Source organism: Pseudoflavonifractor sp. 60 (assembly GCF_009911645.1).
Taxonomy (GTDB): domain Bacteria; phylum Bacillota; class Clostridia; order Oscillospirales; family Oscillospiraceae; genus Lawsonibacter.
This window is the reverse complement of record NZ_QWKI01000104.1, coordinates 1-51,080: the sequence shown is the minus strand read 5'-3', so window position 1 is coordinate 51,080 and position 51,080 is coordinate 1. Positions and strand designations below refer to the sequence as shown.

Annotated in this window: 43 protein-coding genes and 1 pseudogene; 7 read left to right on the top strand and 37 right to left on the bottom strand. The window is 53.7% G+C overall.

Translation table 11 applies throughout. The features are described from left to right. Positions 1-91: 91 nt before the first annotated feature. The 19 genes and pseudogenes from D1646_RS11850 to D1646_RS11760 all read right to left on the bottom strand — a co-directional run bounded on the left by D1646_RS11850 (position 92) and on the right by D1646_RS11760 (position 22,722). On the bottom strand, positions 92-490 hold the full coding sequence (locus D1646_RS11850; protein ID WP_160636658.1) for a sigma factor-like helix-turn-helix DNA-binding protein: 399 nt from the start codon (positions 488-490) through the stop codon (positions 92-94). A 550-nt stretch (positions 491-1,040) separates the two neighbouring features. After that, on the bottom strand, positions 1,041-1,712 hold the full coding sequence (locus D1646_RS11845; RefSeq protein WP_160636657.1) for an ATP-binding cassette domain-containing protein: 672 nt from the start codon (positions 1,710-1,712) through the stop codon (positions 1,041-1,043). Next, complete coding sequence (locus tag D1646_RS11840; RefSeq protein WP_160636656.1) at positions 1,709-2,926, bottom strand: ABC transporter permease; 1,218 nt, start codon at positions 2,924-2,926, stop codon at positions 1,709-1,711. Before D1646_RS11840 ends, D1646_RS11845 begins: the two co-directional genes overlap by 4 nt. A 443-nt stretch (positions 2,927-3,369) precedes the next feature. Further along, positions 3,370-4,281, bottom strand: a complete 912-nt coding sequence (locus tag D1646_RS11835; protein ID WP_160636655.1) for a zf-HC2 domain-containing protein — start codon at positions 4,279-4,281, stop codon at positions 3,370-3,372. Further along, entirely contained in the window at positions 4,274-4,777 is a 504-nt protein-coding gene (locus D1646_RS11830) for a sigma-70 family RNA polymerase sigma factor (RefSeq protein WP_160636654.1), read from the bottom strand. The genes D1646_RS11835 and D1646_RS11830 overlap by 8 nt, the downstream gene beginning before the upstream one ends. Before the next feature lie 207 nt (positions 4,778-4,984). Then, complete coding sequence (locus tag D1646_RS11825) at positions 4,985-5,341, bottom strand: TnpV protein (protein WP_160636653.1); 357 nt, start codon at positions 5,339-5,341, stop codon at positions 4,985-4,987. Between the two features lie 19 nt (positions 5,342-5,360). Beyond that, positions 5,361-7,097 (bottom strand): annotated as a pseudogene (locus tag D1646_RS11820) (recombinase family protein); the annotation flags it as partial. A gap of 204 nt (positions 7,098-7,301) precedes the next feature. After that, on the bottom strand, positions 7,302-8,924 hold the full coding sequence (locus tag D1646_RS11815; RefSeq protein WP_160636652.1) for a recombinase family protein: 1,623 nt from the start codon (positions 8,922-8,924) through the stop codon (positions 7,302-7,304). Next, positions 8,921-10,642, bottom strand: coding sequence for a recombinase family protein (locus tag D1646_RS11810; protein WP_160636651.1), 1,722 nt, complete (start codon positions 10,640-10,642; stop codon positions 8,921-8,923). Before D1646_RS11810 ends, D1646_RS11815 begins: the two co-directional genes overlap by 4 nt. A 2-nt stretch (positions 10,643-10,644) precedes the next feature. Further along, complete coding sequence (locus D1646_RS11805; RefSeq protein ID WP_160636650.1) at positions 10,645-12,276, bottom strand: recombinase family protein; 1,632 nt, start codon at positions 12,274-12,276, stop codon at positions 10,645-10,647. 138 nt (positions 12,277-12,414) lie between these two features. Beyond that, the gene (locus tag D1646_RS11800; protein ID WP_160636649.1) at positions 12,415-12,678 is read right to left on the bottom strand and encodes a DUF6870 family protein; all 264 of its coding nucleotides are present in this window, start codon (positions 12,676-12,678) and stop codon (positions 12,415-12,417) included. 173 nt (positions 12,679-12,851) lie between these two features. After that, positions 12,852-13,328: a sigma-70 family RNA polymerase sigma factor gene (locus tag D1646_RS11795; protein ID WP_160636648.1), complete on the bottom strand. Its 477-nt coding sequence runs from the start codon at positions 13,326-13,328 to the stop codon at positions 12,852-12,854. A gap of 617 nt (positions 13,329-13,945) precedes the next feature. Further along, positions 13,946-14,620, bottom strand: a complete 675-nt coding sequence (locus tag D1646_RS23965; RefSeq protein WP_160636647.1) for a response regulator transcription factor — start codon at positions 14,618-14,620, stop codon at positions 13,946-13,948. Positions 14,621-14,968: 348 nt separating this feature from the next. Continuing rightward, positions 14,969-16,447: a hypothetical protein gene (locus D1646_RS11785; RefSeq protein ID WP_160636646.1), complete on the bottom strand. Its 1,479-nt coding sequence runs from the start codon at positions 16,445-16,447 to the stop codon at positions 14,969-14,971. Positions 16,448-16,509: 62 nt separating this feature from the next. Next, on the bottom strand, positions 16,510-17,490 hold the full coding sequence (locus D1646_RS11780; protein WP_160636645.1) for a carbohydrate kinase: 981 nt from the start codon (positions 17,488-17,490) through the stop codon (positions 16,510-16,512). A gap of 9 nt (positions 17,491-17,499) precedes the next feature. Beyond that, a complete protein-coding gene (locus D1646_RS11775) occupies positions 17,500-18,993 on the bottom strand; it encodes a glycoside hydrolase family 32 protein (protein ID WP_160636644.1) in 1,494 nt (497 codons plus the stop codon). A gap of 123 nt (positions 18,994-19,116) precedes the next feature. Continuing rightward, complete coding sequence (locus D1646_RS11770; protein WP_160636643.1) at positions 19,117-20,790, bottom strand: extracellular solute-binding protein; 1,674 nt, start codon at positions 20,788-20,790, stop codon at positions 19,117-19,119. Positions 20,791-20,852: 62 nt separating this feature from the next. Continuing rightward, positions 20,853-21,758 carry a carbohydrate ABC transporter permease gene (locus D1646_RS11765; RefSeq protein ID WP_160636642.1) on the bottom strand — a complete coding sequence of 302 codons (906 nt, stop codon included), beginning with the start codon at positions 21,756-21,758 and terminating at the stop codon, positions 20,853-20,855. Between the two features lie 19 nt (positions 21,759-21,777). Then, positions 21,778-22,722, bottom strand: coding sequence for an ABC transporter permease subunit (locus tag D1646_RS11760; RefSeq protein ID WP_160636641.1), 945 nt, complete (start codon positions 22,720-22,722; stop codon positions 21,778-21,780). A 385-nt stretch (positions 22,723-23,107) separates the two neighbouring features. Between D1646_RS11760 and D1646_RS11755 the strand changes: the two genes are divergently transcribed. The 3 genes from D1646_RS11755 to D1646_RS11745 are packed head-to-tail and all read left to right on the top strand — an operon-like array spanning position 23,108 to position 25,559. After that, positions 23,108-24,172 (top strand): LacI family DNA-binding transcriptional regulator, encoded by a 1,065-nt coding sequence (locus D1646_RS11755; protein WP_160636640.1) that lies wholly within the window; start codon positions 23,108-23,110, stop codon positions 24,170-24,172. Next, a complete protein-coding gene (locus D1646_RS11750; RefSeq protein WP_160636639.1) occupies positions 24,169-24,831 on the top strand; it encodes a YesL family protein in 663 nt (220 codons plus the stop codon). The genes D1646_RS11755 and D1646_RS11750 overlap by 4 nt, the downstream gene beginning before the upstream one ends. Next, positions 24,828-25,559 (top strand): hypothetical protein, encoded by a 732-nt coding sequence (locus D1646_RS11745; protein ID WP_160636638.1) that lies wholly within the window; start codon positions 24,828-24,830, stop codon positions 25,557-25,559. The genes D1646_RS11750 and D1646_RS11745 overlap by 4 nt, the downstream gene beginning before the upstream one ends. Positions 25,560-25,627: 68 nt before the next feature. On the opposite strand, the gene D1646_RS11740 is transcribed toward D1646_RS11745, so the two are convergent. Continuing rightward, positions 25,628-27,625 (bottom strand): TIM-barrel domain-containing protein, encoded by a 1,998-nt coding sequence (locus D1646_RS11740; RefSeq protein WP_160636637.1) that lies wholly within the window; start codon positions 27,623-27,625, stop codon positions 25,628-25,630. 132 nt (positions 27,626-27,757) lie between these two features. On the opposite strand from D1646_RS11740, the gene D1646_RS11735 reads away from it, so the two are divergent. Genes D1646_RS11735 through D1646_RS11720 form a run of 4 tightly spaced genes read left to right on the top strand, consistent with a single transcriptional unit; the run spans position 27,758 to position 31,460 of the window. After that, on the top strand, positions 27,758-28,549 hold the full coding sequence (locus D1646_RS11735; RefSeq protein ID WP_160636636.1) for an ABC-2 family transporter protein: 792 nt from the start codon (positions 27,758-27,760) through the stop codon (positions 28,547-28,549). A gap of 4 nt (positions 28,550-28,553) precedes the next feature. Continuing rightward, positions 28,554-29,363, top strand: a complete 810-nt coding sequence (locus tag D1646_RS11730) for an ABC-2 family transporter protein (RefSeq protein ID WP_160636635.1) — start codon at positions 28,554-28,556, stop codon at positions 29,361-29,363. A gap of 37 nt (positions 29,364-29,400) precedes the next feature. After that, positions 29,401-30,474 carry a phosphotransferase gene (locus tag D1646_RS11725; protein WP_160636634.1) on the top strand — a complete coding sequence of 358 codons (1,074 nt, stop codon included), beginning with the start codon at positions 29,401-29,403 and terminating at the stop codon, positions 30,472-30,474. Next, positions 30,471-31,460 (top strand): ATP-binding cassette domain-containing protein, encoded by a 990-nt coding sequence (locus D1646_RS11720; RefSeq protein ID WP_160636633.1) that lies wholly within the window; start codon positions 30,471-30,473, stop codon positions 31,458-31,460. The genes D1646_RS11725 and D1646_RS11720 overlap by 4 nt, the downstream gene beginning before the upstream one ends. 150 nt (positions 31,461-31,610) lie before the next feature. On the opposite strand, the gene D1646_RS11715 is transcribed toward D1646_RS11720, so the two are convergent. The 17 genes from D1646_RS11715 to D1646_RS11635 form a co-directional block, all read right to left on the bottom strand. Then, entirely contained in the window at positions 31,611-32,585 is a 975-nt protein-coding gene (locus D1646_RS11715; protein WP_160636632.1) for a DUF6744 family protein, read from the bottom strand. A 14-nt stretch (positions 32,586-32,599) separates the two neighbouring features. Then, entirely contained in the window at positions 32,600-33,664 is a 1,065-nt protein-coding gene (locus tag D1646_RS11710) for a hypothetical protein (RefSeq protein WP_160636631.1), read from the bottom strand. Positions 33,665-33,689: 25 nt separating this feature from the next. After that, positions 33,690-35,516, bottom strand: a complete 1,827-nt coding sequence (locus D1646_RS11705) for an AAA family ATPase (RefSeq protein ID WP_160636630.1) — start codon at positions 35,514-35,516, stop codon at positions 33,690-33,692. Between the two features lie 11 nt (positions 35,517-35,527). After that, positions 35,528-36,406 (bottom strand): Rad52/Rad22 family DNA repair protein, encoded by an 879-nt coding sequence (locus tag D1646_RS11700; RefSeq protein WP_160636629.1) that lies wholly within the window; start codon positions 36,404-36,406, stop codon positions 35,528-35,530. A gap of 4 nt (positions 36,407-36,410) precedes the next feature. Then, on the bottom strand, positions 36,411-37,085 hold the full coding sequence (locus tag D1646_RS11695) for a hypothetical protein (protein WP_160636628.1): 675 nt from the start codon (positions 37,083-37,085) through the stop codon (positions 36,411-36,413). Positions 37,086-37,149: 64 nt separating this feature from the next. Continuing rightward, positions 37,150-37,659: a hypothetical protein gene (locus tag D1646_RS11690; RefSeq protein ID WP_160636627.1), complete on the bottom strand. Its 510-nt coding sequence runs from the start codon at positions 37,657-37,659 to the stop codon at positions 37,150-37,152. A gap of 9 nt (positions 37,660-37,668) precedes the next feature. Continuing rightward, the gene (locus D1646_RS11685; protein WP_160636626.1) at positions 37,669-37,962 is read right to left on the bottom strand and encodes a hypothetical protein; all 294 of its coding nucleotides are present in this window, start codon (positions 37,960-37,962) and stop codon (positions 37,669-37,671) included. Next, positions 37,959-38,510 (bottom strand): hypothetical protein, encoded by a 552-nt coding sequence (locus D1646_RS11680; RefSeq protein WP_160636625.1) that lies wholly within the window; start codon positions 38,508-38,510, stop codon positions 37,959-37,961. Before D1646_RS11680 ends, D1646_RS11685 begins: the two co-directional genes overlap by 4 nt. A gap of 11 nt (positions 38,511-38,521) precedes the next feature. Next, a complete protein-coding gene (locus tag D1646_RS11675; RefSeq protein WP_160636624.1) occupies positions 38,522-38,806 on the bottom strand; it encodes a hypothetical protein in 285 nt (94 codons plus the stop codon). Between the two features lie 12 nt (positions 38,807-38,818). After that, positions 38,819-40,216, bottom strand: a complete 1,398-nt coding sequence (locus tag D1646_RS11670) for a DUF6094 domain-containing protein (RefSeq protein WP_243154141.1) — start codon at positions 40,214-40,216, stop codon at positions 38,819-38,821. Then, complete coding sequence (locus D1646_RS11665) at positions 40,200-40,652, bottom strand: hypothetical protein (protein ID WP_160636622.1); 453 nt, start codon at positions 40,650-40,652, stop codon at positions 40,200-40,202. The genes D1646_RS11670 and D1646_RS11665 overlap by 17 nt, the downstream gene beginning before the upstream one ends. Before the next feature lie 74 nt (positions 40,653-40,726). Continuing rightward, positions 40,727-41,338: a hypothetical protein gene (locus tag D1646_RS11660; RefSeq protein WP_160636621.1), complete on the bottom strand. Its 612-nt coding sequence runs from the start codon at positions 41,336-41,338 to the stop codon at positions 40,727-40,729. Between the two features lie 218 nt (positions 41,339-41,556). Further along, complete coding sequence (locus D1646_RS11655) at positions 41,557-43,194, bottom strand: recombinase family protein (protein WP_040655112.1); 1,638 nt, start codon at positions 43,192-43,194, stop codon at positions 41,557-41,559. A gap of 77 nt (positions 43,195-43,271) precedes the next feature. Continuing rightward, a complete protein-coding gene (locus tag D1646_RS11650) occupies positions 43,272-43,484 on the bottom strand; it encodes a hypothetical protein (protein WP_016321808.1) in 213 nt (70 codons plus the stop codon). A 482-nt stretch (positions 43,485-43,966) separates the two neighbouring features. Next, complete coding sequence (gene mobQ / locus D1646_RS11645) at positions 43,967-45,439, bottom strand: MobQ family relaxase (RefSeq protein WP_016321809.1); 1,473 nt, start codon at positions 45,437-45,439, stop codon at positions 43,967-43,969. After that, entirely contained in the window at positions 45,440-45,733 is a 294-nt protein-coding gene (locus D1646_RS11640; protein WP_160636620.1) for a DUF3847 domain-containing protein, read from the bottom strand. Positions 45,734-46,034: 301 nt separating this feature from the next. After that, on the bottom strand, positions 46,035-50,879 hold the full coding sequence (locus D1646_RS11635; RefSeq protein ID WP_160636619.1) for a leucine-rich repeat protein: 4,845 nt from the start codon (positions 50,877-50,879) through the stop codon (positions 46,035-46,037). Positions 50,880-51,080: the final 201 nt, after the last annotated feature.

The window sequence follows — 51,080 nt, the reverse complement described above, 5'->3', positions numbered from 1 at the left end:
AGGGACAAACAGCCGAAACTGCTTGTCCCTCCCGGTGATGGAGCTAACGCCCCTCACCTTATAGCCCACTTAGGGGGTCGGTTGTATGGGCCTATTTCCAAAATTTCTGAAAAGTTTTTCTGACAGCGTTGATGGAAGTCTGTACCGAACCTTTGGTACAACCGCACATCTCGGCAATCTCCGCATAGCTGAAATCGTACAGCGCATAGAGCAAGAACCGCTCCCGCTGGGTGTCGGTGCAGAGCGCCAGCACCGCCAGAATTTCATCCAGCGTTTCCCGTTGGCAGACCAATTCCTCCGGGGTGGCGCAGTAGGGCAAGCGGCCCTCGGCGGCGATTATGTACTCATCACACTCGCGCCCATCCCAATACCGCTGACGCTCCCGGTAGAGTTTCCGATTGTTCCGTCTCGCCTGTTCCAGATAGTCCGCAACCTCGGCGCTGACCTCAACGGACATGAACCGCCCGTTGATTTTGATGGTAATTTCCATTGTCCTTTCCTCCGTTCAGATTTTTTGGGGTCTGAACGGAGGGGGAGGGGAGCGGCAGCGGGGCCGGTGTCGCTGGCCCGGAAATAGAAAAGCGCCCGCATGGTGCAAGACCATTCGGGCGCAAGGCATAACAGTATGAGCCGTCAAAAAACGACTATTTTCGCATATTTGAGTAGGGGATGCTACTGTGGGGGTTAGGCTTTTTTTGACAAGTGCCTATCTACCTGTAATCGCATGGCGGCATCCTCCTATATGCCGCCAGTGGATATAAAAACAGCGGCTTTGAATAATCAAAGCCGCCGCTGGAAAGAGCGTTTGGACATGAGAAATCGGACTGCCCAGCAGCGGTTTTTTTCTTTTCTGCCGCTGGGCAGACTTGGCTTTTATTGACTTCTATTTAGGCCATCCCAAATAAACCGCAATGAGGACAAACACAATTCCGAGTGCGATAAGGATTATAGGCCACCCCTTTTGCTTTCTGCGGGAAATCCCGATTGCAACAAACAATATCCCCAGCAGCATTGACGCAATCATCGCAAAAAATCCCATTTTATTTACTCCTTTCAAGATGGATTACTCTATCATGACGATTGGCTATTTCCAAATCATGAGTTACAGTAATGATAGTGGTGTTAAACTCTTTGTTCATGTTAAAAAGCAAGGCAACAATTCGTTCTCTGTTCTCCACATCCAGGGACGCCGTAGGTTCATCAGCCAAAATAATTTGAGGCTTCATGATGATTCCTCTGGCAAATACTGCTCTGGCCTTTTCTCCGCCGGAACATTCAAGAGGTTTCTTTTTTAGTATGTGCCTGATCTCAATCGCACTAATGACAGCATCGAAATCCTCAATCTCCCCAACACCCTTTTTGTCAGGACTGGCATAGAGAAACGGCAGTTTGATGTTATCTTCAACCGTCAAAGAGTTAATGAGTGCCGACTCTTGAAGAACAAAGCCAATCCGTTGATTTCGCCATTGCGCCAACTGACTAGTATGTAACTGATCTGTCGGAGAACCGAAAAGCGTATATTCACCGGCATAATTTCGATCAAGCAATCCAATGATATTGAGCAAAGAACTCTTGCCCGCTCCCGATTCGCCTACAATGGCAATTTTTTCACTGGCGGCAACTTCAAGCCTGAAATCATTTAGTATTGAAATCTGCGCCTTTTTGCTCTTATAGATTTTTTCTTTAATGCTTAGATCAATAATCTTCGTCATTGCAACACCCCCAAGGAGATTGGAACCTTTTTGATTTTCCACAACATACTTTCGACAACAATTATTCCGATCACAATATCAGAAACGACAACCAGCAACAAAGCCAGCCAGTCCATTCCTATCAAACCAAACAATCCGTAAGTGGCAAAGGTAGCGTCTTTCCTTAACCAGCGCCCGTATCGGTTAAAAGCAGTGAATGTGGCAATCAGTGCTACATTAACAAAGGAGAGCATCCCAAAGTAACCATAAAAAATTCTTTTTAGCTTTGAGTAGCTTAATCCCACCAACAGATTGATCGTAAAGTCTTTCAGCATTAGGCGAACACTCACCAATGCGTTCCAAACAGAAAGACAAGTTATGACGATCAGCAGAATAACGGTCGTTATGAATATAATTTTTAGTGAATGAAGATAGTATTCGTTGAAATAATCGTAGTTTTCCTTTTGACTAAAGAAATTGAAACTTAAACCCAAATTATCGTTGATAACCTCACTCAAATCCGCTATTTCTTCTTTTGAGGTGTCCAAAAGTATAATGTCCATGAGGCCATTAAATTTGATGTCCATGTTCGCATGATTGATAAATTCCTCATTCACTGGAAAGAGGATTGAGAAATTGTAGTATGCCTTGGAGTTGAGGGCATAGAAATTAGAATGGTAGGCGTTTTGCTTCAACACGCCCTGAACCTTTAGCGTCAAAGGCCCCCCAAGAACAGATTCTTCCATTTCTATTGTTGCTCCAACGGGATATGTTTTACTTAACCCTTTTCCTATTAAAACAGGGATTTCCCCGTCTAATTGGTAATCAAAATCCAAACCCGTCCCTTGTGAAAGTTCAAATTCATTTAATCTATAATACTGCTCGTTCATATAGCCCAATGATATTTTCATATCATCACCGTTTGGAACTGGTACAATAAACCCGTCTGTATAAAAAGCATACTGAAAGCTACTGTTCAAATAGTCATATACTGCTTGTGTTCCATTTTCGTCAACTATGCTCATATCAATATGACTATTCGGGTCTAAGTTGGCGATGTAAACTCCCTCTTGATTTACATATTTTGTTTCCTGATACCCTTGAAATGTTGACAAAATAGAACGAGCAGCAGTAAAGGTTATGTAATTCGCCATGAGAAGCAACAACATGATACCAATACCAAGTATCGCTTTTCTCAAAAATATTTTTGAAACAATGAACTTAAATATTTTCATATTTCCGTACCCGCCTTGCGCTGATTAGTATGTATGTGACAAAAATAAGGACTAAATAAAAATTGTCGGCTAAATTGAAATCAAAATGGAGATTTACCAAAGCCGATAAAAGATAAACGAAAATTAGTACCGTGAGACAGTCCAGAACATATCGAATGATGATGCTAAACACAGTACCGCCTACAAGTATTCTGCAAAATATTTCTGCCTTTTTTCTCTCCAGCATTTGATAATGGAACACTATCACAATGAACGTAAACAGCAAAACTATCAATAGCTGGTAATCAATAAAGTTTTTCAAAAAAGCCTTTAGAATATAGGCATCCAAGTCCAAAGTCTTTGCATAATCCAAAAGCAGATTGAGAGAAAAGCAGAAAATATATACAATACTTAGCTCCAACATATCCGTTAGTCTAAACAGAGATTTTTTCATGCCCTTTCCTCTATCCCCTCGAAGTGTTCAGCTTTGCTTTATAAAGAGATTTTCCTGTCAGCATTGCGAAATAAAGCAGCATAGCAACCAGGATGATGATACAAAAATCTCGTTGCGATGAATATGTGGTGAAGTTAAATCCTTTTGTGCAAAGCTGCGCTGCCATATAGGAAATTGGGAACGGTATAGCCCTATCAACCCAAACAACGACTGCTTGCTTATTTCTTAATAGCACTCGTAGAATTGCAAGGACAACAAGGGCGAGAAAAGCTAATAGGAAATACGGCATCAGGATCAGTCTTGGCAGAGTTACGCCGTTTTCTTCGGTGTTTTGATTTGACCCATAGATCAGTACGTCCTCAGAGCCATCGTTTTGAGCATAGAAAATCTGAATTTCAGTTTCACGGTCAAAGGGTATCACCATGTTTTGTTTTCCACGATTAGACAAATGTAAGTCCCAAGTGGTAGTCCAAGCATTTATGCGATAAATTGCCGTTTCTGTTTCATTGTCAAACACTTCATTGCAGCTATACCCTGTTACCTCGCTATCAAAGGTGATGATAACGCTCCCATCAGGGACATCAATCACATTGAGCAGGTTATCGGAATAGGGAAAAAATTTAGGTGATGTCAAAATCCCGAAAACAATCGTCACGATGGCACAGGCCAAGATCGCCGTGAAACAAATAGTCTGCAAGCGTTTGATAAATAAGTCCCGCTTTACTCTTTTCAGCGGTACAATATCAGTATCGGGGTCAGTATCAGGAATGAATTTCGTTGCTTTCTGCATACGCTCAAACTCCGCATGGCACTCCGCGCAATGCTCAAGATGTTCGCTTACAAATTCGCGTGTATCCGCACTTACCATATCTTCTACATAAAGTGGAAGTATGTCTTTAATCAAATTGCATTTATCACTCATTATTGGCCTCCATTTGTTCCAATATTTTGTTTCTTGCCCGGTGATAAGTGACACAGGCCCAGTTATCTGTTTTTTGAAAAATTTTTGCGATTTGTTTGAAACTCAATTCTCCAAAAACCCGCAGCATAAAAACTTCCTTGTATGGTTCAGCTAAATTGTGCAGCAGCAGATGTATTCGCATAGCATCACTTCGGTTTATTATCTGTTCCTCAATGGTATCTATGTTATCTGTAAATTCAACATCATCAATATCTACAAGCCCCTGTTGCTTTTTCAAGTGAGAAAAGTAACAGTTTTTTGCGATTTGACAAAGCCAAACGCGAATATCTGTATCGCCGCGAAAAGCATCTATTGAGCGCATTGCTTTGAAGAATGTTTCGCTTGTGATTTCCTCTGCAATACTTTCATCTTTGGACAGCTTTTTGAGAAAAAGAAATACATCATTGAAGTATCTGATATAAATTTTCTCAAATTCGTCTTGGAAATCTGCCACCATCTCACCTCCTCCCTTATAAGACTCCGTATTTCAAAAAATCTTACAAAGTTTTTGAAATATTTTTGAAAACAGTTTTCCCTCATATATTTGCCCGGAACTGATACCACTTATGGCATATTAGATTTTGACGAAATTAGTATAGACTGCCACTTGCCCTATATGCAAGCTGCTATTATTAAGAAATGCGGGGATTGCCCCGCATTTCTGTCAAATCATAATCACTTCCGCAAAAATGATTTCCTCCACCTGGGCCTTACAGCAATTCATCAGCCCCACCCAGCGCATGGGATCGCGGGCTTTCAAGTCCTCGGTGGCCCCGGCCTCCTTTGCCATTCCCGGCATCATGCTGTCCAGCAGGTCATTGGCTGCGTCCTCGGTTTCCAACAGGTGGGCGTACAGCTTGCCGCTCAAAGTCAGGCGGTTGAACAGGCCCGGACGATGCTCCTTCAAATAGCGCAAACGCATAAGGCCATACTTGCCCAGGCTGCGGTCTGGCTGCGGCTCCAGCGCCGGGGCAAGGAAATAGTAATCGCCCACTTTCACATACTCCAATTCGATTTTCATGTCGGCACTCTCCTTTCTCTCAAAGCGTAGGGCGGACTTGCATAACCGCCCGTTTTGGCTCCTGGCGGGGCAAATCGGCAACATGGGCATAGATACCCTTCGCTACATCCTCTGCCCGGATAGCGGCTTTCTGTGCGTCAATCTTGGCCTTTTTCGCCGCCCTGGTGCGTTCCTCATACTGCCGCTGCCAACCGCTGGCCTTGCGCCGGAGATAGGCTTGATGCCGCCGGTCTTTCAATTCCTCTTTCTTCCGAATGGCCTCCTGTTCCTCCGGGGTCAACTCTACTTCCCGGAACGCCGGAGGGATATACTTGCCGACAAAATTGAAGTAGACCTCCACCGCCTGGGTGGTTTCAATACTGCCTTTGCGGTCACGCTCATGGACGAGGATTTTATCGACAAATTCATTGAGCATAGTGGTGGTCATGGTTTCAAAATCACTGTACTTGTCAATCAGGGCAATAAACTTTTCCGCCGATTTCTTGCCCTGGTCGTAGCTGCTGACGGCCTTTTCCAACGCCGCAATCTCGACGGCAAGTTCCTCCTGCTCCTTGGCGTACTGTGCATCCAGGGCGGCATACCGGGCATCCGGCAGACGGCCCAAAGCGTTGTCCTCATAAATTTTGCAGACAAGACGTTCCAGTTCCCCGGCCCGTTTCTGCGCCGCCGTCAGCCGACGCTTTTTCTTTTTGATGTCGCTGTCCTGCTGGCTGGCCTGGGCCTCCTGCACTTCCCGGATAAACGCCGCCCGGTCGGACTTGGCATAGTCGGCAATCGCCCGGAGCATCCCGGAAATGAGGTCAAGCACCACGCTCTCGTTGATACGGTGCTGGGTGGGGCAGAGCGTTCCAATGGGGACTTTGCCGTATTGGGCGCAAGTGTACTGGTGGACACGCTTGCCATTGTTGGAGCGGTGGACATACATTTTGCCGCCGCAGTCGGCACAATACATCAGGCCGGTCAGCGGCGCGGCCTCCCCCCAGCCGTCCGGGTAACGCTTGACATTCCCCCGGATGCGCTGTACGTTGTCAAAGGTTTCTTGGTCGATGATGGGAGCATGGGTATTCTCGAAAATCATCCACTCGCTTTCATCGACATAATGGCTCTTTTTGTCCTTGAAGTGTTTACGGGTCTTAAAGTTGACAGTATGGCCCAGGTATTCACGCTTTTTGAGTATATGGACAATGGTGGAGGAACCCCATCCGTAAATATCCTTGACCGGCTTGGTTCGGTTCACTCCCTCGTTAAATCTTGCCAGATGTACCGATGGGATTTCAACCTTGTCCTGGGTGAGTTGGGTGGCGATTTGGTAGGGGCCGTAGCCCGCCAGCGTCATGGCGAAGATACGCTGCACCACAGCAGCGGCCTCATCGTCCACTAGCCAGTGTTCCCGCTTTTCATCCCACAGGTAGCCATAGATTACTGTCCCGGTCAAGTGCTTGCCGCTCATGCCCTTGGCCTTGAATACCGACTTGATTTTACGGCTCGTGTCACGGGCGTAAAACTCGTACATGATATTCAAGAATGGGGTCATGTCATTGTCCCCTTTGTCGGTGTCCACATTGTCGTTAATGGCAATCAGGCGCACTTCCCGCTGGCGAAGAATTTCCATCACCTGACCGACTTTCAGATAGTCACGGCCCAGCCTGGACATATCCTTGACGATGATGGCCTCCACATTGCCGTCCTCGACTTCCTCCATCATCGCCATGAAGCCGGGCCGATCAAAGCGAGTGCCGGAAACGCCGTCATCAGAAAGTGTCAAGGGAAAACCAAAAAATTATAAAAATTTTTCTCGGAGGAAATAAAACAATCTCCTTTTTGGTTTTTATTGGACACTATCGGGTGAAAGTGTCCTGTAAAAACCAAAAAGCAACTCATTTTAAGCAGTGTGGGGAACGGAGAAAGGAGCCGTTCCTCACACATACATTGTCGATCAAATCAACCACAAGCCTGTTTGTTATACCCGCATAGCTGTATCCTCCTCCGCAAGAAGTTTCATATAGTCCTCGTTAAAATTCCATGCAATTTCAATCCGATTTCCATTGTAGATCTGAATGGAGTGAATCAGCACCTCAACCATATCCCGATTCAAGGTCCGCAAGTTACTGAGCGGTTTCAAGCTGTTGATCTGCTCACAGCTGACAGTATCCATATCAGGGAGAATGCTGCCACTGTCCTGTTCCAAGGCGTCCAGCTGCCGCTTTTGCTCCATAATGGCGGCATCAATCTTTTTGCAGCGGTTTTTGTAATCGCTCTGCGATACCTCGCCCAAATCATAGCTCAGATAGGCCTCCGCTTTCCGTGTCTCCAGCTGAGCGATTTGTTTCTGAATACGCTGCTGGGCTGACTGAGCACGATTTTGTGCCGTCTGGATTTGTTTTTCCTTTCGGTCAAGGCGCTTCTCTGTCTTTTTCGCCAACTGAGCTTGAAACCGGATGGAGGCCAGAACCGCTTGAATCAGGTCTGTCTCAAACAGGCGGATTTTTTTGCAGTCATCTGTTCCGTTCCATGCCCTGCCATCGCAGGTGTAGTAGACGCCCTGTGCAATCTCATGGCGTATCAACGCCGCGCCGCAGTGGCCGCATCTTAGCTTTCGAGAAAACAGTCTCCGTTTCATGGGGCCCAGCTTCCGAGTGGGCCTGACCGTTTCAAGCTTTGCTTGTACCTGGTCAAAGATTTCCTGAGAGATAATCGCCTCAAACGCTCCAGGAACGATGACCCAATCATCTTTTTCGATTGCCTTGGCTGAGTGGATGTTCCCCAGTTCGCTCAGTGTGGTTTTCAGTGCCACCAGCTTGCCGGTGTACCGCTCGTCCCGCAGGATTTTTCCAATCGTAGTGGCCCGCCAGAAATTATCGGTGCGTTCCGAGTTCCACAGCTGACGTTTGGACCCCAGCGCCCTCTTATGCTGGGCTGGCGTAGGGATACCATCCTCATTCAGCCGTTTGGCTATTTCCGTGGAGGTGAGTCCCTCTGCATACCAGTTGAACATCCGCTGTACCACCGGGGCCGCCTCCGGATCGGGAATCCAAGTCCGTTTGTCCTCCGGGGATTTGAGATAACCATAGACCGGATAAGCAGATATACACTGGCCCCGCTGGGCGTACAGCCGCTTGGCCGCTTTGGATTTCTGGGATAGGTCTCGGCTGTACATTTCGTTAATCAAGTTTAATAGACCGTTATTGATATTGCCAGCGGTGCCGTAGGGAAAATCATAGCTGTCGTAACAATCGTTGACAGAGATGAACCGGATGCCCAGGGCCGGGAAAACCTGTTCCAGGTAACGGCCGGACTCAATGTAGTCCCTGGCAAAGCGGGAAAAGTCCTTCACAATGATGCAGTCGATTTCGTGCCGGCGGGCAGCGTCCAGCATGGCGCGCATTCCCGGCCGGTCCAGGTTGGTTCCGCTGCGGCCATCGTCCAAAAACTCCAAAATTGTGCAGTTGGAAAATTCACGGTGGCTTTCAAGATAACAGTCCAGCAGCTTTCGCTGGTTAACCACACTGTTGCTTTCTGCTTTATCGCCCATCCTGATGTCCTCGTCAGCGGAGGACAGTCGGATATATTTTGCCGCCGTCATGCTACTACCTCCTTGTTAATCGCGGTGAGCAGCTGCTCCCGCTCATCCCTATACTTGAAAATCACTTCAATTCGGTCGTTCTCGTAAATCGTAATACGCTGGATCAGTCCATGGGCCAGCTCCTTGGTCAGTCGGTCAGGGAGTTGGAGACCTCCAAAGGTTTTCAGCCAGGGATTATCCCCGGTCAGCGTCTCGGACTGACAGTGCTGCTCCTCCCGGAGTGCCAGAATACGGTTTTTCAACCGCTCGGCCTCTCCGGTACAGCATATCTTCAGCTGCTCATATTCATCGCGGGACAGCTCTCCGGCCAAAAAATCCTGCATAACCGTCTTTTTTCGGTTTTCAGCCCGCTCCAGGTCCAGATTCAGCCGCCGGAGTTCCGCCGCTCTGGCGGTGATTTGTCCCTCTTTTCCAGCGGAGAGATGTCTGGCCAGTCGTACAGTATCCACCGCCTGCTCGATTTCCTTGCCAATCAGCTGGGACAGGGCGTCCAGCAGGATATCCTCCCGCAGGAATTTGTAGGCGCAGCCGCTCCGCTCCAGCATAGCGGCGTAGTTGGGACACATGTAATGGTAGGACACCTTTTTCCCTTTGACCACCTGCTTATACCGCACCATAGGCCGACCGCAGTCGCCGCAGTAAACCAGGCCTTTCAGAATATTTTCGCTCTTTCCCAGGTGATCGTACTTTCCCAGATTGGCGTGGTATTCTTTCTGTTTCAAATCACAAATGGATTGTACAGCGTCAAAGTCTGCTTGGCTGATGATGGCCTCATGGGTATTCTCCACAATGGTCCATTCCGACTTCGGCAGGAGCCGGTCCGGTATCCCGGCGTAAAACTCCGAGCGACGGCGGCCCTGTACCATATGGCCCAGGTAGACTTGGCTGCGCAGGATATTCTTTACCGTTTCCACCTTCCAGGGCTTGGGCTGGGCGAACCGCTGGTCGATCAGGATGCCTTTCTGGTACCGGTAGCAGCAGGGGGACAAAATCCCGGAATTGTTCAGCCAGCGGACAATGCCTGCATTGCTGACGCCCTCCAATTTTTTCTGAAAAATCATTCGGACCACTTCGGCGGCCTCCGGATCAACGATGATCCGGTGCCTGTCCGCTGGGTCTTTGATGTAGCCATAGGAGGCGTAGCCTCCGATAAACTCCCCATGTTTGATTTTCTCTCGCAGAACAGAGCCGGACTTTCGGGAAATATCCTTGGAATATACCTGATTCATCAGGTTTTTTAACGCGACCACCAGACAGTCGGCGGTGGTGGCGTCGGCGCTGTCATAGCCGTCCCCGATGGAGATAAAGCGGACGCCCATCGCCGGAAATACGTGTTCCAGGTAGTTGCCGGCCTCAATGTAATTCCGACCAAAACGGGACAGGTCCTTGACCACGATGCAGTTGGCTTTTCCAGCACAGATGGCCTCCATCATGGCCTCGAACCCGGGCCGCTGGAAATTCGTCCCGGTCTCGCCGTTGTCCTCGTAGATGGAAAGCAGCGTTAAGTCGCCCTGGCTCTGAATGTATTCCCGAATGAGCGCTTTCTGATTTTGCAGGGCCTCGCTGTCCTTCCTATCCCTGGTTTCCAGGATGGACAGGCGGGCGTAACCCACGGTAGCATAGGTTTTCTCAGCGGGAGCCGCAGTCTGCCTCTGCTCAGACAGGGCTTGTCCACTGTTTGCAGCCCTGATCTGGTCCTTTCGGCTTTTCCTCGCCATGCCTACACCGCCTCCCGAAGTTCATCGTCCTCCGCAAAGGAGGAGGCCACGGCCTTGGCCTGCTCAAACTGTGCCTGATATTGGAACACAATCTCAATCCGGCTGTCCTCGTAGACCAGAATCCGCTCCACCAGACGCACCAGCACATCCCGGTTCAACACGTCAATTTGGCCGAACCGCTGAAAGTATTCAATCCAGGGGCTGTCCGGGGAGGTGTTGGCCAGCATTTCATCCAGCTGATGCCGCTGCGTCTCAATGGACTGTTCAACTTCTTCACAATCCTTGGTGAAAATGCGCTTGAAATCGTAAAAATCCTCCTTGGATACCTCACCGCTGGCATAGCGGCGGTAGAGATTGTCCCTGATTTCCTGTTTTCGGGCCAGTTCCTGCCGCAGAGTATCCAGCCGGCGGTCCATCCGCTCCAGCGTCACCCGCTGCATGGGGCGGCGGCTGATGGCCTCCAGCGCTCCACGCAGCTCCGCTACCATCTTGATGTGAAAGTTGATCCCCTCCAGCACTGCCTGCTCCAGCTTGGTCTCGCTGATGCTGTGGGTGGAGCATACCGATTTATCCGCCCGGTGGGCGGCGCAGACAAAATAACCGTAGGTCTTTTCGCCATAGAGACTGGTTTTTCGGATCATATTGCTCTTGCAGTCCCCGCAGCATACCAGCCCCGACAGAGGATAGACCACGCTGGCCCCGGGGGCCTTTCGGGTATCCTTGCCCTTCAAACGGGCCGCAAGTCGGAAATCCTCCTGACTGATAATGGCCTCGTGGGTCCCCTCCACCCGCATCCAGGCTTCAGGCGGGCGCTCGACCACCGTCCTGACCTTGTAATTGGGAGTGGTGCGCTTGCCCTGAGTCATAATGCCCAGATAGACCTCGTTTTCCAGAATACGAAGTACCGCCCGGGCGCTCCACTTGGCTTTGCTCTGCACCTGGTAGCCGGTCTTGAAGTTGATCCCCTTAGACCGCTTGTACTCCATGGGAGACAAGACTCCCAGTGCGTTCAGATCATCCGAAATGGCCTGACAGCTTTGTCCGGCAATGCGCCGGGCGAAAATCTCCCGTACCGTCTCAGCCGCCTCCGGGTCAACTACCAAGCGGTTTTTGTTCTCCGGGTCCTTGGCATAGCCATAGACCGCGAAGGAGCCGATAAACTCCCCGTTCCGCCGCTTCACATCCAGGTGGCTACGGATCTTGATGGAGGTGTCCCGGCAGTAGCTGTCGTTCATCAAATTTTTGAAGGGCAGCATCAGGCTGCTGGAGCTGTCCAGGTGGGCCGTATCATAGTTGTCATTGATGGCGATAAAGCGCACTCCCAGGGCCGGGAACAGCTTTTCGATGTACTGGCCTGATTCGATGTACTCCCGTCCAAACCGGGACAGGTCCTTGACCACCACGCAGTTGACTTTGCCGGACTTCACCGCCTCCAGCATCTCCCGGACGTGGGGCCGGTCGAAGCTGGTGCCGGTGTAGCCATCGTCGTAGCCCTCCATGACCAGGTGCAGTTCCGGGTCACGGTCGATGTAGGCTTGGATCAGGTCGCGCTGATTTTTGATGCTGTCGCTTTCCGCCTTTTTGTCCAGGTCCTCCTTGGACAGACGACCATAGGCGTAACAAAAAAATTCCATGAGAAAACCTCCTGACATTCCCCGCAACATGCGGATTTTCAGTCAGAAAGCACTCATGGAATACCCTTATCTGATTTGATCCGCATTCAGTATATCAGCTTTTTCGCTCTGTGTAAAGGGCGAGTTTTATCGGCGCTGTCATTTAGAATGTTCCAGGCACTCCTCCAGGACAGCCTGGAGGGGCCGGGTTCCGGCAAAGGAGGTCTTGACCAAAAGACCGCCGCAGCGGTAGACGAAGGGATTGCCCTTCATCTGTCGGGCGGCTTCCCGGATTCGCTCGGCCGGCGGAAGCGCTGGGTTTACATGGATGTCCCGGATATCCGGCACTGTGGCCGGGTCCACGGAGCGGATGTCGGTTTCCTTCATTTGCGTGTACTGTTCTGCTGTGATCTTTTCCCGCATAAGATGACCCCCTTGTAAATAATAGGGGAAGGCACCCCAGACATGGTCTGGAGTGCCTTCCTTTTTTGACAGCTTAATAATAACACAGAATTAAACGCAATTACAACTACCTTCTAGCGGCAGATACAGCGAAGTACAGCCGCAAATTTCCCGCAAAAGCCGCGCAAATCGGTTTAGTTGAGTTTTGCGACGTACTGGTACATCCCCGTCAAAGTCTTCAACGCCTTGGCTTTTAACGTTTGGACTGTCCGGATAGATAAATCCAGGGATTCAGCCACTTTTTCTTGGGATAACCTCTCAAAATAGGACAAATGTATCACTTCTGCTTGACTGGACTCCAAGAGCGAGATGTAGTAATCCAGCCGCTTCTGCTTCTGCTCCAGCTCCACCAGATGCGCCACAATCTCCTCTTTTGTGTCAGCGTTCAGCTTATCAACCTTGCTCTGGTAGTTGAGCGCGATGTAGAGGGTCTTGTCGGAGATGTGGCCCTCGGTGTGACTGCTGCCGCCAGCACCATGCCCCAAGGCCATCGCACTGATTATCTCAGCCTCGGATGTACGGGCGGGGTGTTCCAACTCGTAGTGTAGCAGAGCGATCTTCCGCGTGCGCTCCTGATAAGTTTCCAGCAGGTTGATTACATAGGATCGCATATCGTTATTCATAATGAATTTCCTTTCCAATCAAAATTTATTGTTGTACTGTGAAGCGATAAATGTGATTGGCGGAGAACGACACCTGGGATAAACCCCATAGGTATAAAAAGAGCGGCCGAATCCACAAAGCTGTGAAAATTCGGCCGCTTGGTACGCATTGAGATATCTTGTCGATGTGACTGATCGGGCAGGCGGAGGTTTTGTCGATCCTTGAACCGGCTCCCTTCTATTCCTGCGAGAGAAATTGAGACAAGGACGCCTGAATGCTTTCAAGTAAGCGGTGTGTCCTGGCACGTCATACCGGCGGACATTCTCAATACGATGGATTGTCCATCGCATAGGAACTCCTTCCGTTTACGGCTGGCACACAGACGGCTTATCTCCCTTCACCAAGGGGAAAAGTGGCAGTTTTACTGCCGCCTGCCGGGGTGGTTGAATCCCTCCGTTTGTCTTAATACTGCCATTGGAGATAGTATAGAAACTAAAAGGGGCGTGTTCGGGGCTTTACCGGGGCTTTATCGGGGCTGTTTTCGCATATTTCGACAAAAAAGTCAGTCAGCAGAATTTCCCTAAACAGGATGCCATTCTGCTGACCGATATTGATTTATACATATTTAATCTGGTAAAACAAATTTATATCCGACTCCGCGCATATTTTGAATGTAGTCTTTATCGACAGTGGCCAACTTCTTTCGGAGTTTCTTGATCAGTGATTTTACAGCTTCATCCACAGCTACAGTGGGTTCATCATCCCAGATATGGCTGTAAATCTGTCCACGGGAAAATACCTGACCAGGATAAGCAGCGAGGCAGTGCAGCAAGTCAAATTCTTTACGACTCAATTCCAGCGGTTTACCATCCACCATAACTTGTCTGTATCGGGGACTGATGATCAATTCTGCCCCACGGATAAGAGGCTGATGTTGTTCATGATTAATGTCTGAATCAATATATAATCGCATCAAGGCGTTTGCCTGTGCAACACAAACCTCTATATTCAGCGGTGTTTCGAGATAAGTATCTGCACCTGCATTGAGAAGCGTAATGATTTCCTCCGATGTTAAAGGAGCAGTAAGTACTAAAATTGGAGTGTGGTTCGTACACCGCATTGTTTTGAGCAGTTCCATACTGTCTATATCATCAAGTTGGATATCCAGAATAACCAGACAATAATCCTGCTTCATATAGCTGGTCAGTGCTTCCACCGCAGATGTTATGCAGCACACCTCTGTCAAGCTATCCCGTAAGCCTTCTCGTATACTCTGACATGTGGCTAAATCATTATCCACAACTAATATCTGTCTCTTTATGCGGATCACCCCTTATTTGGTTGCAGTCAAATGTCTTATTTTAAGTAGACCAGATCCTTTTCAAAAGCATATTCATTCCCCCAAGCCTCCAATGTAATAAGAGAGGTTTTTGCCACATTGATGCCCTCTACTGTCCCTTTAGAAACGGTAACTGCCGACTTTTGTCCCTTCCACAACAGGGTTATAAGCTCAGCTTACTCCACGCCTTAGAGAGATTGGGGCAGAGCCTTAGCTTGCCGCCCAGTATCTACAGGCCGCCGTACAGATAGCGTCTCAAGCAGTTGCCCCTTTCGGCTTAATTCTCTCATTCAGAAACAGCAGAAATAATCAAGGCCGTGTGTACTGTTCCAGCGACATGAACTGTACGCTATTTTCTTTCGCAAACAATTGAATCGGCTTGCCGCTGGCACCATACAGGCGGACAGTCAGGGCCGCCACGCCGTCAATGTAGAAGATACCTACAGAGCCCTCCTGAATGTAGGTGAAGGAATAAATCTCACCCGGCTGGAGCTCCGCTGCCGTCTCAGTGATTAGGGTGTCACCCTCATTGAACCAAAGCTGGAGCTTGTGCTCAGCGGGATCGACTGCAATGAACTTGTTCAATCCGGGGTCGCCGTCAAAGTCAAAGCTCAGGCCAAACATTCCCTCTTTCTCATAACAGAACTCGCCGCGGATCAGAAAGCTCTCATAGCAGGTAAAGACATCCGTATAGGCGTAGGAGTCTTTCGCCTTCACCAGCACCTCCGGGTTCTTTACTGCCAGCGCCCGGCGGGCGGTAAAGCCTTCCGCCACAGCATCCACCGGCTCCAGCGCCAAATCCCCGTTTTCCTTCTGAATGATCTTCTGTACCGCCAGATTGCCCGCCCAGTCGGTGACTCCCACGGTGGAAGACATCACCTCAGACCGGCGGGCCCAGCCCACCATGTAGGAATTTTCGCCGTCCTCCACATGCTTGGCGGCGTAGAACAGTTTGCCGTCCAGACGTTTGGCCTCTCCATAGGGGCCGTAGGGGGTGTCGGAAGCGGCAAACCAAAGGGTATCGTCCTGGCCCGAGTAGGTGAGATACCAGGTGTTGCCTAGGCGGAAGGTGTCGCTGCACTCCAGATTCCAAAAGCTCTCGGTGGGGTCGGAAAAGATGATGCCGTCATAGGTGCTGGTCTGCAGGTCGGCGCTCAGAGTAAACTTCAAGATCCGGGCCACGCCGTCTTGAGCGGCGGTTACCGTCAGGGTGATACTCCCGCTGTCAGGATCGTAGTAGGCCTGGGGGTCGCGGAAGTCCCGCTTCTGGCCCAGTGCCTCGGGCGGGATCAGTTCCCAGTCCGGCAGCTTTGTAAAAGCCAAGGGGCTGTCCCCCTCCGCCACCAGAATTTTTTCTTTAAACTCCATGGGCCCATCGGTGTGGCCGGTGTAGAACAAATAGTATTTCTCACCCACCTTTACCACGGAGCCAGTGCCGATCCAGTCATCCTGAGCGCCCGGGGTAGACTCCAGAATCGCCTCGTCATATTCGATGTAGCGGACAAAATCCGTGGTGGTGGCCAGATAGAGGGAATGGTTGCGGGAATCGCCCTTATCCTTCAGGTAGTAGATGTAATAGACGCCGTCCTCATAGAAGGGCATAGTGTCCCCCACATAGGGCTGCTCGCCTCCATCCAGGGCGGGCCGGAAATAAGCCCGATAGTTGTAAGCCGCCTCCTGCTGCTCCGGCGTAGTCAGTTGGGAAAAATCTTTGTCATTTCCAGGGTCGGCAAAGCTGCCGTCTCCATTGGAATTTTGTCCGCAGCCGCTGAATAAAAAAATGGTCAATAAAAACAATACCAAGCAGATTGGTGCAGCCCCAATATTCATTCCAGCTTTTTCCTTCCGCATCACAGACCACCTCCATCTCCGCTCATAAGAGCTTCCACCTCTGCCTGTTCTGGCATGGAGCGGATTGCTCCCTTTCTGGTGGTGACAAGATAAGCGGCGGCGTTAGCGAAGCGCAGCATGTCGGTCAGATCCGCTTCTGTCAAATTTTCTGTGCCGTGTTCCAGAACAAAGTTCAGCACGCAGGCGCAGAAGGTGTCCCCCGCGCCGGTGGTCTCGATGGTGCCGCCCAGCTTGACGGCGGGAACAAACACCCGCCTGCCTCCGTAGTAGGAGCAGCTGCCCTCTGCCCCGGCGGTGACGTTCAAAATGCGGATGTTGGGGTACTCCGCCTGAAGGACAGCGGCGCCCTTGTCAAAGTCCGTCTGGCCGGTCATAAACTCCAGCTCATTGTCGGCAATCTTCAGCACGTCGCATTGCCCCAGCCCCCAGGCGATCTGCGCCCGGGCATCCTCCAGACCGGCCCACAGGGGCGGGCGGAGGTTGGGGTCAAAGGACACCAGAGCTCCGGCGTCTTTTGCGCAGGCCACTGCCTTTTTGGTGGCCTCGCGCACGCCGGGATGGGTCATGGACAGAGTGCCGAAGTGGAAGACGCGGCTATTGGCGATCACATCCTCCGGCACCTCATCGGCGGTAAGCAGCATATCAGCGCCGGGGTCGCGGTAGAAGGAGAAATCCCGGTCGCCGTTGGCGAAGGTCTGCACAAAGGCCAGGGTCGTGTGGGCGGCAGGGTCCATCACCAGATTTGTCAGGTCGATGCCGGCCTGTTCCACCACCCCGCGGAGCTGGCGGCCAAACATATCCTCCCCCACCTTGCCCACAAAGGCGGTGGCCTTCCCCAGTTTTTGCAGCATGGCCAGCACATTGCAGGGCGCGCCGCCGGGGTTGGCCTCCAGCAGCGGATTTCCCTGTTCGCTGACTCCATTCTGCGTAAAGTCGATCAGCAGCTCTCCAAGGGCCACAACGTCGAATTTTCGATTCATTTCTGCCTCCTATTCCCCGTCCAGATCGTACTTTTCAATGTCCATGGTGACCTCCCCGTCAGCAAAGAACCGAAAGCCGTCGGCGGACAGATCGGTATACATGGTCGCCGACAGGGTCTGCTCGCCGTGATTGACAAAAATCTCTACGCTGAAGCGGTCCAGGATCATACGGAAGGTGATATTCCCCCCGTTTTGGGGGACCTTACACCTCCGCTGGTGGATGATGGCCCGGCGTGAGCCGGAGAATTTGCGGTCGATTTTCAGAACGGACTCATAGGGCCGGAAGCTGATCGCTGTATGGTAAGTATCGTCCTGCCCGAACCAGACGGAGAATTTTTTATAAATATGTTCCTCATCGCCGGGCCTCAGGGTGATGGTGACGTCAACCTTTCGGCCCTTGATCCCTTCCAGGGTCAGCTCTCCCTGGAAGTCTACATTTTGATAGGAGACACGTCCGCTCCGTAGCCCGTCCAGCTCACGGACCGGACACTGATACAGCCGGCCATTTTTGATGGACAGCTCCCTGGGCACCGTCATCTGTCCAAACCAGGGGGCTTTCAGGGATGCGATGGACAGGGTGTCCCAGTTCTGCATCCAGGCGATCATGATCCGCCGGCCATCGGGGGCCAGCAGGGTCTGGGGGGCGTAGAAGTCGATGCCGTAGTCAATGGCCTGGTCGCGCTCCTCCTGGAAGGTCTTGCTCTGCTCATCAAAGCTGCCAATCAGGCACAGGGTCCCGTTGCCGTTGTGGTACTCGAACCCACTGGGCAGCATATCCTGGGGGCTGGTCAGAAGGACATATTTCCCGTCCAGCTGGAAGAAGTCCGGGCACTCCCACATCAGGCCGAACCTATTTTTGTTTTCGGCCAGCACACTCTCGAACTTCCAGTGGAACCCGTCCGGGCTGGAGTAAAGGAGGATCTGGCCGCTGCCGTCGGCCGGGCGGTTCCCCGCCACGCAGCGGTAGGTCCCATCCGCCTCCCGCCAGATTTTCGGGTCCCGGAAATCCACCTTGCTGCCGCCCTCGGGGATGTCCTCGCCGGTCAGGACCGGATTGCCGGGGTACTTCTCATAGTTCACGCCGTCTCCCACCGCGACGCACTGGGTCTGCCTGTCGTCACTGGTCCCGTCCGGCAGCTTGGGCCCGGCGGAGACACCCGTATACATCAGCAGCTGCCGGCCGTCAGCCAGCTCCACCGCGCTGCCGGAAAAGCACCCGTCCTTGTCTGCCGGCGTATCCGGGGCCAGGGCGGCCGGGAGATACTCCCAGTGGAGCAGGTCCTCACTGACCGCGTGCCCCCAGTGCATGGGGCCCCATTTGGATTCGTAGGGGTAATACTGATAAAACAGGTGGTATTTCCCCTGGTAATAGGAAAAGCCGTTGGGATCGTTCATCCATCCCACCCGGGAAGACAGGTGAAACAAGGGGCGGGCCTGGGGCGGGATTAGCTGCTCCGCGATCTCCTCATGTCTCCGCGCTTCCCTTAAAATGTTACTGCTCATAGGAACCTCCATCATTGCACACGCCCGCCATAGAGGGCGTTTCATTCTGACCTTTTTAAAACGCCCCCGCCCCCACAGGGGGACGGGGGAACGTAGGAACGGCAGCTCTCTGCCTGGGAATGCTTACTTCTGGGCCTCCAGATAGGCGTCGAAATACTTCTGATACAGGGCCACATACTCGTCCAGCTTATAGGACTGGAGGTCGGCCTGGAACTGATCCCAGTCGGCGTCGGAGAAGCCCTCCAGGACGGCGCGGGCCTTGAACTCGTTGATGCACTTGCCGATATCGGCGCCCAGGTTGGAATCGGTCACGGAGTCCTCCTGGGTCATGAAGAAGCTGGGCAGGCAGTATTTGGCGGTGCAGACGGGGGTGTAGATCTCCTTGATCCAGTCCAGGCGGTAAGCGGCGTCATCAGGCAGAGTGACGTACTCGCCGTAGTAGCTGTCCAGAATGGCCAGAGGGCCGTTGACGCTCTCGGCTTCCCGGACCTCCACGGGGGACTTGTCGCCCAGAGGGGCGTGCTGGAGCATGGGCTCGCCCTTGGCATTGGTGCCCATGGTGAAGATGTCGAAGCCGTCATCCTCGCCATAGGTGCCCCAGTTGTTCTGGGGGGACTGGAGGGGCGCGTACATCTGGTCCAGCCAGGCGCAGACCAGGGCGGGATTCTCGGCCACGGAGGTGACAACGCAGCGGCCGCGCTGGAAGCCGGAGGTGTAGGAGGCGGTGGCGGGAGTGAGGTTCACGGTGTCAGCCTTCAGCATGGGCAGGGGCGCCCAGCCCTCCAGGGAGGGGGCGACGTTACCCACGTCCCAGGTGAAGCAGACACCGTAGCGGCCGCTCTTGCCCTTGGCCACGTAGGTGGACCAGTCTTGGGTGAAGGCTTCCACGTCGATGAGCTTCTCCTCATACAGCTTGTGCAGCCAGGCGGTGCCCTTCTTGAAGCCCTCGGAGGTGGCCACGCTGACCACCTTGCCCTCGTCGGTCACGGCCAGGTGCTTCCCGGCGTCGGGGTCGCCGTAGCCCTCGCCAAAGCCGTTGATGAGGATGAAGGGGTCCTGGCCGCCGTCGTTGACGATGCAGGACATGGGGATGATGTCGCCGTCGATGTTGAACTGGGCTTTCAGGGCGGCGGCGTTGTCACGGAAGGCGATGAGGACAGCCTCGAACTCGTCCACGGTGGTGGGCATCTCCAGGCCCAGGAAGTCCAGCCACGCGGTGTTGATGAAGGGCATGTTGCCCAGCAGCTGGATGGCGGTGTTGTGGTAGCCCAGCTGCTCGATCCAGGGCAGGCCCCAGATGTGGCCCTCCGAGTCCCTGCACATGGCCTCATACTCAGGCACCTGCTCAAAGACCTTTTTCAGGTTGGGCATATACTTGTCAATATAGTCCTCCAGGGGGATGATAACGCCCTGCTTGGAGTACTTCAGCAGATCGACCTCGCCAAAGCCTGCGTCGAACACGAAATCGGGCAGGGTCTTGGCGTTGGACATCTCCAGCTGGATGGTGTCGCCCCACTGGTCTTTCTGAATGGCCCGCCACTCCACATGGACGTTGGTCTGCTCCTCCAGGCGCTGGAAGATGGTGCGGTTGTTGGGGTCGGACTCGGTGCCGGCGGGGAACTGGGTCAGGCCCTTGATGGTGGCCTTTTCCGCCAGGGGCATGGCCACCTCAGCGGGGTCTACCTCCAGACCCTTGCTGTTGCCGCCCAGCTTGTTGCCGCCGCAGCTTGCCAGCAGACCTGTAGCCATGACCAGCGCCAGGGCGAGGGAGATGCTCCTGCGAAAGAACTTTTTCATATCGATTCTCCTTTTTATGATAGTTGTGGTTGGCACGCTTTACGTTTCTTGAAAAAGGGGCCTTATCCCTTCACTGCACCGGCCATAATGCCGTTATCGAAGTACTTTTGGAAGAAGGGATACATGATCATCAGGGGAATGCTGGAGATGATAATCGTGGCGTACTTGAGCAGCTCGGCCAGCTGGGCCCGCTCGGCGGTGCTCTGGATGTCGGAGACCATACCGGCCTCAGGCTGGCTTTGGATCAGGATGGAACGGAGGACCAGCTGCAAAGGCTGCTTAGCGGGGTCCTTCAGGTAGATCATGGCGTCAAAGTAGCTGTTCCACATGCCCACGAAGTTCCACATGGAGATGGTGGCGATGATGGGGGTGCAGACGGGGATCAGGATCTTGAAGAAGTAGGCCATTTCGGTGGCTCCGTCAATGTCCGCGGCCTCCTGGAGGTCCCGGGGGATGCCCTGGTAGTAGGTACGGGCAATAATCATGTTCCACACGTTGAAGGCGCAGGGCAGCAGGATGGCCAAGGGGTTGTCCAGCAGGTTGAGGTCGTTGATCAGCAGGTAGGTGGGGATCAGGCCGCCGCCGAAGAACATGGTGATGACAAAGATCACATTGAAGAAGCCTCTGCCCCGGAAATCGGGCCGGGACATGGGGTAGGCGGCCAGCAGGGTGACGACCCCGCCCAGGATGGTGGCTTCAATGGAGTAGAGCAGGGCGTTCTTAAAGCCCACCCAGATCTGGGCGTTGCCCAGCACCCGCTCATAGGCCATCAGCGTCCACTTGCTGAAATCGAAGGTCACGCCCTTGTTCTGGAGGGTGATGGGGTCGATAAAGGACGAAAGGATGATATAAATAATGGGAAAAATAATGGCAGCCAGAAACAGGCCAAGGATGGTATATGCCACGATCAGGAGGGCCCTGTCGCCGGCGGACTGCCGGGCAAAGGCGCTGTTTTTTTTATGCTTCACACATTCTCTCCCCTTTCTGTCAAATGCCCTTGCCGTCGTTCATTTTCTTGACAACGGCATTCATGGAGATCAGGAGGATCACGTTGATGACGGTATTGAACAGGCCCACGGCGGTGGAGAAGCTGTAGTCGCCGTTGATCAGGCCCTGCTTATACACATAGGTGGAGATGATCTCGGAGGAGGCCATATTCAGGTCGGTCTGGAGGGCGTAGGCCTTCTCAAAGCCGATGCTCATGATGTTGCCCACCGACATGATGAACTGGATGAGCACCGTGTCCTTGATGGCGGGCCACTCCACCGCCTTGATCTGCTGGATGATGTTGGCGCCGTCCAGGATGGCGGCCTCCTTCAGGTCCTTGCTGGCGTTGGAGAGGGCGGCTGTATAAATAATGGAGGCCCAGCCTGCGCCCTGCCAGATTCCGCTGGCAATATAGATGGTTCGGAATGCCTCCGGCATGGTCATAAAGTTATAGTTGGTACCCAAAAGCATATTGATCATGCCCGTGGGAGACAGAAGAATCCGCACAATACCGCACAGCACGATGACAGAGATGAAGTTGGGCATATACAGCACCAGCTGGATCTTTTGCTTCCTGCTCTTGCTCAGAATGCGGTTGAGCAGGAAGGCCAGCAGGATGGGGGCTGGAAACCCCCACAGCAGGCCGAACACGCTCAGCTTCAGGGTATTGGCCAGGTAGCTTAGGAAATCCGGGGACGTCAGGAAGCGCTCAAAGTGATACATCCCCACAAATTCGCTGCCAAAGATGCCAGCGAAGGGGTTGTAGTCCATGAACGCGATGGCGATGCCGCCCATGGGGATGTAGCGGAAAACGATCGTCAGCACAAAGGCAGGCATGATAAAGAATGCGTACAGCTGCCAGTGCTGCCGGATGTACACCAGAGAGTTGTGCAGCCTGGTGTTTCCGCCCGTTGGGACAACAGCGCTTGTCTGGGACTTGCTCATAGATATTCCTCCTTCTGTTTTTTCCTCTCCCGGAAAATGAGCAAATACACCATCCGAATTAAAATGTATGTATTTGAACATTTCTTGGATTCGGTAAGTTTACATTAGCACGACACCTTGCATATGTCAACTATATTTCCGCGTTTGCAGTGTAGAATTTTTGGGGCAAATATTGTGACAATTGATATTGTCATTCGCACAATCACAAACTTGACATTTGCACCTATTTGTGGTACGATGTGCAAAACAAAATTAAGGAACCTCTGATTGATTCGTGTTTCCCCGTCTCCGGCGGGGGAAGCGCCTGAAAATTCAGGGCTTAGAACCGTGAGGACCAATTCGATCAGAGGTTCCTTGAAAAGGTACAAAAGTGAGGAGGCATTCCATGAAACGGGTCACCATTCAAGATATTGCGGACGCCCTGGGTGTTTCACGAAACACCGTGTCTAAGGCAATCAACAACTCTGACGGTCTGGCGGAGGCGACAAGGGAAAAAATTCTCCAGAAAGCGGTGGAAATGGGCTATAAGCAATTCTCCTATGTGGCCGCCCTCTCAGGAAACAGCAGGTTTGTTCCCTCCGGGGACTCTGAGCCCCCCGCCGCGGCCAGCGAAATTGCCGTGTTCACCGCAAACCTCTCCCTGCTGTCCAACCACTTCGCCATTCCCATGCTGGACCGGTTCAAGCAGGAGCTGTCTCAGCTGGGCTATTCGTTAAATATTTATAAGGTGGACCGGGAGAATCTGGCCCAGCACACCCTCCCGGCCACATTCGACCCGGAACGGGCCAGCGCCATCATGTGCATAGAGATGTTTGACCGGGCCTATGACGAGATGGTCTGCACGCTGGGACTGCCTGTGCTGTTCGTGGACGGCCCCCATAAGCGGTATGGCGATTCTCTCCCCGCCGACCAGCTGCTGATGGACAATACCACCGGGATTACCAAGCTGGTCCATGATTTATTGGGGAAGGGCATCCGGAAAATCGGCTTTATTGGCGATTATGAGCACTGCCAGTCCTTTTTTGAGCGCTATGTCGCCTTCCGTTCCGCTATGACCCTGGCCGGCGTCCCCGTGGACGAGGCGTTCTGTATCAAGCGGCATTCCACGGATATGGATGTCCCCCTCTCCGCCCTGCCGGAGCTGCCGGAGGTGTTTCTCTGCGCCAACGACTTTATCGCCGTGGACACCATGCAGGCGCTGCGCAAGCTGGGCAAATCGGTCCCAGGCGATATCCTTTTATGCGGGTTCGACGACGCCCCGGAATCCAGGATCATGACCCCGGCGCTGACCACCGTCCACATCCACACCCAGATCATGGCCTTTACCGCCCTCCATCTCTTGCTGTCCAGAATGAAAGAGCCCTATCTGGACTACCGGACCGTCTATACGGCTACTGAGCTGATCTGCCGGGATTCCACAAAGCTGACCGTGAAGGAGGAAGTGAAATGAAATTTCTTTCCTACGACAGTCCCTTTGGCCAGCTGATGATGAAGCTGTGCTACAGCTGCTGCCTGAATATCCTCTGGTTCCTCTGCTGCATCCCCATCGTTACCATTGGGGCGTCCACCACGGCGCTGTACTACACCTCCCTGAAAATCGTCCGGGGGGAGGACCACGCCTTGACCCGCATGTTCTTCCGCTCCTTCCGGGAAAATTTCCGCCAGTCCACCGTCCTGTGGCTGATCCTGCTGGCCATTGGCGGGCTGCTGGCCAGCGACGGATACATCGTGTACCATCTCCGCGCCTCCTCCACCGGCGCCGCCGCCGTTCTGTGGACCTTGATCCTGGCCCTGGTGATCGCCGCGGCGGTGGCTTACACCATCATTTTGCTGTTTGTCTTTCCACTGGTGGCCAGCGTCTCCAACACCAACTGGGCCATGCTGAAAAATTCCTTTTTCATTGGGACCCACTATCTCTTCTGCACCATTCTGGTGTTCGCGGTACATTTTGCCATGTTCTTTCTGGTGGTCAGCGTATTTACCCCGCTGATCATCTTCGGCGAGGGCCTGTGCGCCCTGCTCAGCGCCTATCTGATGAACAACGTGCTGCGCGCCTGCGCCTATGACCCGGAGGAGGAGGGCGCCCCGGAGGCTGGTGGGGACATATGAGTCTGACAAAAGAGGAAACGGCCGCCCGGAGGGCGGCCTTTCAAAAAATGAGCCTGGCTGGCAAAACGGAGTATATCTTTACCTACTTTAAGCTTCCGATCCTGCTAGGTCTTATCGCACTGTATCTGGTATGCTCCGCGGCGTACCGGCAAATCACAAAAAAAGAAGTTATTTTGTACACGGCCCACATCAATATTTCTGTTGGGGATGAGCTGGAAGCCCGGCTGACCGGGGGATTTCTCTCCACCAGCGGGGCCGATCCCAAACGGGCTGAGATCGACCTGTCCCGGGGGCTCTATTTGTCGGACGACCCCGCTCCCGAGGACCACGAATATCAGTACGCATCCAGCCTGAAGCTCATGGCCGCCATCAATGCGGAGCAGATGGACGTCGTCCTGATGAACCAGGAGGGGTATGATATTTTTTCCCAGAGGGGCTATCTCCTTGACCTGTCCGGCCTGCTCACTTCGGACGGCGCCCTGTACCGCCGTCTGGAGCCTCACCTGGCCGTGAACACAGTGATCCTGGAGGACAACTCCATTGAATACACCCTCAACCAGGCGGAGCAGTACAGGGCGGTGACGGAGGAGGTCGTAAACGGGCTCGACCTCTCCCAGTTCCCCCTGTTTCAGGGTGCCGGCTTCTCGGAGCCTGTATATCTGGGCGTGGTGGGCAACAGCCCCCGGCTTCCCGCCATTGTCCAGTATATTGCGTATTTGGCATCGTAATCTGCCCAAACGGGGAGCGGGACAGGCGGTGAGATCCGCTTGTCCCGCTCTGATCGGAGCAGCCCTTTTTATGACATTTTTTTCAACAGCCTTCTGTTTGCCGGATCATCATAGTCCTTATACGTTCCGTCATCGTCATACAGCAGATATTCAGCACCTGGATACCCCAGCAGTTCAAGGGCGTCTGTCTGAAGCTCCGCCACGCATTCGGCCGCCTTGGCAACTGGGATACATTTCCCGGAGCGAATAAACAGAGGCACTTCATTCAAGGCAATTTCCACGTAGTGGTGCCCCGGAGACAACGTCTCTTGATGGATGGAGCCGTCGGGCATGAACTTGACGAACCGCATTTCTTCCGGCAGATAGACATACCGTCCCTTCGCGTTCTGGGTATAGACGGGGGTGATCATGATCTCCCCGCCCAGCATCAGCTGGTCCTCCACCCGGGGAGCGAACGTGTCCCGTGGATACTCAAAGGCCAGCGGCTTGAAATACAGATCGTCCGAGAGGGCCGCTTTCATATATTCGCTGTAAAGATAGGGCAGCAAACGGTAGCGGACCTCCACAATGTGGCGGAAATCCTCCACACCCTCAAATTGATAGCACTCCTGCTCCCTTGTGTCGATGGCGGAGTGATTCCGCATCAGCGGCGTGAACACACCGAAAGCCAGCCAGCGCAGCAGAAGGTCCCGGGTCGTGTGGTCGCCAAAGCCGCCCAGATCCGCTCCTGTGTACAAAAAGCCGCACATATTCAGAGCTGGCATCATTTGCAGATTCAGCAGGATATGGCTCCACCAGGACTTGTTGTCTCCGGTCCAGATCCCACCGCAGCGGTGCATTCCAATGTAGGAGGAGCGGGAAAACAGCAGAAACCGCTTGTCTGGAGCAATCCGCTCAAAGCCCTCGTCCGCCGCCCGGGTCATATTATAGCCAAACAGATTATGTACCTTATCATGGCGGACCATGCGGCCGTCTACCTGATGATAGAAAGCCTTGTAATAATCCTGATGATTCTGAAGCCCTGTCAACGCCTCTCGGACCTGAAACATGGATACCGCGCCCGTCTCATCCTCCATATATTCCCGCATCAGCCGGGATGCCGCCTCCAGCCCCTCCGGCGTATAAAAGATTGCGGGCTCGTTCATATCGTTCCAGAAGCCCTCGATACCCTGTTCAATGAGGGAACGGTAGCAACTGCCGAACCAGCGCCTGGCCTCCGGATTCAAGACATCCGGAAAGTGAGTATCTCCCGGCCATACCGCCGCCACAAAATCGCTGCCGTCCGCCCTTTTGCAGAAATATCCGTTTTTGACCCCCTCCTCATAGACCGGATAACCTTTCTCTACCTTGACTCCCGCGTCGATAATGGGGATCAGTCTGATGTTTCGCTCCTTCATTTCCTTGACAAATGCGGGGAAATCCACAAATTCCTCTCCGTTTATGGTGAAATCCTTAAAATCCTGCATATAGTCGATATCCATGTAGAGCATATCAATGGGAATGTGATTTGCGCGGTATCCGTCCGCGACCCGCCGGAAATCCTCCTTTGTCCGGTAGCCCCACCGGCTTTGCCCGAATCCAAAGGCGAATTTAGGAGGAATATAGCTCCTCCCGATGATTTTCCGGAACTGCTTCACCACCGTATAGGGTGTTTCCCCATCTATCATATAGAAGTACAGATCTGCCTCCTGGCAGCTGATCTCCAAAATATCGGAACATGTATAGCCGATATCAAAGGTGACCTTGGCGGGATGATCCACAAACAGGCCAAAATTTTGTTCTCCCGCTATCACGATGAAGTTGTGGGCGCCGTACAGGGACTGTGTACTCTCCATATGGTGCGGGTCGTCCGAGGCATGGCTGATGTAGCGATGTCCCCGCTTGTTGATCCCCCTGACTGCCTCGCCCAGCCCATAGACGATATCATCCTTGGCCAGCTCATACCGCCAGCGAAAGCCGTTTTGAAGGCTGACCGTTCCGAGGGGAGGGGCTTCTTCCGTCTCTTTTATATGTTCGGCCACGGCCTCCGTCTCAAAGGGGTGCCCGTACTTGAATTTCCAAATCATAGCCATGCGCTCCTTTCATCTGCCGCAAATGGGTCACAGTTTTTCTTGCAAGTACTTGCGCGTTTACTATAACAGAGCAGCAGGGCTTTGACAACATGAAATAAAAATTTTTGATATCAATGGGGTCTAGAAATGAATGCCTACTTATTTGTCTCAAAAATCAGAATACAGACTGCGCTGGCCTACCGGTTCAACGTGATCTCCACCATTCTGATCCAGTGCCTAATCATGTACGCCATGTCCTGCTTCTGGGCCGCCGCCTATAGTGGCGCCGAGAAGGTTTCCGGCGCGAGCCAGCGGGACATGATCACCTACACCACCATTTCCGTCATCATGGGGAACCTGCTGACCATGGGCGTCCAGAACCGGATCGCTCGAAGCGTCCGGACGGGCAGCGTGGCCCTGGATCTACTCAAGCCGGTGAACATCTACGGCGTCTATCTGGCGGAGGACCTAGGTGACTGCGCCGCCGCCTTCTTCCAGAAGGCCGTCCCCCTGCTTCTGGTGGGGACGGTCCTGTTCGGGTTCCCCATGCCCGCGTCAGCCGTTCACCTCCTGCTGTTTCTGTTCAGCTTTGCCATCGGCTACCTCATCAACTGGATTCTGGCGGCCCTGCTGGGGCTGTGCGCCTTTAAGACGCTGACCCTTGGTCCGTTGGTCAACGCCAAGGGCTTCATCATGAAGCTGCTCTCCGGCAGTATTTTTCCCCTGTGGTTTTTCCCCGCCGGGTTTCGCCAGGTGCTGGAGGCGCTGCCCTTTATGAACATCTACCAGCTCCCCCTGGGCATCTACATCGGGCAGTACGCGATGGATGAGATCATGCTCCGCACGGCGCTCCAGCTGTTCTGGTGCGCGGCGCTGTGGGTCCTGTTTGACGTACTGCAAAAGAAAATGGCGGCAGCCATACTGATTCAAGGAGGCTGAGCGCATGAAAACGATAAGATATTACATCTCCGTGGCCGCTATATCCATCCGGCAGTCCATCCAATCCCGGCTGGAGTACCCCTTTATGCTCATCGGCCATGTGCTGGCCAACTGCATCCAGTGGGTGATAGGCTTTGCCACGATCAAGTTCGTGGTGGACCAGTTTGGCAGCATCGGCGGCTGGGGCTACGAAAGTCTGGCGTTTTTGTACGGCATGTCGGTGCTGAGCCATGGCCTGGCGGTGGTGTTCTTCATCCAGACCTGGGGCATGGGCTACTGGATGATTGATGGGGAGTTTGACCGGTTTCTGCTGCGGCCTATGAACCTGATTTTCCAGTTTCTGTTCGATGACTTCAATCTCATCGGCTTCACGGACATCATCCCCGGCCTGATGGTATTCGTCTACGGGTGTGTCAAGGTACACCTGACCCCGAGCTGCGGCAATATTCTGCTAATCCTCTGCACCCTGGCGGGCGGAACGCTGATCCGGGGGGCGGTGTGGATGTTCTGCGGCTCCATGTCCTTCTGGACCAGGAGTCCCGCCAATTTCACCGACATGGTGGGGGAACTGTTCGAGCGAGTGTCCATATACCCCCTTACCATCTACCCCCGGTGGGTTCAGGCCCTGTTTACCTTCCTCCTGCCTCTGGCGTGGATCACCTTTTGGCCCGTCAAGGATATTCTGGAACCGGAACCCGGCATCCTTCCTGTGCCTATGGCAGCCGTCACCCTGGCGGTGGGGCTGCTCCTGTTCACAGGGAGCTGCGTGGTATTCCGGGCCGGGATGGGGAGGTACGAGAGTGCCGGGAGCTAGGAGAGCGATCAAAGCACGAAAGAGGTGTATCTGTTTTATGGACTTTACAGAGATATTTCAGCTTTATCACAAGGACCCGCCATACAGCTGGGAATACAAAGACACCAGCCGGGGGGAGGAGGATTTCCGCCGCACGGTCTTCGCGGAGTGGGCGGATCAGAGACTGGTCATTAAAATTGCCTGTAATGATTTTACTTCCCCGCGCCGCGTACAGATCTGGCAGAAAACGGCGGCGGCTTACAGCGCTATGGGGTATTACTGTCCCCAGATCATCGCCGGTAAAAATGGGAATCTGGCGGAGACCGTGGAATATGAGGGCAGAGCCTGCGTTGTGTACGCGGAAGAGCGGTCCCGATTTCAGACGGCAGACCAGCTTGGAGAAAGGGTAATCCTGCAAAACGGACGGTATATTTACCATGACGACGCCCTCCGGTTCCTCTGCGAGGTTGGTTCGGCGGGACTGGATTTCGGGGATTTTCCCTCTGGTCTGTGTATTTTGGAGCGGTTCTGCCCCTCTGACCCCTGTGACGAAATCATGGAGTGCGCCCTGGAGTTCAAGGGGGGCATAGAGGAACAGCTCCCCCAATATACACAACGGTTTCAGGGAATATGGTCCCGCTTTCTCGCGAATCGCAGCTCTTTGGAGCGGCTGTACAGCCAACTCCCAGTCTCTGTCTTTCAGGCCGATCTGAACCCGGGCAATATTCTGCTGGACGCTGATATGCGCTTTGCCGGCGTGCTGGATTTCAACCTTTCCGGCAGGGATACCGCGCTGAATGTTTTGTTCCGGGAGCTGTGGATCAATTTTGACGAGGATATTCCCGACAAGAGGGAAAACAACATGTATTATGTGGAGAAGAACAACGAAAAGGCGCTCCAGTCCTTCCTTGAGAACCTTCTTCTGATAAAAGACAGCTATCACTTTACCCAGGCGGAAAAGAAAGCCGCGCCGCTGCTCTACCGGTATTTGCGGCCCTTCTGGTGGCGTCCCCTTCATGCGCTGAAACGGGATCAGAACGATCCGGCGAAGGTGGGAAAGATCCTGGACTGGATCGAGAATGAGCAGACGCGCGGCATTGATTTTGAGGGGATAATGGAGGCCCGGCCATGAACATCATTGAAGTGAGCCATCTGGTAAAGGAATACAAAAAAATCAAAAAGGAGCGCGGCCTGCGGGGGGCGGTAAAAAACCTCTTTGTACAGAACACAGAAACTGTACGGGCGGTGGATGACATCTCTTTTTCCATTGAAAAAGGGGACATTGTAGGCTACATAGGCCCCAACGGCGCGGGAAAAAGCACTACCGTGAAGATGCTCTCCGGCATCATGCGGCCCACCAGTGGCGAGATCCTGATTGATGGTATATCTCCCCAGGAGGACCGCAAACGGGTGGTGCGGAACCTGGGGGTGGTGTTTGGACAACGCAGCCAGTTGAACTGGGACCTGCGGCTGGGCGAGACCTTTGAGCTGCTGAAACGAATTTATCAAATCGAAGATAAAACCTATACTGAAAACCTGGGAACGCTCAACGAGATTTTTCAAATCGACCGCTTTATTGACACTCCGGTGCGCCAACTCTCCCTTGGGCAGCGAATGCGGGGTGACCTGGTGGCAGCCATGCTCCACTCGCCAGAGGTCTTGTTTTTGGACGAGCCCACCATCGGTTTGGATGTGGAGGCGAAATATTCCGTCCGGAAGTTCATCAAGGAAATCAACCAGCGCGGCAAAACCACTATTATCCTGACTACACACGATTTAGGTGATATCCAAGAGCTGTGCCAGCGGGTCATTATCATTAACGAGGGAGCGATTATTGAAGACGGTTCACTGGATGATTTGATTGACAAGATCGCCCCTTACCGCCATCTTATCATCGATTTCTATCACCCTGTCACCATCCCGCACCCTCATGCGGAGCTTGTCTCTGTCCGTGAGGCCCGTTCTGTTTACCGCTTCCGCAAGGATGAGATCACGGCCGCCCGATTGATCGAGGATATTTCCCATACAGCACCTATTAAAGAAGTAGGCTTGGAGGAGGCGAAGATCGACGATATCATTCGGACGGTGTATCAACAGGGAAGCACATGCAAAGCTTGATTGGCACTTTCCATTTTCCTTCCCCCCTTCCTTCCTATATTTTCTCTACAATATGATGAGGCCTGTCTGGCAACAACCAGACAGGCCTCTTTTTTGACAGGATGAAGGGAAAGAACTTCGTGTTGAAATTCTTTCCCCCATCTTTATATCTTACGCCGCCTTTTGAAATCGGATGCTGTTCGCTCTCACCTGAAGCTCCTGAGCCAGGAATTTGAGCGTGTTAAACTCATCATCCAGCCCGTCCAACTCCCGCTGGAGCACCTGCTCATAGTGCTTCTTTTTCGCCTCCAGGCCCTGGACCTTCAGCACCCAGCGGTCCATGACCGCCGGACTCTGGCTCCCGGACTGGATCAGGTAGTCGCACCGCTCCTGGTATGCGGCAATTTCTTTCTTCACTGCCGCGTAGAACTCCTCGGTCATTTTGCCCCGCTGCTTTTCGTCGTCGATAATGTAGAAGCTGTTCACCATCAACGGGGTGTTATTGCGGTTGAGGTCGCCCAGCAGGTTGATGAAGTCCTCAAAAATGTCCACCTTTTCCATGTAGGTCTTAGGGACAAAGTACATATGTCCAGCGATGCTTAGTTTGGTGGCGTCAAGACTGCGCAGGAAGTTGGTGCAGATGGTCTCGATCTGCTTGCGGTTGGCGCACCGCTGGTAGAGCTCGAACAGCTCCTCCGCCCGGCGACAGCACTCCCGCACATCCACCACGTCATCCATCATCAGGTTATCGCAGCGGAATATATGATCCCGCTTGTCAAAGCTGATGTTAGCCAGCTTCTCATACTGGTTGGTCCTCTGGTTCAGAGTCTCCTTTACCAGCTCCCGGGAGAGGATATCCGCCGTGTGTTTGTTGTCCCGGCAGTAGGCCAGGTAGATGTGGGTCTCGTTTCCCGTGGTAACAGGATACCGTTCCCGGATATCCCCGGTGGCGGAACGGAAAGCGTCAGCGACGGAAAGCCGCTTGCCGCCGGTGTAGGGAATGTCCATCTCATCACAGAGCTTTGCCAGGGCCTCCTTCTCCACCAGGAGATTGCTCAGGGAGAAGTAGAGGAATTTGCCCAGCATATGCTCCTTGTCACCCTGAGAGGTGCCGATGAAATCCTTCATATCAAATACGTTGTCCATAATATGTCCTTTCTCTACATAGCTGCTACCCGGCTGAGGAGGTAGTCGTCCACCCCCTTGTAGGCCGGGTCCCATGTGTATTTGGTGTACTTCCACCGCTTGACTGCCTGGACTTCCCTCCGCATAGCCTGGATGGCTTTCCGGACCTCCGGCTTGGTGTTCTGATCCATGTCCATCGCCTCCACCACCTCTGTGACGTTGAGACTGCGCAGGGTATCGGTCAGGCCGTTCAGGGCATTGACGCCGCCGATGCACACGAACAGGGCGTCATGGGCCAGAAAGCTGGCCACGTCACCCTTGAGGGGCCCCTCCGTCAGATAAGCCCGTTTGCTGGCGGTGTCGCCGGTGACGTGGACCCAGGAATAGCTTCGGGTACCGTTGGTCATATCCCGGCTGGAGAGCCAGCGGTACTTCCTGCCTGGGTCATCCGTATCGTCCAGGCGGATTTTCAGCCCCTGAATCAAGCCGTTTTTATCCCGGACCGGGATCAGAAATCCGTTTGGCCCGGACAGCGTCCAGTCGCCGTAGTAGGTACGAAAACCGGGCACACCCAGCAGATCAAATCCGCAGGAGCGGAGCAGGGAGGCGAGAAGCCGCCGGCCCTGTTCCGTCTCCGGCATACTGCGGTACTCGTTGCGCTGGATTCTATCCTCAGACAATCCGCGTTCCAGCAGATTTTCCCGATGCTTGTCCAAAAGCGTCAGATAGCTCAGCAAGGTGGAATAGGCGGCGTGCCGTTCCTCCAGGGAAACGGGCTGCCGCTCTGCTTCTGCGTTTTGAGGAGTAGGCTGTTTGGGGAGAGGATACACATTTGTCCCCCTTGCCAACTCCTGATACGCCTGTTTGTTGCTCACCCCGTTCAGCATGGCGTACAGCGTGACGCTGTTGCCATGTGCGCCGCAGAGGTTGCAGCGGAACTGGTCGGTGGCGGTGTTCAGGCTGAGATGGTACTTTCCCCTGCCGTGGTCACCGCAGAAGGGGCAGCTCGCCTCGACCTCCCGCCGCCGAAGCGTCCGGGAGTCGAGGACAAGCCCGCACCGCCTGGCCGTGTCCACGATGGGGATTTTTTCATAGACCAAGCGGTTTCACCCCTCCGTCTGACAATTAAGCGGCCCGCTGTTCTGTTGCTGTGGGAATGGGCCGCAGGGGCCGTACCTCCAGGGGCGCGCCGTGGACGCACTTGGCCATGATGACCTGCCCGGTAGGCCGCACGTTGACCAGGTCGTCCACCGATTCCATGTTGTCCACGAAAACCGGATAGTTGCGCCCGGTCAGCCGTTTCACCAGCTCGGACACCTCCATCCCCGCCCGGATCTTCTCGGACAGGGACAGCCGGTCATACCGACGGCCGTTGTAGGTGAACTTGAAAGCTGCCTTCTGCTCTCCGCTGGTCTTCATCACGTCGTACAGCGAGATGGCCACCCTGTTCATCTTCAGGGCCTCAAAGGTGAGCTCCGCCCGCTTTCTGGCGTAGATGACCACGTTGGAGATCAGAACCTTCAAAGCCTTGACCTTCTGCTGGGCCTGGGTGATCTGGCTGTCAAAGTCGGGCTGTTCCCGCTCAACGGCCTTCCGGGCCGCGGCCAACTCCGCCGCGCACCGCTGAAGCTCATCCTTGCAGGCCAACAGGCGGTCATATTCCTGCTGTGACAGATTGCCGTACTCCAGGCTGGCGGACAACCGCTGAATCTGTTCTCTCAGATTGTCCGTCTGTCCGTCTGCTGTCAGCTTGTCCCGCCGCTTGGTGAGTGTGTCGATCTCATCCTGCATCTTGATGATGTCCTCCGCCTGGAACTGGTCAAAAACCGCCTGGTCCTTGGCCTCCTGTTCCTGTAGCTGCGCCACCTGAATCCGCTGGCTCCGGCCATTGGCAACAATATGGTTGATAGCCGTCTGGATTGCCACCTGCACCTCGGGCAGGTTTTCTTCCGTTACCGGCCGGCGGCAGGTGGGGCAGGAGATACCGGGAACAAAGGCCTTCAAAATCTGGTTTTCCCGCTGGTACTGTTTGCCCAGCTCCTGGACCCTGGCGTTGGCCTGGGCGATCTCCTGAGTGAACTTGGGCTGATACTGCTGTGCCCGGCGCTGGGCCTGTTTCTGGCTCAGAGCCAGAATGTCAGCGTCAATCTGGGCCGTACTGCTGCCCTGGGCCGCTTCGTTGTATCGGGCACTCAGCGCAACCAAATCAGACTCCATCCGGGCGCGGTCCAGTTCGGCAAAGCGCTTGCCCTCCAGGGCTTTCAGTTCGCTGTCAAGCTGACTGTAACGCTCCGTCAGAGCGGCAGCGGACTGCCGCTGGGCCTCAGCCTGGGTAACAGCCTGGTCCTTCTGGCCCTGGAGGTAGATTATGTGCTCCTCCAGCTTCCGAATTTCCTCCCGCCTGTTTTTCAGAACAGCGTCGGGAGAGGGAATCTCCACACCCTCCAAGGCAGCCTGAACGCCGTCGGAAAGCTGTCCCATCACGGTTTCGTGAGGAATCATAGGCAGGTACATCTCCAGCAGGTTTTTGCCCTCATCCCCCAGCTCCTCAATAAAATAGAGGGGGTTGAAGATGGACAGGAACACATCCCGCTCGCCGAACATATCCGTCAGGTCCATCTGGCGAATCTCATAGCGGTCATAGTGGATGGTCATGCGGTTTTTTTTGCGGGTCCGGGTCAGCTCATGGGGCGCGCCCGTCTCATCCAAAAATCGGAGGGAGACGGAGACCTCGGGCTGGACCTCGTTGTGCAGCTTGTCGATGCCGCGCTCCCCGAAAAAGGGCTGGCCGGTAACGGCGAAGGCGATGGCGTCGGCGATGCTGGTTTTGCCCAGGCCGTTGCCGCCGGTGATGGCGGTCTGAGGGCCGAAGTCAAGAATGGTAGGCGCCTGATAGCACTTGAAGCCGGAGATGGTCATGCCGGTGATCTGAAACCGCTCTATCTTTTTCATAGCGTCCTCCTTTACGCCGCCTGATTCTGGTGGGCCACAATCCGGTAGTCCCGCAGGATGTAGAACACCACGGTATCCTGCTTTTGCAGCTCCAGCTTGACGCCGGTCAGCTGTGTGCCGGCGACCAGCTCCGACCGCTCGCCGATGGCGAAGGCATGGATCTGCTTTTTATCCGGCCCTTCCAACAGCGCATGGGTCGTGCTGTTGGGGCGGTTTTCCAGCCGGGCCGCGATCACGGTGTAGATACCCGCTTTACTGTCCGTCTTGGACCGGGGAAGGGGCTGGACCGGTGGGGGTGTGGCCTGCTGGCCGGCTGCCGGCGCAGGCGCGGGAGCCTCCTTCGTCTGCTTGGGGGTCAGGGTGGATTGCACCCCGCCGGCAGGGGCGGGCGTCAACTTCATCTTGCTCAAAGTGTCTGTGTAGGCTTTATCCAGCTTGGCACGCTCGGACTTTTTGATGATCCAGCTTCTGCCCAGCTTCTCAATGTCCACCCAGACGGTGTCCATGCTGTAAAGCACCCGGCCGCCAATCCCCCACTGGACAGCGGCCCGCTTCATGCTGTCGGACAGGCCGCCCTTGACCGGCTCGATGTCCGAGTCCTCGGCGCCATCCCACTTGGTGATGAAGCCCCGCTCGGGAAAATAGATGGAGATGCCGCAAAGCTGGGAATCCTTCTGCCCAGCCCTGTGCCAGGGCTTGTACTCGTTGTACCAGCCGTCCGGGCCCACCACGTCGTCCAGCCGGGCCTGGATGGCCCGGTTGGTCACGTAGGGGACAGCAATCCCTCGGAGTTTGTCCTCCAGGGTCTTTTGCAGCCGCCACTCCAGATCCTCCGGAGCGAAGGGTCTGGCCAGCTCCCGCTGGATGGTTCTCGCGTCTTTCTGTTCCATCAAATTACCTCCTCGTCAAAAAATCTTTTAAGGTTTTCCCATCCTTCACCAGAACGTCAGTGTAGTAGTGAGCGGGCGTCTTGTTCTTCATCTGCTCCAGCAGGTCGCGGAATCCGGCATGGAGCCGGTTGTTCTGCTCGGAGTACAGGTCATCGTTGTTGGGCATTCGCAGGATGTAGGCCGCCAGGGTGTGGAGCCGGGCCGGGTCCTTGTAGACCGGCAGGGCGTTGTTCCCCAGGCAGATGCTTTGATTTCCATGTACGTTGGAAAAGGGATACCGGTAGGTTGGGGTATCCTGCGTCAGCCGCTCATCCTTGACCACGCACAGACAGGCTTCTGTTACCTTGTGCTCATGCAGCAGATATTTGAAGCGAAATACCAGCCGGGGGATAGGAAAATGGGGGTACTCCGTCCCAAAATAGGAGAAGTCCGCGTACAGCTCCGGATACCGGATGTAGTAATAGGCCCATTTCTTCTCCAGCACCACGGCGATGCAGCCCTCGGGCAGCAGGCCGGTGGGATGGCGCTCATCGTCCACCCGGCTGGTCAGGATGCAGTCGGAAAGTGACTGCGGGGAGATGTTCTTCCAGGTGACCACACCCTTTTTGCTGTGCTGTTCCACCTCAACTTCCGCCCGGTCTGTGTTTATGCGGATGATCATATCAAAATCCTTGGGCATTACGCCGCCTCCTTCCGCTGCGCCGCCGTCACCAGGGACAGCGGTATGATTCTGGTCTCCTGGTTTAATTCCGCTTCCATCTTCTGGTTGAGCGACAGAAGGGTGTAGCGAATTTCCAAAAGTCCTTCCGGAACAGCCTCATGGCTGTAAAATTCTTCGCCTGTGAACAGAAGGATGCACTTGCGCCCGCGCTCTGCGAGGGACAGACGCCAGTCATAACCATAGCTGTAGCTGTCAAAACGGAAGTTTTCATGGATGGTTCGTTCAATAGTACTTCGGTACGGGTTTTTTCCTCAGTAATCCCTTTGTCCCGCTCATATTCCTGGCACAACCGGCAAAACCGGTCAATGATCGGGTCGGCAAACAGCCAGGTGTCAACGTCTTTTCTCTCATTGTAGTAGTGGGCGGTATTCTGAAAGATCCATTCCGAGGCTTCCAACCCCAGCGCATAGCAGCTGTCTTCATCTAACTCCCATATTCCAATATCATTTTTTGCTTTATCTGGTACATCGCTGTCAAAAAATATTTTTGCCAGCCGGAGTACTGAAAAAAATGTGTGATTCAATTCCTGCATAACAGCACCTCAGCAAAATGTACGGGACTTTTTGGCTGCCGGTGGCAGATTCCGGACAGTTTTTGTCAGTTGCTCCAGCTTATAGCGAGCCTGTGCAAGTTCATCATGATATTCCGCAAGCGGTTCAATATCTTCCACATCGAAAGCGCTGTAGTTGATGTCCCGCAGCAGAATAGACTCGCCGTTCATGCAGGGCAGGAGAATTTTTTCCAGCAGATATGGATTCACGCCCTCAGTAGGAGCCGGCGGCTCATCCTTTGTCTGAGAAAACCGCATAGACAGCAGCTTCAAATCCAGTTTCATGGCGTATCCTCCTCCAGCTCCAGCGTGACCGCGCACAGGGCGTAGTCGCCAGGGCAGGCAGATACGGCCTTCTCCTGTTCCGGAGAGAGGACCGCCCGTTTCTGCTCCAGGTAGTAGAGTCCGCAGTCCGGCAGGAATGCTCCTTCCATCACGGCCAGGTGCCAGATGGAGTGAGCTTGAAGCGCTTCATTGCTCCCGTCAGCTGTGACGTGGCAGACCAAGGCCTTCCCGATTCGCTCCGTCTGGTCTAAATTGATATTGTTCAGCATCCCCATCGAGTGATAAGCGATGGCTTCCTCCTGCTTCTTCTTCGCCTGGTGGAATAGGTTGAGAAAGGCCACCGGGTCCTCCCATCCCAGCACAACGCTGTAGGGGGCTGAAATGTCCTGTCCCCAGGGCTGGCTGGCCGGATAAAAGCGGGAATAAAATTTCCCCAGATCAGGAAGCAGCAGCTGGGTGACTGCGGCCCACGCCTGTTTGCGGGTCTGCTCTGTGTTTTGGGGCAGCCATTTTCTAGGTACAATGACCGCCAGATAATTGAATTTCATAGCACTCTCCTTTAATAATCCTCCGGCAGCAGCACAGTAGTGGCCGACCGGTCCCATTCGGTGATGATCCAGAATTTTACGCCGTCCTTGCTGTAGTAGACGGAAAGCAGGCGCTCGCCGCCCTTCACCGCTCTGTCGTTGACCCACTTGTCCTGCGGACACACATCGCCCCAGTCACAGTTCTGGTGTCTCTGGAGGGCAGCGAAAATTTCTGCCTTTGGGACTACCTTCAGCACATGGGGTGTCGCTACTGTCTGTCCCAGGGCAAAGGGGACAGAAATCGTTGGAAATTTCATTATGATTCTCCTTCAGGTCAACGCCCGGAACCCATGCGGGGTCAGGACGTTGAAAATCATTTTGTTGGAAATGGTCTCGTGAATCTCGGAACCGATATGTTTCCCGTTGGAGGCATACCGGTCCTCACTTTCCGTTCGGGTCACCTTGATGATCCGGCCCTTGATGATATGGGGCGTGTCGCACTGGATCAGCCCGTTTATCATCCCTGAGCCGCCAATCAGCCCAATCTGGCTGATGGACAAGGGCAGAAGCGGACGCTTCACTCCCTTGTCCAGTTCGCTGCGGGCCATAAGCTGGGCGAAGCTGTCACAATGACGCAGCTGCCGCTCCAGTTCTTTCTCGTTGAACCTCTCGCCTTTGAAGGTCTTCACCTCCAGCGGCTGGGCCGGGAGGGGATACTGGCCCTCTGGAAGCTCCGTCAGGCTGGGAATTTTGGCGGGGTCAACGGTGTACTTCTCCAGCCACAAGGTATTCTCCGGCACGTCCGCCCGGCGCTTGCGCAGGCCCATGACGGCGATCTGCTTGAATTTCTTAAACTCGCCATCGGTGAACCGCCAGACGGTCAGGCCCTCAAAGTTGTCCACCAGCACCCGGCAGATATCCGGGGTAAGCCGGTAGTAGGGAATGACATAGACCAGCAGGCCGCCGTACATCAGGTGGGGGAGGCTTTCGATCAGGAACCGCTTCTCATGCCGGGCCCGACTGCCGCTCTCATTGAGGACGGACAGATAGGGCGGGTTGAGGAACAGCAGATGGAAGGCCTCATGGCTGATCTGGCTGAAAAAGAAGCTGCCGAAGCCCACCCGATGCAGGCGGGTCTGGGCCTCCTCAGCCCGGCTTTCGTCCAGCTCTACCCCGTAGGCGTAGCAGTGATTCCCTTGAGCGAGCTGCCGCAGGGCTTTCCCACAGCCACAGCAGGGGTCTAACAAATTGGTGGTCACCTCCTCCGGGAACTGGATGCCCCGCAGAATGAGGGAGATGTTGTCTGGGTCGGTGGGGTAGTAGCCCAGCCTGACATTGTTCATCAGCCGGCCGATCACCGCCGCGTTGGTGGTCCCATCCACGGGAAATTTCTTGATGAAATCCTGGATGGCGTCGTAGACGGGGCGGTAGACATTGCTCATCAGGTCAAACCGAAGCAGGCCCGCCTGGAGTATAGCTGCCATCTTTGCGGTCTGGTATTCCTCCGTTTCCATCAGCGGGAGTCGGGCGCTGTTAATCGCCCGAACCAGATTCCGCCGGGTGGCTTGCAGCAGGGAGAAATTGTCCCGGGCGGCGGCCAGGTCGGTGTCCTTGTACTTCTCCACCCTGGCTCGCTGGATTACCATTCTCTGCGTCAAATCAGCGATGGAGCTTTGCAGGGATTTCAGCTCCTCCACCGCGTAGCACCGCTCAGGCTGCCCGCTCATAGGCGTTCCCCTCCTTCCGGAGCGTGCGGAACTCATTCAGCAGTCTGCTGTAGGACATGGTTTTTAAAACGTCCCGGGGCAAAAACTGGTTGCGGCTACTGGAGTAGTCCCGAATGTGCCGGGCCTCCCGATACAGCACCAGTTCTTCCAGCCCAAAGCTGGCCTGGGTAATCATGACGTAGATGCCGCTGCTATGCCACATCCCGATAAGGGAGCAGTCGCCGGAGACAGCGATACCGCCGGGGTTGGCGGATACGTTGTATTCCTGAAGGCCCAGGTCCTTGGCCAACGCCCGCAGGAATGTCTTTCCGGTGTTCAGAAACACCTTTTTGTCGCCATTGGGACCACTCTCCCGCTCGCCCCAGATGTAGCTGAGGTCGTGGCTGAGCAAATCGGCCAGCTTGCGCATATTCTTTTCCTGGGATTGTACCGACATTTTGATGCCCTCCTTCAAAAATTGAGAGCGCAAGGACATAAAAATCCCTTGCGCTCCATATTTCTCAGCGGCAGCTACGCCGCAGGTCTGATATCCGTTCCACTACCCGTCCCAAAAACAGGGGCGTTCTCCTCTGGGGTGCCGGGGATGATTTTCAGCGTGTACCCGGACTCCCGAGCCAGCTTAAACATCCCGATGAAGCGGTTCAGCTCCTCATCCACAGGCTCTTCGTCCTTCTTGACGGGCTCGAAATCCGCATCCATGACCTCTCTTTTGACAGGGCGGGCGGTCAGGGAAGTCCAGAAGGAGCGCAGGGCCGAGGCCAGCAGCAGCCGGAACAGGCTCCGCTTTTTCGGCTTCAGGTGGATTACCTCATCGGCTTTCACCTCGTCAATCTCGCTGAGAGCCACGGTGAGCTTCCCAGTCGCCACAAAGGCGGAGGACAGAAAACAGGACACCGCCGCGCTCTCAAAGGCGAACAGCTCCGGGGTCTGCACCCGCTTGGCGATCAGCCGCTGGCAGGTCACGCTGGCGGCCTCCAGGTCGTCCACCCGGATGTCATCGGCGGACACGGTGCCGGCGGTGATCATGCCGCCTCCGCTGATGGTCCTGGCCTTGATGCCGTAGGTAACCTTCAGACAGCCCTTGACCACCAGGCGGTCGGTCTCCAGCGTCTCATAGCGCACGGTCTCCCCCTTTGGGATGTAGACAGTTTTCATATGAATGAGTTTTAATAGGAACACTGTAATATCAAGGCTTTTCGGAGCCTGCAACCACAAAAAAATATAATCAGAGCTATCACATTACGCAAAAAGCCGTCCGGCAAGAAGGAACGGGGGCCGTAAAACAGTATTTTTGAAAAAAGCTGAAAACGTAGTGTTTTCAAGGGACGGCGTGGCTTCGGTCACGCCGTTTCCTCTTTCATCAGTTTATCCAGAGGGATAAATCCCAGGCCGTCATACTTGATGTGAATATTCTGCCGCCGCTTACCGCTGGACTTGTCCGGAGCCTCCACATAGATTGCTTGGACCAGCTCCCGGAGGGCGTAAGGGTCGAGCGTCTCAATAGACACATACTTCTGCGCCGTCTGAATGAACTTTTCAATATTCTCGCTCTGTCTCGCCTGTACCTCAATCTCCTGCCGCAGACTGACAACCTCGGCCTCAAGCTGCTTCTGCTCCGCCTCATAGCTTTGGCTCAACATATCAAACCGTTCATCACTCAGTCGCCCGCTGGCGTTGTCCTCGTAAATCTTGATGAACAGTCGCTTCAACTCGGCAATGCGCTTCTCATCCCGGTTGAGTTTCTTCCTGCTGGTCAAAATTTTCTCGGAACTTTCCAGCTTCATCTGCTGTTCCATGACCATACGGAAGTGGGCCTCGTACCGCAGAATGTAACCCGTCACCAGTTGGATATGCTTCAAAACCATGCGTTCCAGAACCTTGACACGGATGAAGTGCCCGCCGCATTTCTCTCGGTTCTTCTTGTGAAGGGAACAGTCGAAGAAATCCTGGGAGAAGTCACCATTGTTGGATGAGCCATACTGCATCTTAGAGCCGCAGTCGGCACAGTAGACCAGCCCGGAAAAGATACTGCTCCTGCCAGTGCGGGTCATGCGGTGCCTTTGCTGACGGATCACCTGGACCTTCTCAAACACATCGTCCTCAATGATGCGCTCGTGGGTGCCGGGGAAGATCGCCTGCTTTTCAATCGGGTTCTCCCTCTGCTTCTTGTCCCAAATTGAGTTGGAGTAGGTCTTGAAGTTGACAGTACAGCCCGTGTATTCCCGGCGTTCCAAGATTTTGACAACAGAGCTGTCGCCCCAGCCATAAGGATTTTCCGGGTCCGGATTCGGAGTGCTGCGGCCCTGCTGCTTCTTGTAGGCGGTCGGAGTCAATACCTTGTCGGTCCGAAGCTGATTGGCAATTTGCTGGGGGCCTCGCCCCTCCATGCACATCCGGAAAATGCGCCGTACTACCTGGGCAGCCTCCGGGTCAATCAGCCAGCGTCTTGGATTCTCCGGGTCCTTCACATAGCCATAGGGGACATTGACCGTCAGCGGCACACCTCGCTCACCTTTCGCTTTCTGAACGGCCCGGATTTTGCGGCTGGTATCTCTGGCGTAAAATTCGTTGAACCAGTTCTTGATTCCGGCAAAATCGTTGTTCACGCTGTTAGGGTCGATGGTGTCATAGTTGTCGTTGATGGCGATAAACCGGACGCCGTTCTGCGGGAAGGTAAAGTTGGTGTAGAGCCCGGTCAATGCGGAGTTCCGTCCCAGCCGGGAGAGGTCTTTCGTAATGGCGACAGCCACGTTGCCCGCTTCAATTTCCGCCAGCATTGCCTGAAATCCGGGGCGGTCATAGGTCACACCACTTACACCGTCATCCACGAAAAACACCGGGTTTGGAAAATGGTGGTCTTTAACATATTGGAGTAAGATGGCCTTTTGATTCTCAATCGACAAGGATTCCCCTGACCGCTCATCCTCCTGAGACAACCGGCAGTAGAGGGCGGTGATTTTATTCGTTGCTCCTAACATTTCTGTATCCTCCTTCAAGGGAGCAACTGTCAGTACAGGATTGGTTGACTTCATTATAGCAGAGGCAGGGGCGTTTGTCATTCAGAACCCTCCAGCTTTTCGGCAAAATTTTTGGTGGTAATGCGCTCCAACTTGTGCAGAAAGCTCTCGGTCCCCTCATAGCTACCCGTGACCGTATAGAGCGTTCCGGCGATGACCTCTGCGGCGGTTAGTTCAGGAATCCAATAGGCTGAAAGGTTTTTCACATGGATATGTCCGTTTTTATTGATTTTCAAAGCGTCATTGCTCATAGGCTCTCCTTTCAAATCTTCAAAATTGTTGTGAAATCAAAAGTGCATTTTGCACTTTTGATTTCATGGATACAAACGTGGGGTGCAAAATGCACTTGGCGTTAAAATCAGAATTGCAAAGTGCAAGTCTGATTGAAATTTTGGCGGTGACGTTGATGTGGCCCGGTGGTCGGCGGCATTCTGACGCAGACCAGAACGAAAAGTTTTCGTTCTGATTTCAAGATTGCAAAATGCAATCTTGAAATTGACTGTATCAGCATACGCAAAATCACAGGCGCATTTCGCCTTTGATTTCTCAGGGAGGTGGCGGACATTTTGACCGCCAATCAGAACGACATTTTGACGTTCTGATTCTGGTCAACGGCAAAATGTCGCAGACCAGACTGCGCCCAGCGCAGTTTGATTTGGTGAGCCGCAAAATGCGGTTTACCTACTGTGCTAACGTGGCGGAAAATTTTTCCGCCACGTTAAAAAGGATGATGTCAGCGGTCATGCTCTGTCTCCCGCCGTTTCTGCTGGGTCTGCTCCTGCTGGCGCAGAGCGGTGTCCACACAGCTTTTCACCTGCCGTAGCTTTTTCAGATCGTCACGTAGGTGCTTGTACCGCTCATACTCAGCGGGATAGTTCCGCTGTACCTCCGACAACTCCTGCCGCCACGCCTGGACGGGAATTTTATCCTCTGGGGAACGGTGCTTGTCCAGCTTCCGGCGGGCCATGTGGAATGTCCGCAGCTCGCCCTCATGCTCCAACTCGAATTTCTCCCGCTGGCCCTTCCACTTGATGGCTTTCCACTTGTCGTAGATGGGTTTGGTTTCCCGGTAGAGGTCAACCAAATGAAGCAAATCCGCTACCTCCTTCTTCCGGGCCAACATAGCTTTCAGAGAATCGTTGACGGCCTCCGTCTGCTCGTTACGGAGAGCGAGGCGGGCCTCCAAATCTTCCAGGGTAAGCAGATCATTCTCCGTCAGATAATTGACCACCTCGGCAAAACTTTTGAGATTTCCAATCCGGGCATTGCGGCTCCACGCTCCGGCATTCCTGGCGGCATAGTAGGCGTTCAGGAAGTCGGCAAGGGTTGGGGCCTGGGGCTGTCTCAATTCTTCTTTTATGGCTTTTATCCAATCCGTCAGGTCAGCGATTTTCTTCCGAAGATTGCTCAGCATTTTTCGGGCCGCTTTCACCCAGCGGTTCCAATCGCCCTTATCGGTGGAAATGCCTCTGGCCTCCATCTGGCGGACGGCCACGCCCTCATGAACAGTGGGCAATATGTCGAGACCCTGCAGCTCATAGGAGCGGTGGTCAATGCGGCACTCCAGACCCTTTTCCTCGAACTTGGCGTTGACCATAGCGGCCCACACCTCCCGCCAATGTTCCAGCGTTTCCGGGCTTCCCCAGTCGGTGGTGGGAACAGCGTCAAAGAGGGCCTTGCCGTCCTCGCCCATGATGCGGTTTCCGTTCCCGTCCAGACGGTAGACGCGCCTCTGCTTAAAGCCCCATTTGCCGCTTTCCTCGATAGGCCGGATAGGGCAGAGGACATGAAAGTGGGGATTGGGAATACCGCCGTCCTCCTTGTCCGGCTGGTGGATGGCAAAGTCGGCAATCATGCCCCGGCCCACAAGCTGCTCGGACACAAATTGCCTTGCGAGAGCGATGTTTTCCTCCAAAGAAAATTCGTTCTGCAAGGCAATGTCAAAGCTGTATGCAAGCTGGGCTTTCTTGCCGCGCTCGGCCTTCTCCACGGCGTTCCAGAGGGTAGCGCGGTCCTGGTACTCGGCGAGGACCTGGGGCGGCAGGAGAATGCCGGTACAGACCACGCCGCCCTTGTGGGTGTAGTCGCTGACCTCGCCGTAATACTCGCTATACAATTTCTCTCCAGCTCGGTAGGCCGCAGAAGCAACAACGGACTGTCCCTCGCTCCGCCGGACCTGGGTGACGTGGAGATGGAACAGGGCCAATTATCCGCCCTCCTGCTGGTCAATCATGCGTCTGACCAGAGCGGAAACTTCCGGCAGGGAAAAGATTTGCTCCGCCAGCTTTCGGAAAGCTGCTTGGCTCAGGCCGCGCACCTCCGGGGCAACGCTTTCCACGTCGGCCCCACGGACGATAAGCCTGTGGTTTCGCTTCTTCCGCTCGCCCTCGGTGTAGTAGCGGACACGGTTCTCCAATCGGCGCTGTCGGTGCTGGTACTGCTCCCGTTTGGCAATGGCCTCGTCCCGCTCTTTCTCCAACTGCTCTCGTGATTTTTTCATGCTGTTTGTCTCCTTCGATTCAGAATTTTGAACATAAAAAGACCGCTTACCGGGGGTGTCCGGTAAACGGTCAGGGGTACAGTGTTCGCTTTTGCCCCGTTGAAACGTGACAGACGCGAAGCGGGTGTCATGTTTCAGCGGGGGTGCAGGGATAGCCGCAAAGCGGCGCAAGGGGTGCAGCCCCTTGTACGGAGCGCAGCGACGCAAACGGCCCGGACTTTCAGAAGTCCGGGCCGCAGCCTCGCAGAGCGCACGATACATGGTCGCAGACCATGTATAGAAGTGCGCCGTTCCGGTCCCCCTACTGATAGCTTTCCAGATAATTCTTCAACATCTGCGCCACCTGTGCGCGGGTAGCCTGCCTCTGGGGGCCTAACCGCCCGTCTCCGTAGCCATTCAAAATGCCGTTCTCCACGGCCCAGCGCAGGGCTTCCAGAGCGTAGCCGCTGATTTCGCTCTCGTCGTTGAAATGCAGCTCCTTGTTGGTAGCTACGGGACTGCCGGAATACCGCCAGAGCATGACCGCCAACTGCTCACGGGTGATATTGTCATTGGGGCCGAACATACCGTTGCCGTAGCCGCCCACGATGCCGCACTCCGCAGCCCAGGTGATCGCCGTGGCATACCACGCGCTGGGGGCCACATCGGTAAAGGCGCTGCCACCCGTCACAGCGGGTTTGCCCTCCCTGTTGTAGAGAATCTGTGCAAGCTGGGCGCGGGACAGGTGATTGTCCGGCCCGAACAGGCCGTTGCCATAGCCGCCCATCAGACCATTCCGCAGAACATAGTCCACGGCCTCGTGATACCATGTCCCCACGCTCCGCAGGTCGGTGAAGCTGCGAGAGGGGCAGTCCGCGCCGCCATCACATGGCTTTTGCGTATCGTCCAGCAGGAGCGTGAAGGTGGCTTTTACGGTCACGGCCCTGCTGGGCATGGTGAAGGTGTACTTCCCGCCGCTCTGAGCTGTCAGCTTGACCTCATTCCCCCGGCTGTCGGTGACAGTCAGGGTGTCCAGCACATAGCCGATGTCCGGGGTTGCGGTTAGAGCGATGGTGCTGCCACTGGCGGCGTTGGTGCGATTGGAGGTCACTTTACCATGCTCTGGCTTCTCCACGGTGACAGCATAGGTGGTGCTGGTGCTCCAGCCGTTAGAGCCGGACGAACCGCCTGACGTGCCACCTGTGGATTCGTCCGTCAGGATGGCAGTTAATGTAACGTCTCCGTTGGGCATGACAAAATAGGTGCTGGCGCTCAAGTAATCCTCAATCGTTCCGCCGCTGGCCTCCCATCTAACAAATCGCTTTCCAGAGGGAATTGTTGCGCTGATTGAAATTCGTGTTCCAGCAGAGTAAGAGCCGCTGCCAGAACCGCTAGTAACGGTCAATGTGTGATGGGTAGGTTGTTCGGGGGTATCAGGTTTTGGGGGAGCAGTTAGGTCCTCTGTTTTAGCAGGAATATCTTCTGTGTTTCCACTGTTGTCCATGACCCTAAACGGCACCGCAGGTTCTTCCACGACGCAGGATGGAGTGAGGATAGTTTCGGAGGCTTGCAAATCAATTTCCGCAGTAAAGCGCTTTAGCGGCAGATCGTCCTCTGCGTTATGGAAAATGGACGTACAGGCAACCGTTTGTGCCACCGGGTCAGCGGAGGAAATTCTGACCTCCCCGCTGCCGCCGAACAAATGCGCCCGCAGCGTTTCTTCCTGACGGTCATAGTAGAAATATCCATAGGGCTTATACAAGGGAAATGAATCTGCGGTGGTGTTGACTGTCCCAACAGAATTTCCGGCATCGCCTTGAACCTCCAGAATCAAATCCCGCCCGGATATTTCCAATGTTGTAATTGGAAGGCCGTTTGCGGCTTCTGCAAGTTCATCCTCCGCAGCCAAAGCTATCATGCGGGTTTCGGTTTCCTGCGGAACCGTCCGATAGGAACCGCAGGAAGTCCCGTCCATAGAATAGACGCGGAACCGGTTGTCAAAATCCTGCTTCCTGTTTTTGTTTATCATGATACGCTGGCCATTAGTCAGGGTCAGGACATAATACTCATCCACCTTGTCCGTGGGATTTTCGTAGGAGCGAACGCGCACCCCGCTTGGGATATAAATATCATCCACCCCTGAGCAGTCATTGATATACTGGTCGCTTGTCCCCGTGATCACGTACAGATCATTCATCGGCCCGCCGTCCATCGCGTTTCTGCCGAGTCCGCCCACCAAAATGTCATTGATACTGCTGCCAACGAGATAGTCATTTCCGTCGCCGCCAAGCAAAACCACCTGCTCTATGAGATTTTTGTCTATAATTTCATCATCGCCGGAAGAACCGAAGCTGAAACGTATTTGCAAATGATCCTGATTGCTGATAATCTCACACTGCTTCAGAGCCAGTGAGAGGGCATCCAGCCATAGCGGAGTTTTGACAAAATTCAATGCGTTTTCTATAAAAGCTAACCCATCTACCCTTGTCATTTCAAACTGACGGACTTCAGGCAGTGTTTGACGATATGGCGTACTCTGCGTCAGCCAAAACCTCCCAGAGGAGCGATCATATTCCAGCATGGAACAGAGGTCGTGACAGCTGTTTTTGCCTACCGCCCCGGTGGTTGCGGTGAGAGCAGGCGCGTGGATTTGAACCGGAAGCCTGTCCGCGTTGGGGTAAGCAACCGCTTCATTAAATGTGGCTGTCCCCAAAGAGAACTGAAAAGCGTTGTTTTTACTTTCCGTCACATGATTAGTAAAATTCCAGTCGCCTGCACTATGGAAATGCTTGTAAATCTCCTCTCCACCGGCGAAATAGGCGTCCTCCATAATGAGGCCGTTGGCCCCGTTGAACAGCTCCGCCCGCTCTCCGGTCAGCAGCGAGATATAGCAGGCTATCGCGCCGCCCAGGGAGTGCCCCGTCAGCAGAATCTGCCGTCCGTCCCCGATGCTTCTCTTGTAAAAATCCACCGCGTCCGAAAATTGTTCCGGCAGCTTGTTCAGCACCGCAAATTCAATATCCGCCCAAATATCCTTGGGTGATTCCGTTCCCCGGAACGCAATGATTCTCTGATTCCGCTCCGCGTTGTCCAGCGCGACGGCGAAAAGCCCGGACGGTTCGGAAACAACGTTGACAATCTTCCAAGCACCCAGCACATCTTTATAGAAATCGGACAGTGGCGCATCCCAAACCGCCCAATTCCAAAGGGTTCGATCCGGTCCAATTGCGGCATCGGCAAAGGTTTCGACGGTGGCCCCGAAGCCGTAGCGGATCAGCTCATCCTCATAGGAAAGCTGGCAGGCCGCAATGGCGCACATCAAATCATCATAGCCCTCTTTTACGGCAACACTGCATACCGCCTGTACATTGGGATAATCAACCAGAGCCGCCGTGATTTCCACCCGGCCCAGCTTGTGCGCGGTCAGTGTATTGTCGGAGACGGAAACGACCTCTGGGTCGCTGCTGGTGAGGGTGTACCGCGCTCCGGCCGGGATGGTGGTTACTGTAACCGCTTCTGTCTCGCCAATAGAAAGGTCAAGGGTTTCGGGAGAAATAAAAATCTGCGGTGTATCGGGTGGAGGCGCATCTACAATTTGGAGCTTTGTTTCCTTCCAGTCCAGTAGTTCGCTGGCATCCCTATTGATAGCAATAACGTAAATAGAACTATTGGGCTCGAATGCCATGCCAGGGATAATATCTGTTGCCGGTAACTCGGTGTACCTATCTCTGCTCTGAATTAAAAACACCCGTCCAGGCTCTCCGTCTCCCCAGTCTGTTTCAATAGACACATCAGCTGTTTCTGTGGAGCCATACTCAAATTTTTGGGGTTGGCCCAACAAATCAGAGGTTATGCCATCTCGAATCAGGGAAACAGACCGAATAGAAACCTTTTGCTCAGGAGGCGGCTCATCTGGATCGTCCAAAAGGACGTACGGAATGTTTTCGTTCTCCGCAAATTGGTGCGCATAGGAATCTTTGTAACAATGTATCGTCAGTTTTTTGCAGTTCTCAAATGTACTTGCATCCATGTCTGTTACACTTTTGGGGATTGTGATACGTTCTAATCTGGTGCAATTTCTGAACGCATAAACGCTTAATGTAGTGACACCCTCTGGAATGATAATGCTTTGCAGATTGGAACAATTAGAAAATGCGTTCTGGGAAATTAGGGTGACGCTATCAGGGATGTTAATACTTTTTAGGCTTGTGCAATCCTGAAAGGTGCTAAACCCGACTTCCGTTATTCCTTCCGGGAGTACAACTTGAGTCAGATTTGAAGCACCAGAAAATGCGCGCCAGGAAATGTCAGAAACACTGCCTGGTACAGTAAACGTACTCTCGGACTTTCCGGCGGGATAGCTGATTAGGATGGTTCTTTCTTTGTTATACAAGATGCCGTCAACCGCCATATAGGCTGGATTATTGGCATCTACACGAATTTCGGTCATACTTGTACAATTGCTGAACGGAGAATGGCTGATGTCATCCGCTATCCATCCATCATTATTGATAAAAAAAGTCGTAACACTGTCTGGAATACTGATACTAGGCAGACTTGTGCAATCCGAAAATGCGCGTTCACCGATAGCAGTTACACTGTCTGGTATGTTTACACTTTTCAAATTTGAACACCCAGCAAATGCGAGTTGGCTAATGGTGGTTATTCCATTTGGAATCGCAATGTGTTCCAAAGCTGTACAATCTGAAAAGATACCGGATGCAAGAGTTATCAAATTTTGGGGGATATTTACCACATATAACTGAGAACAGTCACTGAATGCGCCGTCTCCGATTGTTGTAACACTATCCGCAACATCGGCACGAATTAAGTTTTTACACTGCAAAAAGGCCTGCGATCCAATATGAGTTACACCATCTGGAATTTTTATGCGGGATATACTACTACAACTCCAAAACGCCAGATTTCCAATGTTGACTAAACTGGTGGGCATGGTTACATCCTGAATACTTTCACAGGCGCAAAATGCGTACTTTCCAATGCTGGTTACACCGTCCTCAATTACGAGGTGCTTAATATCCTTGTGGTGCGAGAACCACGGGCTGGTTATGTGATAATACCATATACCATCAACCCAAATTTCATCGTCGCCATATTCACTGGGAATATCATTTTTATGATAATGCTCTGCGCTATAATTACTCATTTTCCCGGTTCCCGTGATACGCAGAGTACCACCGCTATCCAGTGTCCAGGTCAAGTTAGCGCCACAAGTCCCGGACGCTATCTCATCTGCCGCAAACGCCGTCCCCGGCAACAACGTCAACACCATGCACAGACACAACGTTAGTGATAGAACCCTTTTTCTCATATTTGCCACCATTCCTTTCCTGACTGTAAAGTGTAC

Excerpts from the sequence above, each read along its gene's own strand:
- D1646_RS11850 (WP_160636658.1), bottom strand. The coding sequence starts at position 490 with ATGGAAATTACCATCAAAATCAACGGGCGGTTCATGTCCGTTGAGGTC.
- D1646_RS11845 (WP_160636657.1), bottom strand. The coding sequence starts at position 1,712 with ATGACGAAGATTATTGATCTAAGCATTAAAGAAAAAATCTATAAGAGC.
- D1646_RS11840 (WP_160636656.1), bottom strand. The coding sequence starts at position 2,926 with ATGAAAATATTTAAGTTCATTGTTTCAAAAATATTTTTGAGAAAAGCG.
- D1646_RS11835 (WP_160636655.1), bottom strand. The coding sequence starts at position 4,281 with ATGAGTGATAAATGCAATTTGATTAAAGACATACTTCCACTTTATGTA.
- D1646_RS11830 (WP_160636654.1), bottom strand. The coding sequence starts at position 4,777 with ATGGTGGCAGATTTCCAAGACGAATTTGAGAAAATTTATATCAGATAC.
- D1646_RS11825 (WP_160636653.1), bottom strand. The coding sequence starts at position 5,341 with ATGAAAATCGAATTGGAGTATGTGAAAGTGGGCGATTACTATTTCCTT.
- D1646_RS11815 (WP_160636652.1), bottom strand. The coding sequence starts at position 8,924 with ATGACGGCGGCAAAATATATCCGACTGTCCTCCGCTGACGAGGACATC.
- D1646_RS11810 (WP_160636651.1), bottom strand. The coding sequence starts at position 10,642 with ATGGCGAGGAAAAGCCGAAAGGACCAGATCAGGGCTGCAAACAGTGGA.
- D1646_RS11805 (WP_160636650.1), bottom strand. The coding sequence starts at position 12,276 with ATGGAATTTTTTTGTTACGCCTATGGTCGTCTGTCCAAGGAGGACCTG.
- D1646_RS11800 (WP_160636649.1), bottom strand. The coding sequence starts at position 12,678 with ATGCGGGAAAAGATCACAGCAGAACAGTACACGCAAATGAAGGAAACC.
- D1646_RS11795 (WP_160636648.1), bottom strand. The coding sequence starts at position 13,328 with ATGCGATCCTATGTAATCAACCTGCTGGAAACTTATCAGGAGCGCACG.
- D1646_RS11780 (WP_160636645.1), bottom strand. The coding sequence starts at position 17,490 with ATGAATCGAAAATTCGACGTTGTGGCCCTTGGAGAGCTGCTGATCGAC.
- D1646_RS11775 (WP_160636644.1), bottom strand. The coding sequence starts at position 18,993 with ATGAGCAGTAACATTTTAAGGGAAGCGCGGAGACATGAGGAGATCGCG.
- D1646_RS11770 (WP_160636643.1), bottom strand. The coding sequence starts at position 20,790 with ATGAAAAAGTTCTTTCGCAGGAGCATCTCCCTCGCCCTGGCGCTGGTC.
- D1646_RS11760 (WP_160636641.1), bottom strand. The coding sequence starts at position 22,722 with ATGAGCAAGTCCCAGACAAGCGCTGTTGTCCCAACGGGCGGAAACACC.
- D1646_RS11755 (WP_160636640.1), top strand. The coding sequence starts at position 23,108 with ATGAAACGGGTCACCATTCAAGATATTGCGGACGCCCTGGGTGTTTCA.
- D1646_RS11750 (WP_160636639.1), top strand. The coding sequence starts at position 24,169 with ATGAAATTTCTTTCCTACGACAGTCCCTTTGGCCAGCTGATGATGAAG.
- D1646_RS11745 (WP_160636638.1), top strand. The coding sequence starts at position 24,828 with ATGAGTCTGACAAAAGAGGAAACGGCCGCCCGGAGGGCGGCCTTTCAA.
- D1646_RS11740 (WP_160636637.1), bottom strand. The coding sequence starts at position 27,625 with ATGATTTGGAAATTCAAGTACGGGCACCCCTTTGAGACGGAGGCCGTG.
- D1646_RS11735 (WP_160636636.1), top strand. The coding sequence starts at position 27,758 with ATGAATGCCTACTTATTTGTCTCAAAAATCAGAATACAGACTGCGCTG.
- D1646_RS11730 (WP_160636635.1), top strand. The coding sequence starts at position 28,554 with ATGAAAACGATAAGATATTACATCTCCGTGGCCGCTATATCCATCCGG.
- D1646_RS11725 (WP_160636634.1), top strand. The coding sequence starts at position 29,401 with ATGGACTTTACAGAGATATTTCAGCTTTATCACAAGGACCCGCCATAC.
- D1646_RS11720 (WP_160636633.1), top strand. The coding sequence starts at position 30,471 with ATGAACATCATTGAAGTGAGCCATCTGGTAAAGGAATACAAAAAAATC.
- D1646_RS11715 (WP_160636632.1), bottom strand. The coding sequence starts at position 32,585 with ATGGACAACGTATTTGATATGAAGGATTTCATCGGCACCTCTCAGGGT.
- D1646_RS11705 (WP_160636630.1), bottom strand. The coding sequence starts at position 35,516 with ATGAAAAAGATAGAGCGGTTTCAGATCACCGGCATGACCATCTCCGGC.
- D1646_RS11700 (WP_160636629.1), bottom strand. The coding sequence starts at position 36,406 with ATGGAACAGAAAGACGCGAGAACCATCCAGCGGGAGCTGGCCAGACCC.
- D1646_RS11695 (WP_160636628.1), bottom strand. The coding sequence starts at position 37,085 with ATGCCCAAGGATTTTGATATGATCATCCGCATAAACACAGACCGGGCG.
- D1646_RS11690 (WP_160636627.1), bottom strand. The coding sequence starts at position 37,659 with ATGCAGGAATTGAATCACACATTTTTTTCAGTACTCCGGCTGGCAAAA.
- D1646_RS11685 (WP_160636626.1), bottom strand. The coding sequence starts at position 37,962 with ATGAAACTGGATTTGAAGCTGCTGTCTATGCGGTTTTCTCAGACAAAG.
- D1646_RS11680 (WP_160636625.1), bottom strand. The coding sequence starts at position 38,510 with ATGAAATTCAATTATCTGGCGGTCATTGTACCTAGAAAATGGCTGCCC.
- D1646_RS11675 (WP_160636624.1), bottom strand. The coding sequence starts at position 38,806 with ATGAAATTTCCAACGATTTCTGTCCCCTTTGCCCTGGGACAGACAGTA.
- D1646_RS11670 (WP_243154141.1), bottom strand. The coding sequence starts at position 40,216 with ATGAGCGGGCAGCCTGAGCGGTGCTACGCGGTGGAGGAGCTGAAATCC.
- D1646_RS11665 (WP_160636622.1), bottom strand. The coding sequence starts at position 40,652 with ATGTCGGTACAATCCCAGGAAAAGAATATGCGCAAGCTGGCCGATTTG.
- D1646_RS11655 (WP_040655112.1), bottom strand. The coding sequence starts at position 43,194 with ATGTTAGGAGCAACGAATAAAATCACCGCCCTCTACTGCCGGTTGTCT.
- D1646_RS11650 (WP_016321808.1), bottom strand. The coding sequence starts at position 43,484 with ATGAGCAATGACGCTTTGAAAATCAATAAAAACGGACATATCCATGTG.
- D1646_RS11640 (WP_160636620.1), bottom strand. The coding sequence starts at position 45,733 with ATGAAAAAATCACGAGAGCAGTTGGAGAAAGAGCGGGACGAGGCCATT.
- D1646_RS11635 (WP_160636619.1), bottom strand. The coding sequence starts at position 50,879 with ATGAGTAATTATAGCGCAGAGCATTATCATAAAAATGATATTCCCAGT.